Genomic DNA, 57,045 nt, shown 5'->3' on the forward strand with positions numbered 1-57,045 from the left:
TCCCAGTTATTTCGTGGTTTTTCCAAAGCAGTGGCGGATAAGGTGTTTATTTCGTCTCACCAGCTGGCCGATGCCTTTCAGCAAGGGGTCGATACGGCTTACAAAGCAGTGATCAAGCCGGTGGAAGGAACCATTCTGACCGTGGCACGCGAAGCGGCAGAGGCCGGAAAGAAACAGGCACTTGCCACCGATGATCCGGCCGTTGTGATGAATACCGTTTTAACCGAAGCAAAAAAAGCGTTATCAAAGACCCCGGAGTTCTTACCCGTGTTAAAGCAAGCCGGGGTGGTGGATGCCGGCGGACAAGGCCTGGTTTATATTTATGAAGGAATGCTTGCCGCCCTGAGAGGGGAAGAGGACGATGCTTCCGAAGCCCTCCCGGATGATTTGTCGTCCATTTCGGATCTGGCTCATGAGTCTGCGCAGTCCAAATTGGATCCGGCGGACATTCAGTTCGGATATTGCACCGAATTTATGATTAACCTGATGACGGACCGCCGGGAAACCGAATCCTTTGAAGAGGCGGAATTCCGCCGGGCATTGGGGCAATTCGGGGATTCCATCCTGGTCGTCTCCGATGATGAGCTGGTGAAAGTCCACATTCACGCCGAATATCCCGGAGACGTGCTGAACTTTGCAATGAAATTCGGCGACCTGAAAAAAATCAAAATTGAAAATATGCGCGAGCAATATGACGATGTGGTCAACAAAACACCGGCACCCAAGGCCAAAACGGAAGAAAAGCCGGCTGAAAAGAACCCATACGGCATTGTGACCGTCGCGTCCGGGAAAGGAATTGCGGACATTTTCCGTTCGATGGGCGCGGATGTGGTGATTGAAGGCGGTCAAACAATGAATCCGAGCACGGAGGATCTGGTTCGTGCCGTGGAACAACTCCATGCAGAGCAAGTAATTATCCTCCCGAATAATAAAAATATTATTTTAACCGCAGAACAAGTGGGAGAAGTGGTGGACCAGCCGGTGCATGTTTTGCCGACACGCACGATTCCGCAAGGAATGGCAGCGTTGTTGTCTTTTGATGCAACCGTTTCGCCTGAAGAAAACAAGGAGAACATGACGGAAGCTTTCCAAGAAGTGAAATCAGGCGAAATCACCGTGGCTGTACGCGATTCCCAAGTGGATGGGCATCAGATTGAGCAAGGAAATTACCTTGGCATCCTGGAAGGCAAAATCGAAGTCGTCGACGAGGACTTAAAGCAAGCGTCCCTGGCTTTATTGGCCGACATGATTGATGAGGACACGGACATTGTGACGGTCTTCTACGGGGAAGCATTGGAAGAAGCTGAGGCACAAGACCTGGTGCAAGACTTGGAAGAACAATATCCCGATGTGGAAATCGAACTGTATGACGGTGGTCAGCCGGTCTATTACTACTTGTTTGCGGTTGAGTAAGGGGAGGATCAAATGGGGAACGTTAAAATCATTACAGACAGTACGGCAGATATTCCCAAGTCGCTTGCAAAAGAACTGGGCATCACGGTCATCCCGATCAATGTGCATTTGGATGGGGAATCTTATCAGGACGGAATCAACATCACTCCGGATGAGTTTTATCTGAAAATGAGCCGGACGGATCAATTGCCGACCACTTCACAACCTTCTCCGCTGGATATTGTCAGCGCGTTTAAACGAGCCGTTTTTGACGGGGCCAAAGAAATCATATCTTTTCATATTTCATCGAGAATGAGCGGGACTTATCAATCTGCTTTGCTGGCAAAATCCATGGTGGAAGAAGAATATCCCGATGTCAAAATTGAAGTGGTTGACACCAAAACGGTCACCTTTTGTTTGGGAGTGATCGTCGTTCTGGTGGCACGTGCCGCCAAAGAAGGCAAGCCGCTTTCGGAACTGTTGTCCATGGCGATGAAGATCCGGCAGGAACAAAGGTTGCTTGCTTTGGTCGATACCTTGGAATATTTGCAAAAAGGCGGCCGGATCGGAAAAGCGGCTGCCTTGGTCGGCACCCTGTTAAACATCAAGCCGATCATTTCCATCAATGATGACGGAGAAGTGGAAGCCGTTGATAAGGCGCGGGGAAATAAAAAGGCCGTCCAAAAAGTGTTTGACGGCTTGAAAAAGGAAGCGTCGGGCCGTCCCGTTGCCTTGGCGGTGATCCATGCAGCCAAAAGAGAACAAGCAGAACAATGGATGGCACGGGCTCAGGAACTGTTTGACATCCGGGAACAACATGTGGTGGATATCGGGCCTGCCGTGGGAACGCATGCCGGGCCCGGAACCATCGGCTGCATCATTGTGCCCTTGGACCGGCTGTAAGCCGGAAAAGCAGTCTGAAGAGGTGGAGCTTATGAAATATCGGACGGTTTTTGATATTATCGGCCCGGTGATGATCGGGCCGTCCAGTTCCCATACGGCAGGTGCAGCCCGTATCGGCAGAGCGGCACGGACCATTTTCGGACGGAAACCGAGCCGTGCAGAGATTACATTGTACGGCTCCTTTGCCAAAACTTACCGCGGCCACGGGACAGATGTCGCCTTGGCCGGCGGATTGCTCGATTTTGACACTTTTGACAAGCGGATGGTGCATGCGCTGGAAATCGCCGAACAAGAAGGCATCGAGATCCGCTTTCATGAATCCGATGAAATCACGGACCATCCCAACACGGCCCGGATCCGGCTGGAGGACGAAGCGGGAAGTCTGGAAATCGTCGGGGTGTCCATCGGTGGAGGAAAAATGGAAATTGTGGAGTTAAATGGCTTTGAACTGCGTTTGTCAGGGAACGGGCCGGTCTTGTTCGTATTGCATCAAGACAAATACGGAGCGGTCGCGCGTGTTGCCGGTGTCCTTGCCGAGCATAAAATTAACATTGCCTTTATGCAGGTGTCGCGTAAGGAAAAAGGTTTACAGGCACTGATGTCCATCGAGACGGATCAACCGGTGGACGAAAAGGTGCAAGCAAAAATTCGCGACTTGGAGGATATCCACGCTGTAACGGTTTTATAGTTTCACCACCGCCGTTTCTTCACAGATGACGGCGGTTTTCTGTGAAAAGGGGGTTTTGTTGATGCGTTTTCGTACCGTGAGAGAATTGACAGAAGTGGCTCAAACCATGAAAATCCCGATCTCTGAAGTGATGATCCGGCATGAGGAAGAAGTGATGAATCGTCCGCGGGCGGAGATTATGGAGGAAATGGGTAAAAATCTGGATGTGATGACAGAAGCGATCGAACGGGGATTGACGGAAGAAATCCGGTCTCACAGCGGCATTACCGGCGGCGATGCGAAAAAAATCCGGGCATACCGGGATAAAGGTGTTTTTTTATCCGGCACCACTGTTTTGGATGCGGTTTCAAAAGCCACGGCCGTGTCCGAAGTGAATGCCGCCATGGGAACAATTGTCGCAACCCCGACTGCCGGAGCTTGCGGAATTTTACCCGGAGCCATTCATGCCGCGGCTGACAAATTGCAATCGGACCGGGAAACGATGGTTCGCGCTTTATTCACAGCCGGGGCCATCGGATTTTGCATCGCCAATAATGCATGCATTTCGGGCGCGGCCGGGGGTTGTCAGGCGGAAGTGGGTTCAGCGACCGCCATGGCCGCCGCCGCTGTGGTGGAGATGGCCGGGGGAACCCCTTCGATATCGGCCGAAGCGGTTGCCATTGCGTTGAAAAACATGTTGGGGCTGGTTTGCGATCCGGTTGCCGGTTTGGTGGAAGCGCCTTGTGTGAAGCGGAATGCCATGGGGGCGTCCATTGCGCTGGTTGCGGCAGATATGGCGATGGCCGGGGTGAAGAGTGTGATTCCTGCCGACGAAGTGATTGATGCCATGTACAAAATTGGCCAATCCATGCCGGTCGCCTTGAAGGAAACGGCTCTGGGAGGGCTTGCTGACACTCCGACGGGAAGGGCATTGGAACAGCGGGTTTTCGGGAATTCCGGAAAATGAAGAACCTGCAGGAGATTTCCGTGGAAGTTCTTCCCGGAGTGGGGAAACAGAAAAAAGAAGCCCTTGCCGAGTTGGGGATCCATTCGATCGCTGATTTATTATCCTATTTCCCATACCGATATGAAGACTATCGTTTGAGTGACTTGTCTGAAGCCCGGCATGAAGAGCGGGTCACGGTGGAAGGGCAAGTCTACGGGCAACCCAGTGTCCGTTGGTACGGAAAGAAAAAATCAAGAATGACGTTAAAACTCCTGGTTCACGGTATTCCCGTCCAGGTGGTTTGGTTTAACCAGGCGTTTTTAAAAAATAAACTGCAAACCGGCAAAACGATTGTCGTCTCCGGAAAATGGGACCGGAACCGGATGCAACTGACGGCGGATCGCACCTTGATCAGTCCGTCGGAAATCGAAAAATATGCCGGCCGGTTTGAACCGGTTTACTCCGTCAGCGGAAAAATCAAGGTAAACTGGCTCCGCAAGCTGATTCATTCAGCCTTTCAAGCGTACGGCCGGGAGATCGGGGAAATTTTGCCGCAAGCATTAAGAAACAAGTACCGGTTGATTCCGCGGGCCACCGCCATGTATTATCTGCATTTTCCCAAAGGAAAAGAAGAAGGGAGACAGGCACGGCGGCGCATGGTTTATGAAGAGCTGTTCCTGTACGAATTAAAAATCATGTGGTTGCGACGGATCCACCGGACGAAGGGGAAAGGGCTGGCGCATGCGTTTCCGGATGAAAAAGTGGAGCAATTCATCAACGGATTGTCCTTTCCCTTAACCGGAGCCCAACAAAGGGTGACGCGCGAAATTCTCAATGATCTCCGGGAACCGGTACAGATGAACCGCCTGCTGCAGGGGGACGTCGGTTCCGGAAAAACGGTTGTGGCCGCCATCGCGTTGTATGCCAATTATTTGAGCGGGTATCAGGGGGCGATCATGGTGCCCACCGAAATTTTGGCAGAGCAACATGCTTCTTCATTGCAGGGGTTATTGTCTCCTTGGGGGTTAAATGTAATCACGCTGACGGGAAGCATGACGGCACGGGAAAAAAGAGAGGCGCAGGGTCAAATCAAGATGGGGCTGGCGGATGTGGTTGTGGGAACCCACGCTTTGATTCAGGAAGTGGTGGAATTTCGGAAATTGGGCTTGGTCATTACCGACGAGCAACACCGTTTCGGGGTGAAACAGCGGGCGATGTTCAGGGAAAAAGGGGAAGTGCCGGATGTGTTGCACATGACGGCGACGCCCATCCCACGGACGCTGTCGATCACGGTGTTTGGCGAAATGGATGTGTCCACGATCGATGAAATGCCGAAAGGACGGCAACCGGTCGACACATATTGGGTGAAAAAAGAATTGTGGCCGCGCATCGTGAATTTTATCCGGAAAGAATGCCAAAGCGGACGGCAAGCTTATGTGATTTGCCCGCTGATCGAAGAATCAGAAAAACTGGACCTGGAAAATGCGCAAGAAGTGTTTGAACAGCTTGTGACCGAGCTGGCACCCCTTCGGGTCGGATTGTTGCACGGGCGCATGCCGCCGGCGGAAAAAGAAGAAGTGATGCGTTTGTTTGCCGAAAATGATGTGCAGGTTCTTGTATCCACCACCGTGGTGGAAGTCGGGGTCAATGTCCCCAATGCCACCGTCATGGTGATTTATGATGCCGACCGGTTCGGACTGGCTCAGTTGCATCAGTTGCGCGGCCGTGTGGGCCGGGGCGGCGGGGCTTCCACCTGTATTCTGGTGGCCAACCCCAAATCGGAAACCGGCAATGAGCGGATGCGGATCATGACCGAAACCACGGATGGATTTGAGATTTCCCGCCGCGATTTGATGCTGAGGGGGCCCGGCGACTTTTTGGGAGTGAAGCAAAGCGGGCTTCCAGATTTTAAAGTGGCGGATTTAAACCAGGATTTCACCGTTTTGGAATATGCCCGCGCCGATGCGGCGGAATATGTCAGCCGCGATGATTTTGCGACCTCGGAAGAAACCAAACCTTTATATGAATATCTGTGTGCACAAAACCTGACAGAAGTCAATTTTGACTGAAACGGGTCTGAAACCGGTCATGGATGGCCGGTTTGTTTTTTTATCACAAACTTTTTCTTGTGAAAGACATAAGATATATTGTTCGAAACCGATCCGCCGACGGGCAAAGGTGGTGGATATTACGGCAGGAGGAGTGTTTTATGAATCAGCGTGACGCTTTTTATGTGGAGCTGGCGGAGGAGATTAACCGGACAGTCGGCAGAAATGCCGTTTCTCCCAAAAAAATTAAATCCTTGATCAATCAGTCCAAGCAAATTCGCAGAACTTACGGCAGGATGGGACTTTGGGCTTTTGCCCGGGAATTGCCCTGGCAGATCTTCACCCCCCGGGAAATCGACCGTTTGCAACGTTCGCCGCGTTGGCATGAATTATCCAACCGTTTTGTGGATGCGATGGTGATGGAAGGGGTCATCACTCCGTTTGAAGCCAACATGATCCGCCGTTATTTGTAAAAAAGCATGGGCCATTCAATCAGACGGACGTTGGGGTGTTGTCATATCGTATAGAGAAATCCGAGTGGAAAGGAGGAGAAGGATGGCCAAAAGAAACCGGGCAAAGAAAAAAGCGATTCGCAAGGTGCAAGCCCCTTCTGACAAGATTGAAAATCTGAAGGTCGAGGAAAATTGGGATGATGCCAAGCCGGAAGAAGCTCCGGTGGCCGTCAATGAATGGGAAGAGGACTGGTTGTTCGGGGATTTGTTCCTGCAACCGGAAGCCGATGAGCCGGCAGAACGCAAAGACTTTGAAGAAGAAAGATAGAATGGTTTTCATGCAAAAAAAATGGCTCGCCTCAATAGCGAGCCCCATGTTTCTTACGCACTCATGCGTAAGTCTTCAATGGGAGAGGAGAAACCGGAGGAAGAGCTTATTGGGGAAACGTAAGTCTTCTCCGCGGTTGACAGCATCGCAGCAGATGCTGTCATCCTTTATGATTTCCATTTTTCCGGCGTTCATACCTCTTCTTTGAATGTTTTTTACAGATTTTCTTTTGCCGGTTCTTTATGGTAGGATAAGAAACGTAATGCATTCATAATCTATTCATAAAGTCAGGTGTAAAAAACGATGCGAATCATTGCTGGAAAAGCCAAAGGAACCCGCTTGAAAATGGTTCCCGGCAAGCATGTTCGCCCGACGGCAGATCGTGTCAAAGAATCCTTGTTTCAAGTGATCGGTCCTTTTTTTGACGGCGGCATGGCTCTGGATTTGTTTGCGGGTACCGGCGCATTGGGGCTGGAAGCGTTGAGCAGGGGATTGGACAAAGCCGTTTTCATCGATTCTTCACGGACAAGCTGTGATGTAATCCGGATGAATGCCGGTGCTTCCAAATTAAGCGATTTCGTGGAGGTCTACCGGAATGACGTCCAACGGGCGTTGCCGCTTTTAAAAAAGCGCCGTTTGCAATTTGATTATATTTTCTTGGATCCTCCTTATAAAAAAAATTTACTGGCTCCCACGATTGAAAAGATTTCCAAGCACGGGTTGTTAAAAGAGGAAGGCTTGATTGTTGCCGAACACGAGGCGGAATGTGTTCCCCCGGAAGAAATTGGGGCTTTTCGACGTTATCGCTTGCTAAATTACCGGGATACATCGATTTCTTTATACGAATGGGGTGAGCCGAGTGAAAGTGGCAGTCTATCCGGGGAGTTTTGACCCGATTACGTATGGCCATTTGGATATCATTGAGCGCGGAAAAAAAGTGTTTGACAAAATTATCGTGGCTGTCTTGGTTAATTCTTCGAAAGATCCATTATTTTCAGTAGAAGAAAGAACGGAAATGATCCGGGAGGCCACCCGGCATCTTTCCAATGTCGAAGTGGACAGTTTTAACGGCTTGTTGGTCGATTACTTGAAAAAAAGAAATCCCCATGCCATCTTACGCGGCCTTCGGGCGATTTCCGATTTTGAGTATGAGTTGCAGATTGCTTCCATCAACCGAAAATTGAATGATAAGGTTGAAACCTTTTTTTTGATGACAAGCAATGAACATTCCTTTATCAGCTCGTCGATGGTCAAAGAAGTGGCCCGATACGGGGCGGATGTCAAAGATTTGGTTCCCGGGACCGTGGAAAAAGCGCTCCGAAAAAAATTCAGTGAAAATTTTGCCCGCTGAAATCAGGATCAGCGGGTTTTGTTGTAACGGAAGGATTCGGCGACGGCTTTTGTTTCCTGATAAACCAGCGCCAAAAACCAAATCAGGGTGACGGTGGCCGCAAAACCTTGCAAGATTCCCCAGACGGAAAACGCGCCCGGGGAAGTGACCGGGTGAAAGACGGATAGAATGGTTGTGTCATTTTGCAGAGAATGCTTGAAAAACGGAAAAATGAGTATGGTAATGAGCGCCGCCAGAAACCCGTGCAGGATTTTGGCGGCAAAATAAGGATAATACCGGATGTCTGTCCGACTGATCATGCTGGCGATTTGGGCATGGATGGAAAGGCCGTTCCACCCGATGATCAAGCTGACAATGGCCAATTTATAAAGCATCGGGACGGACGGGTCGACGGAACTGGCAACTTGCGAACCGACGGTAATTTCAAACAATCCGGCTAAAATGGATTCGGACAGTTCCGGCGGAAATGAAAAAAAGGTCAACAGATTGGAGATGCCTTTTAGTAGCGGTGCCGTGACTCCCACATAGTTGATCAGATGGGTCAACACGGAAAACATCATGATAAACCCGCCGATTAAAAGCAAGGTTTGAATGGCAGATGTGACGGATTGTCCGATGAGTTGCCCCAGTGTCCGGCCGTCTTGAATCCGGGCGCGGTGCATGGCCGCCATGGCACGGGTCAAAATAAACCCTTTTTTGATGCCGGGGGGTGGGGTCGGCGTGGCTTGTTTTTCATAAAAGCGCATGGAAAATCCGACGATAAATGCGCTGATATAGTGGGCAATGGCCAGGATCAAGCCGACGGATTTATTTTCAAAAAAACCGACAGCCACCGCTCCGAAAATAAACAAAGGTCCGGCGGTGCTGGTAAAGGATATCAAACGCTCCCCTTCTTCTTTGGAAACCAGATTTTGTTCCCTTAAACGGGCGGTCAGTTTGGCGCCCATGGGGTTCCCGGAAATCAAGCCCACGGCCATGACAAATGCACCGGCGCCCGGAACACGGAAGATGGGGCGCATCAAAGGTTCCAACAATACTCCGAGAAAATGGACCACTCCGAAGCCCATCATCATCTCCGCCGTGATAAAAAACGGCAACAATGCAGGAAAAACAACATCCCACCAAATATGTAATCCTCTTAATGATGATTTCACGGCTTGCTCCGGGTACATCACCAGGATCACCGCGATGAATAAAGCGACGGATGCCAGCAAAACGGTTTTGAATTGACTTCGGAGAAGGGCTGGATTCATATGCATTCTCTCCTCACAGTAGCTGCATCAATACTATGTCTACGCAACGGGGTGGCGGATTAGACCGTTTTGTCCAAATGTTTCGGAAATGCAGATGAGAAAGAAAGGTGGGAAAGGGATGACCAGACCCAAAATCGGATTGGCTTTGAGTTCGGGAGGGGCCAGGGGGTTTGCCCATTTGGGCGTTTTGAAAGTCCTGAAAGAAGAGGGTATTCCCGTCGACTGTGTGGCCGGGAGCAGCATGGGAAGCATCATGGCCGTTTTGTTGGCCAACGGTCTGGACCTCAACCTGTGCGAAAAGCTTGCTTGTTCCTTAAAAAGAAAATATTGGCTTGATTTTACGGTTCCGCGAAAGGGGTTTGTCCCGGGGGAAAAGGTGAAAGCGTTGATCCGTCTGCTCGCACATCATAAAACATTGGAAGAATTGCAGATTCCGACGGCGATTGTGGCCACCGATCTCGTTACAGGGGAACCGGTTGTATTCACCGAAGGGCCTGTCGACCAAGCGGTTCGGGCCAGCATATCCATTCCGGGCATTTTTGAGCCGGTGATCCGGGGAGATCAGGTGCTGGTCGACGGTGGGGTGGCGGACCGCCTGCCCGTTTCGGTGGTGAGAAAACTGGGGGCCGATTTCGTGATTGCCGTGGATGTCATTCCGAGGGCGCCGCAAGCTGAGATCCGAAATATTTTCGATGTAATTACACAAACTTTAATTATCATGGAAAAACAAATCACTGGCCAAAAACGGTCAACCGCCGACTTTTTGATCCATCCGGATGTGGGGGACATCCAAGTGACATCGTTTTCCAGAGTGGAAGAATGCATCCGGCGGGGGGAAGAAGAAGCCAGAGCCCAAATCGACAAACTAAAAGAACAAATCCATTACTGGCAAGGAGAGAAAGCATTGAATGAATCCATGGACTAAACGGGACCGGATCCGTGTCATTGCCTTCATCGGACTGGTGGCGGTTATCGGTGCCCTGTTTCTGATTCCCATCCCGTATTACACGATTTCGCCGGGATCGGCCGAAGATGTGAGCCCGTTGGTGAACATAAAGGGGCATCCGCCTGATGAGCAGGGGGAATTTTATCTGACGACGGTCTCGATGAAGGAAGGGGTCCTAGTTGATTATCTGTACAGTTTCCTGTCCGGGAATGTGGATTTGATTCCCGAAGAGAAAGTGCTGGCCGAAGACGAGTCGGACGAAGATTATGAACGCAGGCAAGCGGAAAGCATGCAAATGTCACAAAATCATGCCGTGATTGCCGCTTACCGGTATGCCGGGAAACCGGTCACGGTCCGGGTGCGGGGAATCGAAGTTTTGCGTTTGATCAACGGGTCCGTCGGGCTTGAGGAAGGGGACCTGATTACGCAAATCGATCATCAACCCGTCCGGTCGGTGGAACAGTTGACCGGTTATCTCAGCCGGAAAAAAGCCGGGGAGACGGTCCGTGTTCGTGTTATCCGCCAACAAACCCCCCGGGATCTCATGGTCCGATTGACTTCCCTGCCGGAAACAAATGGAAAAGAAAAAGCCGGCCTCGGCATTGTTCCCGTTTTAAAAACCGAAATTGAAACCGACCCTGCTGTCCGGATTGACAGTGCAAAAATCGGAGGCCCTTCAGCGGGGTTGATGTTTTCCCTGGAGGTGTTAAACCGGTTGATGCCGGATGATTTGACCCGTGGTTACCGGATCGCGGGCACCGGAACCATTTCACCCGACGGGCAAGTCGGCCAAATCGGGGGCATTGAGTATAAAATCGCGGCGGCGGCTGAAAAAGGGGCGGAATTCTTTTTTTGCCCCGCAGACAAAACCCCTGCAGACCAGAATGAAAAGTTGGCCAAAGCGACGGTGAAAGCAAAGAGATATTCGATGAAAGTGATCCCGGTCCGTTCTTTAAACGAGGCCGTGGCGTATTTGAAACGGTTGCCAAGTCAAAAACATTGACAGAGATTGGTTCGATATCTTATAATAACCCTGTTTTTACACAAGGAGTGGAATTATGCAGATTTCTCTGCACCAATTAAACCAGGCAAAAGATGGGCTGTTGTTTGTAGAGGATACGATCCACTTGACATTGGATGAAGAAGTATCCGGACTTGAACAATTAGCGCCGGTTGACGTGAAAGCCCGTGTGGAAATGGTTGATCCTCATTTCTTCGTCGCAAAAGGGGAATTGTCAACCACCGCTGTGTTTTCTTGCGCCAAATGTTTGAGTGAATTCAAGCAGGAAATCAAAGCGACCTTTGAAGAACACTTTACAGATGATCCGCACCGGGCCGTGGAATCCGAGGAGCAGGAAATTCATTTGGCCGATGAAAATAAACTGGATTTGACTCCGTTTATTCGGGAAGCCTTGTTGCTCCAATTTCCTTATATTCCTGTGTGCCGGGAAGATTGCAAAGGGCTGTGTCCGGAATGCGGAAAAAACCGGAACACCGAATCGTGCCGGTGCCGGGTTGAGAAAATCGACCCCCGGCTGGCGGTTCTGGGAGACTGGTTTCAAAATGATGCGTAACAGTATAGGAAACTTCCCGGGCTTGTGTTACATTCTTAGAGGGGGTGAAACAAATGGCAGTACCTTTTCGGCGTACATCCAAAACTCGTAAACGCAAACGTCGTACCCATTACAAACTTTCTGTACCGGGTATGGTAAATTGCCCGCAATGCGGAGCACCCAAATTATCCCACCGCGTATGCAAAGAGTGTGGATATTATAAAGGCTCTGAAGTGGAAGGAGTCGTGAACGACTGATTCACGGGCTCCGGAGAACAGGACTGGCGCTTTTTTCGCCAGTCTCTTGTTTTTTTGTTGTCAAATGAAGCTTTTTTTTATATACTGATTTAGTACCAGGTATTAATAACTGATCATAAAAACGGGAAAGGTGGTGACTCCGTTATGCGATTATCCAAAAAAGAACGGCAACAGCAAGTGATACGGGCTTTTGAAGACGAACCGTTCCTGACGGATGAAGAATGTGCCAAACGGTTTGGCGTGAGTATCCAAACCATCCGTTTGGACCGGTGGGAGCTGGGGATCCCGGAATTGCGCGAACGTATCAAGCACATGGCTGAGGACCATTTGGATCATGTCCGGTCCTTGTCGCTGGATGAAGTGATCGGTGACGTGGTGGATTTGCAGCTCGACCATAGCGGAGTTTCCATCCTTGAAATAAAAAAGGAGTATGTTTTTGCACGCAATCACATTGCGCGGGGGCATATTCTGTTTGCTCAAGCCAATTCGCTGGCCATCGCCGTTGCCAACGCGGAAGTCGCCCTGACCGGGGCGGCGGGAATCCGTTTTGTCAGACCGGTTTATCTGGGGGAAAAATGCATTGCCAAAGCCAAGGTCGTCAAAAAATTATCTTCCCGGTTGCAGGTGGACGTGCTGACAAAAGTAAACGGCGAAACCGTTTTTCAAGGCACATTTGATGTGTATTGCCTGGAAGATAAGGAGCTTGTTAAGGAGGAGCTTTGATGCGGATAGCAATTGATGCACATGGAGGAGATCATGCTCCGGACGCAGTGGTGGAAGGGATCAGACAGGCGAAAGAAAAATGGCCGGATTTAAAGATCATTTTAATCGGCCTGAAGGACATGGAAGATCAATTGGCCTTGGACGGCGTTGAGTTCCGGCCGGTGACGGAAAAAATCGAACCGGAAGACAAACCGACCCAAGCCGTTCGGCGGAAAAAAGATTCTTCCATCGTTGTGGGTTGCCAGATGGTCAGAAAGAAAGAGGCCGATGCTTTTATCAGCGGAGGAAACACCGGTGCGCTGATGGCGGCGGGTTTTTTTCACGTCGGCCGGCTGAAAGGAGTCGACCGCCCCGCACTGGCTCCCGTTTTTCCGACCCTCAACGGGAAAGGGATTCTCGTGTTGGATGTCGGCGCAAACCCGGAGGCCAAACCGGAGCATTTGAGGCAGTATGCGACGATGGGAAGCATTTATGCCGAAAAGGTGTTGGGTTTTGAGTCTCCGCGTGTCGGGTTGCTCAATATCGGGACCGAAGAGGGGAAAGGAACAGAACTTACCCGGGAAGCCTATGCGTTGATCGAAAAAGATTTGGCAGCCCGGTTTGTGGGAAATGTGGAAGCCCGCGACATTTTGGAAGGGCCTTGTGAAGTGCTCGTCTGCGACGGTTTTACCGGAAATGTGCTTCTGAAAAACACCGAAGGGGTGGCCAAAGCGGTTTTTGGCCGTTTGAAACAGGAACTCACGGCCAATTGGATGACAAAGTCCATGGCCGCCTTGTTGAAACCGCGCTTGAAAAAGTTTGCCCAAGCGATGGATTACAAGGAGCATGGAGGAGCTCCGCTTTTGGGGCTTAAGGGGCCCGTGATCAAAGCGCACGGTTCTTCCGATGCCAGAGCCTTTTATAATGCCATCCGGCAAACACGCCGGTTTCTGCAACACGATGTGATTTCGCGGATGGAAGAGGAATTGTCTTAGAAGAGAGGAGCTGGAAAATGAGGTCAGTGGGTATATTGGGAACGGGATCCTATTTGCCGGAGAAAGTGTTAACCAATGCCGATTTGGAGAAAATGGTGGATACGAATGATGAATGGATCGTAAGCCGGACAGGCATTCGTGAGCGCAGGATTGCGGCTCCGGATGAAGCTTCTTCCGATTTATCCGTCAAAGCGGCGGAAAAAGCATTGAAAAAAGCCGGGATCCGTGCCGAGGAGCTTGACATGATCATTGTCACGACCGTGACACCGGATATGAATTTTCCGGCGACGGCTTGCCTAGTCCAAGACCGGCTCGGTGCCAAAAAAGCAGCCACGTTTGATTTGTCGGCCGCATGCACCGGTTTTATATACGGAATATCCACAGGCGCACAGTTCATTGCAACCGGCGTATACAAATATGTGCTGGTGATCGGGGTGGAATGCCTGTCGCGCATCGTCGACTGGACCGACCGGAACACTTGTGTGTTGTTCGGCGATGGTGCCGGAGCCGCTGTGCTCGGTCCGGTGGAAGAAGGATATGGCTTCTTGTCTTTCGAATTAGGAGGAGACGGTTCGGGCGGCAACTTGTTGAATTTGCCGGCGGGAGGATCTCGTCTTCCGGCTTCTGAGAAAACCATCCAGGAGCGCCTTCATTATGTGCACATGTCCGGGCGGGAAGTGTTTAAATTTGCGGTGCGCGTGATGGGAAATGCCACCGAAGAAGCACTGGCCAAAGCAGGTTTGTCAAAAGAAGACATCGATTTTCTTGTTCCTCACCAGGCGAATATCCGCATTATCGATTCCGCGGTGAAACGGCTGGGCCTCACTGAAGACAAAGTGGTTGTGAACCTGGACCGCTACGGGAACATGTCGTCCGCTTCGATTCCGGTTGCTCTTGATGAAGCGGTGGAACGCGGACAGATTAAAAAAGGGGATACGATGGTTCTCTGCGGTTTTGGCGGCGGCCTGACCTGGGGGGCAACCGTTTTGAAATGGGCGTTGGATTAAAGAAGAGGGAGGAATCCGAGTGAGCAAAATCGCCTTTGTTTTTCCGGGCCAAGGTTCGCAAAAAACCGGCATGGGATTAGAAATTTACAAGGCCACGGAGACCGCAAAACAAGTGTTTGCCGATGCGGACAAAACCTTAGGGTATGCCTTGTCGCAACTTTGCTTTGAAGGGCCGGAAGAACAGCTTCGCTTGACGAAAAACACACAACCTGCCATCCTGACGACAAGCATCGCCTTGTGGAAAGTGCTGGATGAGCAGTTAGATCGAACACCGGATTTTGTAGCCGGGCATAGCTTGGGGGAATATTCCGCATTGGTGGCTGCAGGCTCCCTTTCTTTTGCGGATGCTGTTCTCACTGTACATAAACGCGGAACCTACATGGAAGAAGCGGTTCCGGCCGGTGAGGGGGCAATGTCTGCCGTAATGAACCTGGATCGCGACAAACTGGTGGAAATCTGCAAAGAGGTGTCGCACCAAGGACACGTGGTGGAACCGGCCAATTTCAACTCGCCGAATCAGATCGTGATTTCCGGTCACCAAGCGGCGGTCAAAGAGGCGGGGGAAAAAGCGTTGGAAGCCGGGGCGCGCCGTGTGATTCCGCTTTCGGTCAGCGGGCCGTTCCACTCTTCGTTGATGCAACCGGCCGCAGACCGTTTGGCGGACCATCTGGCATCAGTTCCGATCCGTGAGGCAGACGTGCCGGTCGTGGCCAATGCCACGGCACAAGGAGTGGCGGATTCCGAAGCGATTCAGCAACTGTTGGTGCAACAAGTGGCTTCCCCGGTTTTGTGGGAAGACAGTGTGCGATACATGCTGGAAGAAGGGGTCACCGTCTTTGTCGAGATCGGGGCCGGAAACGTATTGTCCGGGCTGATCAAAAAAGTGGACCGGAAAGTCAAGACCCTCTCCGTTCAGGATCCGGAATCGTTAAAACAAGCGGTGGAAACCTTACAATCTCTCAAATAGGGAAGGAGAGACTGCGGATGTTGACAGGGAAAATTGCATTTGTGACGGGCGGTTCGCGCGGGATCGGACGAGCCGTTGCGCTGTCTCTGGCCGATGCCGGTTGCGACGTGGCCGTCTTTTACGCGGGAAACCATCAGGCTGCGGAAGAAACGGTGGCGGCCATCAAAGAAAAAGGGCGCAATGCCGTGGCGGTTCAAGTCGATGTTTCCAAAGCGGACCAAGTGGAACGCGCTTTTAAAGAAGCGGAATCCACTTTGGGGAAAGTGGATATTTTGGTGAACAATGCCGGCATCACGCGGGACAACTTATTGATGCGCATGAAAGAAGAAGACTGGGAACAGGTGATTGACACCAACCTGAAAGGGGTCTTCCTGTGCACCAAAGCCGTTGCCCGCACCATGATGAAGAAGCGGAGCGGCCGGATCATCAACATCAGTTCCATTGTCGGCATTGTCGGCAATCCGGGACAAGCCAATTACGTCGCGGCTAAATCCGGAGTGATCGGAATGACCAAAACGATTGCAAAAGAACTGGCCGGCCGCGGGATCACCGTGAATGCCGTGGCACCGGGTTACATCGATACCGACATGACCAGCAAGTTGGATGACACGATCAAGGAACAGATGTTATCCGCCATTCCGCTGGGCCGGTTTGGCAAACCGGAAGATGTGGCGGAAGTCGTCAAGTTTTTGGCTTCCGATGCTGCCGCTTACATCACCGGCCAAACCATTCAGGTCGATGGCGGCATGGCCATGTAATCCGTTGATTGCTTGTCCACAACCAAATGCGTATAATACGAAAGGGAGGTGAAAGAAATGGCAGAAACAACGTTGGAACGAGTGAAAAAAATCATTGTGGAAAACTTGAGCGTTGAACCGAGTGAAGTAACGTTGGAAGCAAACATCAAAGAAGATCTCGGTGCAGACTCTCTCGATGTGGTGGATCTCATCATGGAACTCGAAGATGAGTTTGACATGGAGATCTCCGATGAAGAGGCTGAAAAAATCGCCACTGTCGGAGATGTGGTGGAATACATCGAAAAAAACCAACAATAAGCATTTTTTGTACTTATTTTAAAGTCCCGTATCATGCGGGACTTTACACACCTAATCGTATGAATGAGGAAAGGCGGTGGACCAGATGAACCGGGTTGTCATCACTGGTCTTGGAGTCATTTCTCCTCTGGGCAATGATATTGATACCTTTTGGAATCATTTAATTCAGGGAAAATCCGGAGTAAGTACGATCACGCGGTTTGACACTTCGGATTTTGCAGTCAAGATTGCTGCGGAAGTGAAAGATTTTAATCCATTGGATTTTATGAATAAAAAAGATGCCAAAAGAATGGACCGCTTTGTCCAATTTGCCGTGGCCGCATCAAAAATGGCGCTTGAGCATGCCGGGCTGGACATGGACAAAGTGGAAAAAGAACGGGTCGGCACTTACATCGGCTCGGGAATCGGCGGATTGGAAACGTTGGAGGAACAGCACAAAGTCATGATGAAACGGGGACCGCGACGGGTCAGTCCTTTCTTCGTTCCCATGATGATTGCCAATATGGCATCCGGCATCGTTTCCATTCAGATCGGGGCCAAGGGACCCAACAGTGCGGCCATTTCGGCATGTGCCACCGGAACGCACTGTGTCGGCGATGCGTTTAAAATTTTGCAACGTGGTGATGCAGACGTCATGATCGCGGGTGGAACCGAAGCCACCATTTTGCCGATGGCCGTTGCCGGTTTCTCAGCGATGGGGGCATTGTCCACCAACAATGAAGCTCCGGAGAAAGCCAGCCGCCCGTTTGACAGGGACCGTGACGGATTTGTCATGGGGGAAGGCGCCGGGGTGTTGGTTCTGGAAACCTTGGAACATGCGCAAAAACGCGGGGCCAACATCATTGCGGAAGTCGCCGGATATGGTATGACTGCGGATGCTTATCACTTGACAAGTCCCGATCCGGACGGGGACGGGGCAAAACGCAGCATGCTGATGGCTGTCAAAGACGCCGGACTGAAGCCGGAAGATGTGGACTACATCAATGCACACGGCACGTCCACCGATTACAATGACAAATTTGAAACCATCGCCATCAAAGGCGCTTTTGGCGAACATGCCAAACGTTTGGCCATCAGCTCAACCAAATCCATGACCGGCCATTTGCTGGGGGCAGCCGGCGGCATTGAAACCATTGCAACGGCACTCGCCATCAAAGAAGGCATTGTTCCGCCGACCATCAACCTGGAAAATCCGGATCCGGATTGTGATTTGGATTATGTTCCGAATGAAGCGCGGAAAATGCGGGTGCGTGTGGCCCTGTCCAATTCGCTCGGATTCGGGGGGCATAATGCGACCATTGCCTTGAAAGAATATCAGGAGGCATAAGGAAAAGGGGTGAAACGGAATGGATCTGGCACGATTGGAGCAAGTCACCGGATTAAAGTTTCATAACCGAAAACTATTCCAGCAAGCGTTCACCCACACTTCATTTGCACATGAGAAAAAGGCGACCGGCGTGCATCCGGATAATGAGCGGTTGGAATTTTTGGGGGATGCCGTTTTGGAATTGGCGGTTTCGGAGTATTTGTTTCAACGGTATCCCAAAATGAGTGAAGGAGACTTGACACGCACGAGGGCCCGTGTCGTGTGTGAAGCTTCCCTGGCTTCCTTTGCCAAAGAGTTGGGATTTGGCGAACATGTCCGCTTGGGAAAAGGAGAAGAGATGACTGGAGGACGTTCACGGCCATCTCTTCTGGCCGACGTCTTCGAAGCGTTTATCGGAGCGCTTTTCCTGGACAGCGGGCTGGAGCAGGTGAAAAAATTTTTGGAGCGCGTTGTGTTTCCAAAAGTGAATAGTGATTGGCTGAAAAACATGCTGGATGCCAAAAGTCAATTGCAGGAAGTCGTTCAGCAAGGACGGCTGGGAACTTTGGAATACCGCATTGTGGAGACAAGAGGTCCGGCGCATGACCGCCATTTTGTCGTCGAGGTGTGTTTGGACCAAAAACCCATCGGGAAAGGAACGGGCCGGTCCAAAAAAGAAGCGGAACAACGCGCGGCTTCAGAGGCGCTGGCAAGATGGAGAACTTAAGTGTATGAACCACCGCAAATATACATTACGGTGGTTTTTGTTTTGAAAGCGAGGGGGGAGAAACATGGAAGTGATTGCGCCCGTTTTTTTTCAAATTTTTTCAATCATGGCCATCATTCTCCCTGTGTCCGGGGGGATTTTTGCTTTGTTTTTGTTGTACAGAGGGGTGAAAGCACTGGAAGGGATCCGGGAAGCCTTGGAAAAGTCAGCCGGTGACCAAAAAACGAAAAAAGAGGAGCCCCGGGATGAACTGAACTGAAAAGGGGATAGACCTTTCCGTTGCCATCCATTATAATTGATAATAAATATCATTTTCAGCAAATGGAAAGGGGTTTTCAACATGCCCCCTGTCAGTTATGCAGTGGATATCTTACCGACGCAATTTCATATTGTCTTTCAGGAAGAAAATGATGCCTCTTTCATGTTGCTTTCCGGGCGGGAACTGTTGAAACAAGAAGTTTGCCTTCGTTTGTTGCAAGAGTGTTCGGAACGGATGAAGGTGAATTCCTTGACCGTTGTGGCTTCTCAATTTGCCAAACATTACAGTTTCACGGTTGTGGTTCCTGCCTTGTATGCGATGAGCGCGTTAAATGAACGATTGGATTTTTCGCCGGATAATGTGCGGATTCAAACCACCTGGCAACATCAGCAATTGAACATGCAATTGCAATTGCGCGATTGGAAAGCACAGCCGATGGGGGAGAAAAACCGGAAGTTTTTGCGTGAGCAATTATTGACATCATTATTTACTCATCATATTGCTCCTCTTTGGCAACAATTGCACCGTTTGACCGGCATTCCTTTGTCGATTTTGTGGGAAAACCTTGCCGGATATATTTATTGGTTGTATGAAGCCAAATTAAAAGAAGATGACCGGGTGAATCCGTCCCTGGCCCAAGATGATTTTCATTATTTGCTTTCCGGGGCGGAGGCCGGACTGTTTCGCGAAAAAGTTCAACCCATTGGCCGTTACTATGCCGGGGCTCAGGCAGGAGTCCGAAAAACTTGTTGTTTGTATTATCTGGCCAGTGAAGATCAGGTTTGTTGCCAAAATTGTCCGCGCTTGCAACAACGCGGCCCGGCCGGTGGATGAGCCCAATTCGATATTTCGGGAAAAAAGCCGCTTCGCCATGGACCGGGAGGTGGCTTTTTTGTTTGGAGGAAATAACGGTTATACCGGATAATCAAGTAATAAGTCTGAAAGGAGAGGCAGGATCATGGATTTTTGTTCGTATCAGGAATTTCAAAAAGTGGAAATAAGGATCGGGCAAATTGTCAGGGTTGCTCCTTTTCCAAAAGCCAAAAAGCCCGCTTATCAATTATGGATCGATTTTGGCGATAAGCTCGGAGTGAAAAAAAGCAGTGCCCAAGTGACAAAACATTATCAGCCGAAGGAACTGGAGGGCCGGAAAGTGGTCGCGGTCACCAATTTGCCGCCCAAGCAGATCGCCGATTTTCAATCGGAAGTGTTGGTGCTCGGAGTCGATTCGGTCCAAGGCGGAGTCACACTCCTCGGCATCGATCACGATGCTCCTTTGGGAAGCCGGGTTTATTGACGGACGGATGTTGATGAATCTGTGATCAATATGAAAAAAATCAATCCCTCCCGCTTTTTTGTGCTAAAATATATCAGTTCATCCGCTTTGTAAGGATTGTGCTCTTTCTTCACGGACATGAGAAGAGCATTATTTTTTGGGGAGAGGAGGGCTGTTTGTGTATTTAAAACGACTGGAGATGAATGGTTTTAAATCTTTTGCCGACCGGACGGATTTGGAGTTTGTTCCCGGGATCACCGCCGTGGTCGGGCCGAACGGCAGCGGAAAAAGCAATGTGACCGACAGCATCCGCTGGGTTTTGGGGGAGCAAAGCGCCAAATCCCTGCGCGGCAATAAAATGCAGGATGTGATTTTCGCCGGCAGCGACACCCGCAAACCGGCCGGTTTTTGTGAAGTCTCGATGACGTTTGATAATTCGGATCACCGCCTGCCCCTGGATTATTCCGAAGTGACCATCACCCGGAGGGTATACCGTTCAGGGGAAAGCGAGTATCTCTTGAATAAACAACCTTGCCGGTTGAAAGACATCCATGAGTTGTTCATGGACACCGGGATCGGAAAAGATGCCTACTCCATGATCGGGCAAGGCAAGATCGATGAAATTTTAAGCTCAAAATCCGAAGACCGCCGCATTATTTTTGAAGAGGCGGCCGGGATTGTCAAATACAAAACGAGGAAAAAAGAAGCCGAAAAAAAACTGGAGGATACCGAACAAAACCTGGCGCGCATCCATGATTTGATCCATGAAATTGAAAGCCAGGTGGAGCCTTTAAAAGAACAGGCCGATAAAGCCCAAAGATTTAAAGAATTGAAAGAAACCTTGAAAAATGTGGAGATCGGCTTATATGTACATAAAATTGAATCGTTGCACGATGAATGGGAAAATGTGACGACGCGAGCGAAAGAATTGAAAAATACACAGGTTTCCCTGGCGGCCGAAGTCACAAAAAAAGAAACTGCTTTGGAAGAATTAAAACAATCGCTGCATGAAGTGGAAACCTTGTGGGAGCAGATCCAAACCCGTTTGATTACCATCAGCGAAGAGCTGGAAAAAGCGGAAGGACAAAAAGAAGTGCAATTGGAGCGGGTGAAAAATCGCAAAGAAAACAGACAACAATTAATTGAGCGGATTTCCCTGTTGAAGGAAGAATTAAAGCGGTTAAAAAGCGAAGAAGAGCAGGCAGCCGGTGAACTGGAGCGGAAAAAACAAGAATTAAAGGAAAAAGAAAAAGAGCTTGCGGTATTTAAATTGCGCCTGACGGGAGTCACCGGCGATGAGGGCGAGCAGCTGAAATCATTAAATGAGAAGTGGCAGGCCCATGAGAAAAAATTAGTGGCTCTCTCCAGTGAAAAGCAATATACGAAAGATCACCTCAAACAGTTGGAAGAACGGGCCCGGTCGCTCGGTGAGGCGAAAAAGCAATTGGAGAAAGAGGAAAAAGAACACAAAAAGCAATCGGAACAATTGGCCGCTTCGATCCGTGAAGTGGAACAGGCATTGAAACAGGCGGCGGATGAAGTGCGCACCCTTGCGGAAGAACGCGAACGGCTGGAAGAAGAAGAGAAAAAGTGGACCGGGGAATTGCGCCAGGCCGAGCAGGTGTTTAACCGCCTCCGCTCCCAGTTGGAATGGATGCGGGAAGTGGAAGCGGAGCATCAAGGGTTTATGCAAGGGGTGAAAGAAGTTTTGCGTGCCCGTGACCGGGGCGTTCCTTCCTTGAAGGGGGTTCACGGGGCGGTGGCCGAACTCCTTCAGGTGCCGGAGGAATATGAAGCGGCGTTGGAGACTGCTTTGGGAAGTGCTTTGCAGCATATCGTCGTGGAAGATGAAGCCACCGGACGTGGCGGAATCCGCTATTTAAAAGAAAGAAGATTGGGACGGGCCACGTTTTTGCCGCTTTCTGTCATCAAGCCCCGAAACATGGAATCATGGGAATTGGACAGCTGCCGCCGGGTGGACGGTTTTGTGGGCGTCGGGTCCGACCTGATTCAGTATGATCCGCGTTACCAAACATTGTTTTCTTATTTGTTGGGCAGAGTGGTTGTGACACGAACCCTGGAACAGGCCAATCAACTGGCGCGGATTTTGTCTTACCGCTACCGGGTGGTGACCCTGGACGGAGATGTGGTCAATCCCGGGGGATCGATGACGGGAGGAAGCCGCAAACAAAGCAAAACCAATCTTTTGGGCCGAAACCGCCAATTGGAAGAATTGGAGACCCGGTTGAAAGATGCGGAAACCAAGGTGCGCCAGGTACAACAGACTTTGGATGAGATCAACCGCCGCAAACAGGAACTGGAAGACAAATGGGAACAGGTCCGCAAACAAGGAGAAGAGCGGAGACTGAGAGAACAGGAATTGCGCGGCAGGGAACGCGAGTGGTCGTTGGCCCGGCAAAATGTGGCGCAGAAAAAAGAAGAAATCCTGGCTGAGATCGGGCAGGTGAAAAAACAAAAAGAAGCTTACCGTGCGCAGTTGGAAAACATCGAGCGGGAAATCGCCACGCTGCAAAAAGAGCAGGAAGCCCTTGAGCAACTGTTGAAAGAGTCGCAGGAAAAAGCGAAAGAGCAGGCCCATACCCGGGAAGAAGTCAGCGAAAAAATCACGGAATTGCGCATCCAGGTGGCACAAGTCAGCCAGGAAATCACAAATCTGGAGCAAAACTTGCGCCGCACGCGGGAAGAAATCAAGCGGGTCACCGGGCAAAAAGAAGCGGCCGCGAGCGAACTGGAAGCGCTCGAAAACCACCAGGAGAATAACCAGGTTCAGATGGACCGGTTGGAAGAAACAATCCGGCATCTCAAAACAAACAAAGAGCAAGTCCAGACGCAATTGAATGAAATCCGCAAGCGGCGTGAACAGATGTTGCTCATGCGGGAAAACCAAGAAAAAGAGGTCCGCCAGATGCAACAATCGCACCGGAAACAGGAGCAAGACCTGCATGAATTGGAAGTGCGCGGCAACCGCCTGGATGTGGAATTGAATCACTTGTTGAACAAGCTGGCGGAAGAATATGAGATCAGTTTCGAACGGGCCAAGCAACAGTATCCCGTCCCGGAAGAACCCAAACAGGCGGAAAAGGAAGTCCGTTCGCTGAAAGGAAAAATCGCCGCCCTCGGCGATGTCAACCTGGGTGCGATTGAAGAGTATGAACGGTTGAAAGAGCGTTACGACTTTCTGAAATCGCAGGAAACCGACTTGCTGGAAGCCAAAGAAAAACTTTTTGAGATTATCCATCAGTTGGTCGAAGAAATGGGCCGGCGGTTTGAAGAAAGCTTTGAACTGATCCGCATCGAGTTTCAAGATGTGTTTGTGAAAATGTTTGGCGGCGGCCGGGCGGATTTGAAACTCAGCGAGCCGGACAATCTCTTGGAGACCGGCATTGACATTATTGCACAGCCGCCCGGGAAGAAGTTGCAAAACCTGAATCTGCTCTCCGGCGGGGAAAGAGCCCTTGCGGCGTTGGCGCTTTTGTTTGCGGTGCTCCGGATCAAGCCGGTTCCGTTTTGCGTACTGGATGAAGTGGACGCGGCTTTGGATGAAGCCAATCTGACGCGATACACGCAATATATGCAGGAATTTTCGGGGGAAACGCAGTTTATCATTATCACCCATCGCAAGCATACCATGGAAGGTGCCGATGTGCTGTATGGAATTACCATGCAGGAATCGGGCGTATCCAAACTGGTATCGGTGAAGCTGGAAGAGTATGATGATAAAGTGGAAGTTGCCGCCACAAAGGAATAATGCAAGAGATGGGAGGAACAACATGAGTTTTTTCCGGAAATTAAAGGATCGCGTGTCCAAAAAAACGGAGACGGTCACCCAGAAGTTTGTGACCGGATTGAGCACGAGCAGGGATCAATTTGTCGGAGCCATCTCCAACCTGTTCAGCGGACGCAGCAAAATTGACGAGGATTTGTATGAAGAATTGGAGGAAATTCTCATTGGCGCCGATGTGGGGGTCCAAACCACGATGTACTTGGTGGAGCGTCTGCGCGATGAGGTGAAAGAGCGGAAAATCAAAGACCCCGTGGAATTAAAACCGCTGTTGTCGGAATTGATCGCCGAGATTCTCACGAAGGATGAAGAGGAACAGGGATTGCGGTTTAATGAAGACGGTCTGACGGTTTTTTTGTTCGTGGGGGTCAACGGCGTCGGAAAAACCACCACGATCGGAAAACTGGCACACCGGCTTAAAAATGAAGGAAAGAAAGTGGTGTTGGCCGCGGGAGACACCTTTCGCGCCGGGGCCATTGAACAGTTGGAAACCTGGGGCCGTCGCGCCGGGGTGGATGTGATCAAACATCAAGCCGGTTCCGATCCGGCGGCGGTCATTTATGACGGCATTCAGGCGGCCAAGTCCCGCAAAGCGGATGTATTGCTTTGTGACACGGCCGGCCGGCTGCAAAACAAAGTGAATTTGATGGAAGAGTTGAAAAAAGTCCACCGCGTGGTGACCCGGGAGGTGCCCGGAGCGCCGCATGAGGTTTTATTGGTGCTGGATGCCACCACCGGACAGAATGCATTGGTGCAAGCGAAACAATTCCGGCAAGCAGTCAATGTTTCCGGAATCGTCCTGACCAAACTGGACGGCACGGCCAAAGGCGGAATCGTGATTGCCATTGACCATGAGCTGGGATTGCCCGTGAAATTGGTCGGGCTGGGGGAACAAGCGGATGACTTGCAGGAATTTGACGCGGAACAATTTTTGCATGCCTTGCTGCAGGACATGATGGAAGAGGAAACTTCCGAAAGCTGAAAAATTTTTGCTTTCAAGGAAAAATCCTTGACATTGCTTTGGGTCTCCGATATATTATACAACCGTAAAGGTTATTGCCTTGACGGCGTTTGGGGGGAACTCCCGTGTTGGATCAAACTACCCAAATGAATTTGCTTTATGATTTTTACGGCACGTTGTTGACGGAAAAACAACGTTCGTTGCTTGAGCTATATTACGTGGAAGACTGGTCATTGGGTGAAATCGCCGAGCATCAGGGAGTCTCCCGACAGGCAGTCTATGAGGCGATTAAACGAGCCCAATCCACCATGCTTGATTTGGAAGAAAGTTTGGGATTGGTGAAAAGTCACCTGAAACGGCAACAATTGATCGAAACGATCAAGAGCCGGTTAGATCAAATGCCAGAAGCAGCAAAAGCGATCGGGCCGTTGATCCGGGAGTTGGAGAAGCTCGATTAATCAGCCATGTGAGGAGGGGGCCATCATGGCGTTTGAAGGTTTATCGGAAAGACTGCAATCCGTCATGCGGAAGTTGCGTGGCAAGGGGAAAGTGACTGAAGCGGATGTAAAAGAAGCGATGCGGGAAGTCCGCTTGGCATTGCTCGAAGCGGATGTGAACTTCAAAGTTGTGAAACAGTTCATCGACCGCGTGAAAGAGCGGGCGGTCGGACAAGAAGTGATGAAAAGTTTAACCCCCGGCCAGCAAGTGATCAAAGTGGTGAATGAAGAGTTGACCCGGCTGATGGGGGGAGAACAAAGCAAACTGCATCAAGCCCAGAAGTCACCGACGATCATCATGATGGTTGGATTGCAGGGTGCCGGTAAAACGACCACTTCCGGCAAATTGGCCCGCTATCTCAAAAAGCAAAATCGCCGTGCCCTCCTGGTGGCGGGAGATGTGTACCGGCCGGCGGCGATCAAACAACTGGAAGTGTTGGGGGAAAGTTTGGACACGCCCGTTTTCTCCATGGGAGATCAGGAAAGCCCCGTGGTGATCGCGGAGAAAGGCGTCCAAAAGGCCAAGGAAGAAGGCTTTGACTATGTCATCATCGATACGGCGGGACGCTTGCACATCGATGATGAGATGATGGACGAGTTGAAGCAGATCCGCGAAAAAATTTCGCCGCATGAAATCCTGCTGGTGGTGGATGCGATGACCGGGCAGGATGCGGTCAATGTGGCGGAACACTTTCATCAGCAACTCGGGCTGACGGGTGTGGTTTTGACGAAGCTGGATGGCGACACCCGCGGAGGGGCGGCTTTGTCCGTCAAAGCGGTGACTGATTGCCCGATCAAATTTGTCGGAACGGGAGAAAAAACGGATTCGCTTGAACCGTTCTTCCCGGACCGGATGGCATCCCGCATTTTGGGAATGGGCGACGTGCTGACGCTGATTGAAAAAGCCCAGTCCGCGGTGGATGAGGAAAAAGCCAAAGAGATGGAACGGAAAATGCGCACCTTGTCTTTTACTTTTGATGATTTTTTGGATCAGTTGCAACAAGTGCGCAAGATGGGCCCGCTCGAGGACATGCTTTCCATGTTGCCGGGAGCGGGGGCGATGAAAGGCTTGAAAAACGTTCAGGTGGACGAAAAACAGCTGGTGAAAGTCGAAGCGATCATCCGTTCCATGACGCCACAGGAAAAATCCCATCCGGAAATCATCAATGCCAGCCGGCGCAAACGGATTGCACAAGGCAGCGGCACCACGGTGCAAGATGTGAATCGCCTGTTGAAGCAATTTAATGACATGAAGAAGATGATGAAGCATTTCTCCCAAATGGCAAAAGGCGGGAAAAAGAGAAAACGCAGAGGTTTTCCTTTCCCCTTTATGTGATAGACATTCTTGACTTTGATGAGGAGGTGAAAAGTGATGGCAGTGAAAATTCGTTTGAGAAGAATGGGAGCCAAAAAAGCACCATTTTATCGTGTGGTCGTGGCTGATTCCCGCGCTCCCCGTGACGGACGTTCCATTGACGAAATCGGATACTACAATCCGATCACGGAACCGGCCACGGTGAAAATCGACGAAGAAAAAGCCCTCTCTTGGTTGGCCAAAGGTGCGCAACCTTCCGACACGGTTCGCAACCTGTTCAAAAGAGAAGGGATCCTGAAAAAAGTTCACGAACAAAAACATGGCAAATAATGAAACGGTCTTGATTCGACAGGAGGACCAAGATGAAAGAACTGATTGAATACATGGCGGCGCCACTGGTCGACCATCCGGAAGAAATCCGGGTGGATGAAGTGGAGAAAGATGATGTCATCATCTACCGATTGTCCGTCTCCAAAGAGGATTTGGGAAAGGTTATCGGCAAACAGGGACGGGTTGTGCAGGCGATCCGTTCCGTGGCCAAAGCTGCTGCTTGGAAGGAGAAGAAACGGGTATGGGTGGAAATCATGAATACTTAAATGTGGGCCGGATTGTCGGAACACATGGCATTCGCGGGGAAGTTCGTGTCCAATCCAACACGGATTTTCCGGAAGTCCGTTTTGCTCCCGGCAACCGGCTGATCCTCCTTCCTCCGCAAGAAGAGGAGCCGATGGTGCTGACGGTGGAAAAAAGCCGTATCCATCAATCCGTCTATTTGGTCAAGTTCCGCGAATGGGACAATATCAACCAAGCCGAACCTTTCAAAGGAGGACGATTGGTGGTCCGCAAAGAAGATAAGGTGCCTGTCGATGAAGAAAGTGGAGAATATTATTTCCACCAGATTGTCGGCCTGACGGCTGTCACGACCGATGGACAAGAACTGGGCCGGGTCAAAGAGATCTTGCCGCTTCCGGCCAATGATGTTTGGGTGATTCAGCCGCCCGATCAGAAAAAAGACATTTTGATTCCTTATATTTCCGAGATTGTCAAAGATGTCGATCTCGAGGAAAAACGCATCACGATTGAGTGGATGGAAGGACTGGCGTAACCTTGGCACACATTCATTTCGATGTTCTCACCCTTTTTCCCGAGATGTTTGAAGGCTTTCTGCAAACCAGCATGATTGCAAGGGCTCGTGAAAAAGGTTTGATCTCAGCGAATCTGGTTAATTTTCGTGAATATGCAACAGACCGGCATCGGACGGTGGATGACACGCCGTATGGTGGCGGTGGCGGCATGGTCTTAAAACCGGAACCGCTGTTTCGTGCCGTCGATGATCTGACACAAGGCTCACCACGTCCCCCCATCCTGTTGATGTCACCGCAAGGTGAAACCTACACGCAGAAAAAAGCCGAGGAATTGGCGCAGCACTCCCGGTTGATCATCATTTGCGGTCATTATGAAGGATTTGACGAGCGAATCCGGGAGCATCTGGCCACTGAGGAAATTTCCATCGGCGATTATGTTCTGACCGGCGGAGAATTACCGGCGATGATTTTAATTGACAGCATCAGTCGTCTGGTGCCTGGTGTGCTGGGAAATGAAACTTCCGCAGTGACCGATTCTTTTTCCACCGGGTTGCTGGAGTATCCCCAATACACGAGGCCGGCGGAATTCCGCGGTCTCAAAGTGCCTGAGGTGCTGTTGTCCGGGCACCATGCCAAGATTGAAAAATGGCGGCGCGAGCAGTCATTGCTTCGAACTTGGCAAAGAAGGCCCGATCTTCTGGAAAAAGTGCCATTAACAGAAGAGGATCGCCGCTTTTTAAAAAAGCTGTCGGATTAGGATGGCGAAATTGTATTCAATTAGTGGCTGTGGTAAAATATCCCCGTTCTGGTCGTTCGACGGCATTGGACGGAGAGGCTGATGAAAGGAGGTTTGGATGAGATGCGTCCAATCATTCGTGAAATTACCGAAGAACAACTTCGTAAAGATATTCCTCAATTCCGTGCAGGGGACACCCTCCGTGTTCACGTGCGCGTAAAAGAAGGACAACGGGAACGGATTCAGGTGTTTGAGGGCGTTGTGATTCAACGTCGCGGCGGAGGCATTTCCGAAACGTTCACCGTTCGCAAAATTTCTTACGGGATCGGTGTGGAACGTACCTTCCCGTTGCATTCACCGCGCATTGAAAAAATCGAAGTGGTTCGCCGTGGTAAAGTTCGTCGCGCCAAATTGTTCTACTTGCGTGAACGCCGCGGAAAAGCCGCTCGTATTAAAGAACTTCATCAAAAATAATAAGACAGTAGAAAAAGGGCTTGAGGATCAAGCCCTTTTCTCACATTGACGAGCCAATTGGGGGAAATCCGATGACCTCATACGTCCCTCGTACAGAGAAAATCAATCAGGAAAACGGAAAAGGCGGAAAAGTGCTGGATTGGGTTCGTGCTTTTGTGATCGCCATTCTTTTGGCGGTGTTGATTCGTATCTTTGTTTTTGAACCTTTTGCCGTATCCGGTCCGTCGATGGAAGAAACGATGTATACCGGAGATCTGGTTTTGGTCAACAAACTGATTTACAAATTGAGAGAGCCTGAACGAGGAGAAATCGTTGTTTTTCACGAAAGTAAAGACAAAGATTTCATCAAACGGATGATCGCTTTGCCGGGGGAGACGGTCGAAGCCAAAAACAACAAAATCCTGATAAACGGGAAGATCGTGGATGAACCTTATCTTTCCGACGATATGCGCACCATGGATTTTGATGAGGTGCAAGTGCCGCAAGGCAAGGTTTTTGTTCTGGGGGATAACCGGTTGAACAGTACGGACAGCCGGGTGATCGGAGCGGTTTCGATGTCTCAGCTGGTGGGAAGGGCGGAGTTTATTTATTGGCCCGTTTTTGAAATGAAATGGTTGTGATTTTTTCAATTGAAGGAGCCTTTTTGAAAGCTCCTTTTCCATTTGACACCGATTGGAAAAATCCCCCTGTTGGCAACAGGATAGAAGAGGTGTGACGTACATATGACCATTCAGTGGTTCCCGGGACATATGGCAAAGGCGCGCCGGCAGGTTGAAGAGAAACTGAAGTTGGTCGACATCGTGTTTGAATTGTTGGATGCGCGTTTGCCGTTATCCAGTCGAAATCCCATGATGGATGAAATTCTGAAAGACAAGCCCCGTCTCATTTTATTGACCAAATGCGATTTGGCGGATGAACGGGCGAATCAGGCTTGGATGAAATATTTTCAAGCCCGTCGGATGCCGGTGCTTCCGGTTGATGCACAAACAGGGAAAGGGGTCCAACAGATTATTCCGGCGTGTGAAAAAATCCTGGCCCCGCTGTTCCAACAAAGAGAGAAAAAAGGGATTCAGTCCCGCAAATTTCGAGCGATGGTGACCGGAATTCCCAATGTGGGAAAATCATCGTTGATCAACCGCCTGGCCAAACGTTCCGTTGCCGAAACCGGTGACCGGCCCGGGGTGACCAAAGCACAGCAGTGGATCCGGGTCGGAAAAACCATGGAACTGTTGGATACCCCCGGGATTTTGTGGCCCAAATTTGACGATCCCGTCACCGGCTTGCGTCTGGCAGCCAGCGGCGCCATCAAAGAAACGATTTTGCCGATCGATGAAGTGGCTTTGTATGTATTAAATTATTTAAAAGAGCGGTATCCGGATCGGTTGAAAAAACGGTACAAACTGGAGCAAACGGAACAAGACGGAGTCGCGTTGATGGAGGAGATCGGGAAAAAACGGGGTTGTTTGTTGCGGGGCGGAGAGATTGATTACGAAAAAGTGGCCGAGCTGTTGTTGCATGAGTTGAGAGCCGGCCGTTTGGGACGGATTTCTTTTGAATTTCCGGAGGATTGGATCGGAAAAGAGGAGATGGGATATGCAGGGGACGATCGCGGAAATTAAGAAATGGTTGGAGAAGAAAGAGAGGCTGAGCCCGCAGGAATTGGCGGAACTTCAAAACGATTCGCGGGCGGGGGTGCAAAAGTTGGCGGCCCGATATATCAAAAAACAGGAACGAAGAAAAAAAGAAGAAGAACGCTTGGAAAAAATGTGGTATTACGAAAAAAAATACCGCCAACAAGGAATCCGGCTGATTGCGGGGGTGGATGAAGCCGGGCGGGGGCCTCTGGCCGGTCCCGTGGTGGCGGCGGCGGTGATCCTGCCGGAATCGTTTCCCGTGGAGGGGTTAAATGATTCCAAACAAATGACGCCGCAAAACCGGCAGCGCCTGAAGGAGCGCATTGAGTCCGAAGCAATCGCCGTCGGTGTGGGAATGGCGGATGAGCTTTATATTGACCGGCACAATATTTTGCAAGCCACGTACCATGCGATGCGAAAAGCCATCGAACAATTGCCGGTGACACCGGAAATGGTGTTGGCCGACGCGGTGACCATTCCGGATCTCGCTATCCCGCAACAAGCGATCATCAAAGGAGATGCCAAAAGCCATTCAATTGCTGCCGCATCTGTCATTGCCAAAACGGTGCGTGACGAGTGGATGATGCAAATGGCCGAAAAGTATCCGCATTACGGCTTTGATCATCATATGGGATACGGAACGCCGGAACATCTCAAGGCACTGGAAGAATTCGGCCCTTCGCCCATTCACCGGAAAAGCTTTGCACCGGTCCGCTCGCGTTTGAAAAACGCCTCCCGTCTTTTGTTGCAAGGAGAATCCCGATGAGAAAAGACAAAAGAAAACAGGTCGGCCGGCTGGGGGAAGAGCTGGCGGCCCGGTTTCTGTTGCAAAAAGGGTATGTCATCCGGGACCGGAATTGGGCAACCCGGATGGGGGAACTGGATATCATTGCGATGAAAGACGGGCAACTGGTGATTGTGGAAGTCCGGACGACCTGGAGTGCCAAATTTGGTTACGGGCTTGAATCGGTCGATTTCCGAAAACAACAAAAACTGCGACGTTTGGCTGTGCTGTATTTGAGCCGGCACCGTCTGCACCATTTGCCGCTTCGTTTTGATGTCATTTCCGTATTGTGGGATGAAAAAGACCCGCAACTGAATCATATCGAAGGCGCTTTTTAAACCATGAAAACCACCACTTTCCACGGAGAAAGCGGTGGTTTTTTTAACATAAGGTCAGATTAACAGATGGAACAGGCGCGGGTCATTGTTAATTTCGATAAACGGGAATCCTTTCTTTTTCATCCGCTCAATGAGTGAAGGATAATCCTCCCGGTATTTCAGTTCGATTCCCACCAGTGCCGGTCCGTTGTCTTTGTTGTTTTTCTTGGTGTATTCAAAGCGGGTGATATCATCATTTTCGCCGAGGACATCATCCAGAAACTCGCGCAAAGCACCGGCCCGTTGGGGGAAGTTGATGATGAAATAATGTTTTAATCCCTCGTAAATGAGAGACCGTTCCTTGATTTCCTGCATCCGGTCGATATCATTATTGCCGCCGCTGATGATGCAGACGACATTTTTTCCGCGAATGGCTTCCCGGTAAAAGTCCAGGGCGGATATGGCCAATGCCCCGGCCGGTTCCGCAATGATCGCATTCTGATTGTATAAGTTCAAGATGGTGATGCAAATTTTCCCTTCCGGTACCAAAACCACCTCATCGATATTTTCCCGGCAAATTTGAAAGGTGAGCTCGCCGACTTGTTTGACCGCCGCTCCGTCTACAAAAGGATCGATTTCTTTTAATTCAGTTACTTTTCCGTTCTCAAAAGACGTTTTCATCCCCGGGGCCCCGGCCGGTTCCACACCGATCACTTTGGTTTGGGGATAAACGCTTTTTATGTAAGAGCTGATCCCGGCCGCCAGTCCTCCGCCGCCGATGGCGACAAAAACATAATCCGGGGGTTGGTTCAGGTCATTCAGGATTTCGATCCCGATGGTTCCCTGTCCGACGATGGTGCGGTAATCGTCAAACGGATGGATAAAAGACATCTGATGTTCCCGGGCATAAGCCACGGCTTGATGATAAGCATCATCAAAGGTGTCCCCCGTCAAAACCACTTCCACAAATTTGCCGCCGTAATGTTTGACTTGATTGATCTTCTGCCGCGGTGTGGTGGTCGGCATGAAAATTTTTCCGGGAATGTTTAAATGATTGCATGAATAGGAAACCCCCTGGGCATGATTTCCCGCACTCGCGCAAACCACCCCTTGTTGCCGTTCTTCTTCCGGGAGGCTGATGATAGTGTGGTAAGCCCCGCGGATTTTAAAGGAACGGACCACTTGCAAATCTTCCCGTTTCAAATGGATTTGACAGCCGTATTTGTCGGACAAGAGGGGATTAAGCTCCAAGGGAGTATGCTTGCAAACTTCTTTGAGCCGCTGATTGGCAATGAGGATGTCCTCCACTTTGACCCGTTCGGTTTTCAGATCCAACACTTTGCTCATCTCAACTCATCCTTTGGCTAAGAAGTATTTAATGAAGTATTTTAGCACAATCCTCTTATTTTTGGGAATATTAAACGAAAATTTTAAAGAGGAGAACAGAAAAAAGAAAAAGCGCCGCATCATCGGCGCTTTCCACTGATTAACAATGTTTGCAACGAAGCAAAACGGCTTCACCCGGTTTCAGACAAAGACGGTGGACTTTCCGGCATCGATCCGGGTGCCCGCAGGTGACCACCGCTTTGCTGTGTCCGCAGTGGACTTTGACGGCTTCACCCCGTTCCAAAACACAAGTTTTGGTATGGTGTGCATGGTGGCAGCATTTGATCAGGACGGATTGCCCGCGTCTTAAATGGACAAATTTTCTTTTTCTTTTCTCCGGCTCCAGTACAACCCGCCTTCTCCGGTGATGGCATGAACATGAATGGCTCATCATATCTTCCTCCTTATTGGAATTTGGATCCTTCAGGACCCTCTATTAAGTTATGAAAAAACAGAAAAATCCGTTTGTATTCTTGTGGAGAAAAACGAAAGAAAGCGATGGATTGTCAAAATATAGTAAAATATGAAAAAATAGAGTTGGTTTGTCGCAAAGGGAGTAACAGGGCGGGGGTGAAAAAATGTACAGTGAATTGACCAAAGACCGGACTTGATAATTATAAAAAGAACCCCCAACATCATAGAGATGTTGGGGGTTAAAATCTTAAGTCAACTTATGAAAACTGCTAATCCAGCATATGGAGTTTTTTCAGTTTTAAATAGTAACCATAAACAATAACCATAGGGATGAAATAGGATAACAATGTCCAACCAATATTCCAACCGTTTCCGTAAGTGATTTTACCAAAAATAAGAGTAAATAAAACAATCAACCAGTAATGATGAAATCTAAAATGTTTAATGAAATGAACAAATGTACAAGTAACCCACGGAATGAAGCCTAAATTACTTAGCAATATTCCAATATGGTTCCAATTTTTGGGGGCAAAATCCAAAAACCAAAGAACAAACCTATTTCATTAAATATATATGCAAGAGTAGCAGCGAGTGGGAAAATAGTGAGAATCATTTTCTTGTTTTTATGGTAAATGGTAGATACCATATATCCATGATAAAACCCATCCTAAAATGAAATAGTAAATTATTTTGTTTCACCCCAATTATCAGTATTACCAAGACTATTGGTAAACAGCAAAAAGGAGGTCCGCAACACCTCTTACATGTTGGGGTATCGTCATTTTTTAACGGCGTTAACAATTGCATTGCTTTTGGCAAGTTTGGCCTGCTGTATCCTTTACTCTTGGTATTCGCGATGCATTAACCAGCTAAGACATAAGAGTCTAACAACCAAACATGTGGATTGATTCGCGGTTTGTTTTTTACCACAAAAACTTATTTCTTCCCATTCCTTCAAATCCTCTTCGGAGATGCCCTTATGTTGGGGAAGGGCTCAAAAGTAGGGAAAATGCCATACAAATGATTAGATGTCAATTCTATATAAAAATTTAATTTTTAATGAACAGGGTTGTCCTTGGGTCAAATTTGTTCTTTTTTAGCTTAAAATTGTGATAAATAAAACGAAAATCAATGGATAACTATTTTCTAATTGAAGGGAGGAGAATCCGTTACGGAGAGCGAAGAACGCCATGCATTATCCGTAACAGGAGATATGGGTACATATATTCATCGATTCCTCGTCATTTTGTTTATCGCCTGTGTGGGATTTGGTATTTGGGGAAGCGGCGTGGTACATGCCGATGGCAGTTTTGACGTGCCTGAAGTCAATGACCAATTCAACAATTACGGGAATAACCCAGCCCCAACGAAAGAACAGCCTATAACCACACAGCCCGTGAACGAAGAGAAGGGAATTTTGGATCGGATCACCGAACCCATCTCGGATGCATGGGATTGGACGGTAGACAAGGTTTCAAGTGCTTGGGAATGGACGAAAGAAACTGCGTCCAATGTATGGGATTGGTTCGTGGGGATCTTGTCGAAGATCACAGAAGTCGTGGTGGATGCTCTCTCCGCCGTCTGGGATTGGATTCTTGAACATAAAGCAATTACTATCGCAATCTTAAGCATTATTGGTGTTATCGTAGCAGTTGTTGGGTTTGTTTTTGAAGTGGGGCTCGCCTTGTTAATAGGTGCTGGGATTCTACTCGGAGAAATCATCGGTGGACTGTCGGCATGGCTCTCAGGGAACGAGCGGATGAGTGACGAGATGCTTCGTGACATCATTATCGGTGGCATCGCCGGAGGAATCTCAACATTATTTGGTTGGTTAGCAGGCGCAAGTGTTTCCGGCACTAGTCTGGTTAGTTGGATTGGTTCCAAAATACCTTGGTTAGGAAGATCTTTTCCCGCCATCTTTGGTAGCGGAGTGGGTGCAGGAGTAGACCAAAGTATTACCGATCTCCTGAAGACCGGCAAGATTGATCCGAAAAAAACCATGATTGTCACGGGTCTCGGTTTCCTCATCACATTTGGTGGTGGGTACATTGGTAGCCATTTTGATGACATCGTCACAAAAATTAATAACCTTAGCCTCTCGCCAGTTACGCAAATATTCGAGAATGGAACAGCTTCCGCTCCAAAGACGATCGGTGATACACAATTCGGCCAATGGTTGCAGAAGTTTGCTGCTACAACTGATAGTAAGGCCACAGGAAAAGTTACAAAAAATGATCTGGTACCAGGAAGTCCTGAACATAAAGCACAAAGATGGAAAGAATATCAAGCCAGAGGCGGTAAATATACCTACGAGCAGTGGAGTAAAGTTTATGAAGGTAATATGGGAAAAGCAAATAAATCTCATCAAATGGTTGATGAGTATAGAAAAAAACTTGATTGGGAAGGAATAACTCAAGTATCGATAGAAACTCCTTATGGTCGCCGAATTTTAGATATTGCAAATGAAGAATTAAAAAAAGCGATTGAACATAAAACGTCCACTAAGAAAGAAGGCGTTGCATATTTTTCTCGTAGTGAGAGAATAAGGGAAGAGATTGCAAAAGATACATACTTAGTTCAAAAAGGATGGGATATTACTTGGGTATTTGAAAGAGCAGACGCAAGTGAACCATTAATTAAAGAACTAGAAAAAAATGGCATAAAAGTTAAATTTGAAGAGTAGGTGGTTTAATTATGAGAAGGACTAAATTTTTTCATTCAAGGGATCAGTTTGAAGAATGGCTTTTCTTTGCTTCAGATGTCCTCGAAGATTTTACTAATGAGCTTACCTACCTAGAACTTGATTATTCGCCTGAATCATTAATTCGACTTGAAAAATGGATTCTTGAACGGCATCCCTCACCGGATTCACTTGTTAAAAGAGAGAAAGCAGAAATTCTTGATGGAATGTTACGATATGTAGGAGAAGTATATATAAAACATTTAAAAGCGATATGGGATGTCAATTTGGATGATCCCCAGGCTGTTTTTTACAGTATGCCAATTATAAGAATGCCTGGAAATGTTATTGTATCGCCATTTTCGGAGATTGTAGCTAGCTCGGATCGTAGATGGGGTGATTATATTTACAAAATGTTTAAGAATATTAGAGAAGAACTAAAAGAAAAAGGTCATCTTTGATTAGGGAAAAGTTTACTTACATGTAATGCTAAAAAGTAGTCCATTATGTTTTCAGGCTGCTTTTTACTATTTTCAAATACTTATTCTAAGTATCCTTATTTTTCCCATTAGGTTTTACTTTGTCCAGTTCCCACAGGCGGAGTGTTTTGACATTGATACCAATCATTGGCAAACTCCGCTCTGTTATACCCATAGAATAACCTTGCTTTTCTAATTTTTTGGCTCAAAGTTTTTTCGGAAAGGGTTTCAAAGCATCCCGAATATGAGATAGGCACCTTTAGAGTTTTAGCAAGCGCTCTGAATGTGGGTATTTTTGGCGTGTGCAATGTTGCTGATCGTTTCGTAAGTTAAGCCGGATAGTTCGGCTAATTCTTTGATGGTCATATTTTGACTTAGTCGTGTGTTCCTGATCCGAGCCGCTGGAGTAGAGAGGGAGGGATCGTAGAACTCGCTTCGGGTACATTGAGTTTCATCTTGCGTTGGATTTCCATTCCCCAATTGTTAATTGCACGCTTGTCCGTGTGAATAACAGTTGGGGAAAAAATGAATTTCACGGAAACCGTAGCTTCCTTCCGACCATGTTCATTGATTTTAGTATCGACTACGATTCTATCTACAAGTGTAGTTACTATTTCTCTTTTTACTTCATAAGTGAGTTTCGAATTCAACTTTTCCTTTAATTCGGATAGTAGCTGTGAAGCTGAATAATAACCTTTGTTTATATTCTGGTCCTTTTGTATTTGTAACTTAGTTTCTTCAATTTGATTTTGTATTTTTTCTTTTTCATCCTTGATCTCAAGGATTTGCTTTTCGACCTCTTGACTAGAAATAATTTTCTTTCTGAATAAGTTTAGGATATTTTGGATTTCATCCTCCTTGGCGTGTAAATTTTCCTGAAGCAATGCTAGCTCTTCTTTTAATTCATTTAAGCGGTTCTTGCTATGATCTAGTGATTTAGATAGTTCCTCGATGGCCTTTCCAGGATTTTCGATAAATTCAACGCATTGTTTCCAAACAAAATCATCAATTTCATCCATTGGGATATTTTTTGCTAACGAACATTTTTTATCATAGTGTTTGTTCTTACCGCTACATACATAATATCCTTTGTATTCTCTGTTGCTTCCAGGATGGACTGTACCGTAGTAAGTTCGATCACAAATTCCACATTTGATTAAACTACGTAATAAATATTGTCTTTTTGTATTTCGCATAGCAACAATCTGATTTGATTTTAAGACTTGCTGAGCTTTATCCCAGATCTCTTCTGATACGATAGCAGGAACTTCACGTTCAATTATCTCTCTTTGCCGAGTAGCTCGTTTACCATAACGATGAAGGCCCTTATATGTAGTGTTAATGATGATGTTTCTAATTCGGGTTGGATGCCAGACGCCAGCTGTGTTTACTTTTCTTTTGCCACGCAGCACCTTGCGGTTATCCCGCTTATAAGCAGGTGGTACACCTAGACTATTAAGATAATCGGCCACTTTAATCGTAGTCCACTTTTCCTCTGCAACCTTTTTGTAAATTAACCTTATGACTTCTGCTTCAGATAAATCCCCGACAAGTGGATCTTCATTGACCTCAAGGTAACCTTCTTCATTAACCTTGTATCCGTAAGGTGTAATCCCACCAACCCATTTTCCCCTTCCAGCAGCCCGATTTGCTCCGTGCCACATGCGTTCTATGATCGTTTCTCGCTCTAAGTCAGCTACACCAGCAAGCATGGTAAGAAGAAACCGGCCGCTTGGATCACTGGTATCAAATGGTTCTGTCATGGAACGTACTTTTACGTTGCTCTGCTCGAGCTCATGAACTGAGTTCAAAATCACTCTTGCAGATCGGCCAAGGCGATCCAACTTGTAGATGAGGACGAGTTCAAATTTATTAGCCATTGCGTCATTGAGAAGCCTAAGACCTACATTTCGATTTTCAAGCGGTAAGGTACCAGATACACCATCATCCTTGTACCACTCTACTACTTGGAGTTGATGGAGATCACAATATTTGCGAGCAAATTCCAGTTGGTTTTCAATTGTCCCGCGTTCTTGTTGATCTTCAGATGAAACCCTAGCATATACAGCTACTCTTAAATTTTTTTGTATTCCTAACAATTCTCTAACCTCCTTAGCGTAAATTAAAGGACGAATAAGGAGAACCAATTTATTCACATAACAATGAACAAAACGAAACCGAGGAACCACAAATTTATTCGACTAAATTGAAGATGAATCTTTTTAAGTTGCTCAATTAATGTTTGATGAATTACAAAACCTTCAGTATCAACAAAAAACCGGCTTTCGCCGGATTAGCAACAGATTGGTTCAGCATAGGCTGGAATGTTGTCCTGGTATATAGAAATTAACGCAGGGTTCAAATTGATTGCTCCCGCTACCATCATTATACAAGCTAGAGCTATTCCCATCTTTTTAACCAACATACTTAAATCCCCTTTCTTTCAGTAGTCCGATGATTTCTTGTAGTTCTTCTAAGTATTGATGGTATTTATCGCGATTTGACCCTTTGTAAATTTGAGTCAATTCGTGAACAATATCATGTGCTTTGGTCCAGAGTTTTTGTTGGCGAGCTAGAATGCGTGCCTGTTCGAGATGGTTACCGGCTTCATTACTTCTCTCATGTCTCTTGAGGAAGAAAGCTTTGTTAATTAGTGCGTCAATATATCGAATACTGTCATCGTGATACTCAAGGGCTTTATTGTGAGCATTTTCGCATTTTTTAAGATCCCCAATTCTTTCATAAAGTCCAGCCAACATGCTGTAAACGGTGATGAAAAGATATGGTTGAGTCGTACCCTTATAGGATAGTGCTGTCTGATATTGAATTAGCGCTTCACCATACATGCTCATTTCCTCGTATATGGATCCAAGTACGCTCCAGAGTTCTACACATCGATCTATCAAATTCATGGTGCTGGATAAGTACAGACCATCCATACAACACTGGATAGCCTCATTATATTTTTTGTTTTTCAAATGGATGCGAGCCATAAGTTCGTGGACGGTAACTTTAACTCGTGGATCAAATATTTGATCTATGTTTTTGTACAGATATTCTACAATCTCGTCTGACTCAGTATCTCGGTCCAGATGCTTCAGGTAGACTGACTTATTAATGAGGAACATATGTATCTTTTCTGCCCGTTCCCCGTTAGGATCAAATAATTCGATTGCTCCATTGATTTCATTAAGAGCTCGATGAAGGTCACGTTTCAGATAATAGATATTGCTAAGTATGTTTTTTGCGCAGCTTATGATATTCGATTTCTTCATTTCAATGGTTCGATTCAGATTCAGAATACGCAATGTAAATTGTTCCGCTTGGTCAGCTTTTCCCATATAGAAAAGAGTTTTTCCTTTTAGATGTATCCAGAGAAAATGCAGAGGGTGACTGTCCGGTAGATTAATTTCGTCTAATTCTTGCAGGCACACTTCAAGATTAAGTTTCAGTTCCGCCTTGTACTCGATATGAAGCAGTTTTGCCTTGATGATGGCTAACTCCCTCTGGTTGAGTCCGAACTCTTTGTCCAGGTTGATTCCAAGCTTGTTAGCAAGGATACGGATTTTTTCGATGGGAGTGTCGCCTACCCCTTTTTCGATCCGGCAAATAGTTGGCTCAGAAAGCCCTTCTTCCGTTACCTGCTTCATCGGAATATTTTTGGACTTTCGTACGTTTCTGAGATATTCTCCAATCCGTTTTCTTAAGTCCTGGGAGATGTAATCCATATGTTGGATCCCCTTGATTCAGGGAATGTGGCGTTCCCAATACGGTCACCACACGGGCCTTTGGCTATATCCTTCCGGCATGTCTAGCACGGTCACGGGGAAAACGATCAAGCGGATCCGGACGTATCTCCAACGATTGAGCGGCGGAAACGCGACCGTCACCATTACACTCCGGATGCACGGTCATGCATCCAAACCAGGAGGACAACCGTCCGTATTGGCTCCGGCCCTCAATGTCACATTCAAAGTCGGGGAAGCCAAATGGGTGGATTTGCCGTCCAGTTGGTTTTCCTACTTTTCCAGCGGTCTGGCCAAAGGCATGGGGCTGTATACAAACAACACCACCGATGACTATTACGCTGTTTTCGACGATAGCGCCAAGATTGAAATCACCTATGTGCCATAGGGAGTGAATCAGATGAAATATTGCAGCTGTACCCGTGATGGTACAGTGCTGGAAGTGTTCGAACAAATCACCGAGGTTGAATATGACGCCAACAAAAACATCGTTTGATTCAAGTGGAATGGGATCGGCACGATGTTTTCAGGGATGGATCAATTCCTGATTCTGCCCGATTCTGTTCCAGTTTCACCTGGTGATCCGGTCACTGACGACCTGAGAAATCAAGATATTCGAGACCAAATAAGCGCATAAGGCGCTTTTTTTTATTTGCCAAAGGAGGAATCGCCAATGAGCAGACCAGTGATTTTCTACGCACCGCATGCGGACGACGAAACTTTGAACATGGGAATCACAATCGCTGAACATGTGGCCGCTGGCCGTCCGACTCATGTGGTATTGATGACGCATGGGCGGGTGACAGGTGCCCTCAATGCCATCAACGGTACAACCTATAGTGGCTATTGGAAAGCCACTCACAACCCTGAGATTGAAGGCTATGTACCGCTTACCAAAGACACGTTGGCCGAAGCTCGCATCAATGAATTCAATCATGCCTGTGGCCAACTGGGGGTTCCTCCGGAGCATCGCCACATCGAGTATCTGGACAATCTAGCGACGGGGGAAACATTGACCTATAACGAAGCGAAAGCGGTCATCAAAAAATATATCAATCTGTATCCTGACGCTGACCACTATACCCTGAGCTATCACGACATCCACCCGGATCACGCAAATGTGGGCCAAGCCCTTTTGGACCTCTACAACGACGGGCGGATCCAATACTATGTCCGTTTTATCATTTCGATGGCCACACGGACCGACTATGAAAACCGCGGGGCAACGATTCCGGGCGGTGGATGGAAGGATGTGCCCACGGACGACACAATCAAACAGAAGGCCATCAACGCTTGCCGTTGTTATGCTGCATGGGCTCCGTCTTTGGGAGCATATGCGGTCGGCTATCACTCGGTTGCCGGACAGTTTGACAAGTTTGTCGCGAACCCGTTCCACTACCTGCACATGCCAGGACAGTAAAAAATAAAAGGGTCAAGATGAAAGGGGGGAAGGTGGTGGGCGAAAAAAAGGTCAAATCTGGCGTCGTCATCACCCAGCGAGAAATGTATGATCTCATCCAAGTGGTATCCCGATCACTCCAACGGATGGAATCGAAACTGGAGCACCTTGAGGAAAAAATCGCCGATTCAAATGAAATCGACGAACGGAGCCGGGAAGCTTTGGCGGCGGCAAATGAAGCTTTGGAGATTGCGAAAGAAACCAAGAACCAATTGGATTGGTTTTGGAAAACTGTTGTGTCAGGTGTCATCCTTGCCGTAATCTCGGCGCTTTTTATTTTGGCTGGAATACCGATAGGAGGTTGATTTTCATGAATTGGGAACAACTGAGAGATCCGCGCGTATGGGTGTATCTCTTTTCGTTTTTGAAAGTGCTCACCGCCGCTTTGGGGCTTGAGATCGCGCCGGAGCAATGGGACCAATGGGAACAAATTTTGAATGCCCTCGCTGGCCTTGGGGTCGCGCTGGGCATTTTTGCATTTAATCCGTTTGAGAAGAAAAAGGAGAGCGGGCAACAATGAACCCGCTCTCTTTTGATTTTGATTTTCAACCGTATGTCGGACGTGCTGGAGCATATCCCGAACAAATCAACGAGGTTATAAAAGAACTTTACTCTCAAGGATATAGCGGCAGAGAGATAGCCAAAATGCTTGGCATGTGCAAAACATCGGTGCTTAATCGCATCAAACAAATGGGGTTGTCACGTCCTAAAAACCAATACAAAGATGAGTTTGGGCGTTTTGTAAAAAAGGATCAGCAGTTACCGATTCCGATAAAGAAGTATAGAAAACTCGCTTTTAGATATTTGCCTAATGAATGCTACTACTGTAGAACAACCGAAAATCTTCAGGTTCACCACATTGATCGGAACAGAAACAACAACACATTGGAAAACTTGCGTATTGTATGCGTTCGATGTCATATGCACAAAGAGCATCCTTACATCTTGAAAAGAAAACGAGATAAATATGGACGATTCATAAAGGAGGCAAAGTGAAATGAGTTATTTGGTTGCGCTGTGTGACGGCCATGGTTTGAAACCAACGCCGACGCCAGGGAAAAGAACTCCTCGTATCCCTCAATTAGGGGGAAGAGTCATTTATGAGAACGAATTCAACCGGGCAGTTGTCGCCTTGTTGGACAAGGAGCTGGAGCGTTGCAGCTTCCGGACTCTTTTGGTGGCCCCAACCGATGCTGACACGCCATTGAGCGAACGGACTAGAAAAGCAAACAGCGCCGGGGCACATCTCTATGTGAGCTGCCATTACAATGCCGGAGGTGGGGAAGGTCTTGAAACCTTCCACTACCCCAGAAGCACCAAGAGCCAGAAAGCTGCCCAAATCATCCATCGCCACTTGATGGCATCCGGCGTAAAGCGTAAAGACCGCGGCGTGAAAACCGCCAACTTCCATGTCCTGCGTGAAACCCGCATGCCTGCCGTATTGATTGAGTATGGTTTCATGGATGATCCGGGATTGGACGAAGCGGCGCAAATGATCGATCCGAAAGTGCAGAAAGCCTTTGCGGTCGCGACGGCCAAAGGAATTTGCGAGTATTTCGGCGTGCGCTATGTTCCCGAGACCCAGCCGCAACCGAAACCGATGTATCGTATCTTTGCAGTTGGAAAATTCGTTGTAGATACTGCTTATGTCTCGAAAATCACACAAGCTGTCGAAGATGCTGTAAACAAGCAAGTGAAGAAGATTGAAATGTTTCAACGAGATTAAGTGTGATTCGAATTACTCCCGTTGACAATTGTGCGATCGAATAGCACATTGAAGAAAAATAAATCAGAAATAGCTGGCCACTACGGCTGGCTATCTTCTAATAAAGAAAGAAGAAAATCCTTGTTACACAAGCGCAGAATGGTAAGGAGCGATCGGATTGAATTGGCCTCAGATCATTATTTTGACTCTTGGTATTTTTTTATGTTATACGGTTTTATCTATAATGATAAAAAACATAGGAAAACTAGAAAGTACGGTTATACTTTTGGCGATATCTTATTGGCTTTGTTAAAAGAATTGCCTTGGTATTTTACAAGTATCTTCTCAATTGTGATTGGGCTCGTATTAATTATTGTTGCGATTTTCATTATCACAAACTAAGAACATTGTTCAAAATTTATGGGCCTCCCTTCGGGGATGGCCCTTTTTTTATTTGCTCAAACAAACATTCGCAAGCAGAAAGGAAGGGGATTATCGTCAGAGTCTGCGTCTAAAAGCAAAAAGACTCTCAGGGTGATCGGAGAGGGTCTTAACCTAATGTTTTTTAATGGGCATTTGCAATCCGCTCGATAAGATTTCTTGTGTAACGGAAAAGTCTGTGAACCTCCAATATATACAATAACCATAGGAGGTTTTGTGGTTGGAGCTTCTCATGGGAGAAAAGTGGGCAAGCGGAAGAAAGTATCGTGACATGGCCGAACAACTAGAATGGGGGAAAGCTAAAGAAAAACCCCGACCCAAAGTCATACGCATCGGTTAAGCGCCGACTTTTCTGACCGAGGTAATTTACACGGGATTTCGTACCAGATTCATTTCATTTTAGTTCAATCAAAAACCCCCGCTTAACTGAACAGTGGTTCATTCGATTATGTTTCCAAATTCAAGCGTTTCAGATCTTCCAATGTTTGCTTAATGTTTGAAGCCAGATTCTTCTTTTCCTCTTCTGGCAACCACTTTTCCAAATTCTTGTCAATCGTGAATTCCATTAGTTCCTTTTGAATTTCTCCTAAGTAGTGAACGGCTCGATTTCCATGTTTCATCAGCCAACGAGCCAACTCAACCTTGATCATGATCTCTTTGCTGGAAGTATGACTGTAATCTCTTAATCGCTCCAAGATGTAGGTGACCAATTTTTCGACCCTTTGGCCTCCTGCGTCATATTTCATCACTTCGTTCGTTATTTTTTCCTTAAACCACTCGCGATCAAATTTTTCCAAGGCTTCATCCTGGATATCAATTGGAGGTATATCACGAAGAATTCGCGCAGAATTTCGAGGCCACTCAGAAGACCCACACATGAGAAAATTTTCTCTGTAACTAATTCTCCCGCCCCTTTCATACAATTTTATGATTGGTTCATACAGATCATAAAATTTAAGGGCTACGGGCTCCTCTTGGTCTAACAAGTAAGCCCATTCCAGATAAAACGTACAAACTGAATATGCAGTCCCATATATTTCGTTTAATTCCGTGCAGTATTCTTCAATATCTATAGGCAAATTAGCGTCTATTGCATCAGATGCACTAAAAACCGCAATTCTTCGATCAGGATTTTTATTAATAAAATCCAAAAACTGATTACCTCTTCGGATATATTCCTTAAGTAATAATTCATGTGAAGGCCTATATACATCTTCATAATCCCAATTAATCATACGAATTCGACTTCTCGCAGCTTCAAAGAATTTCCCCATTTTCTCCCACCTCAAAATATCAATCTTAAATTTGGTTTAAATCCTGGAAAATCTCCTGGTTGGGCTGGAGCCAGATCATGAGCACCTGGTGGGTTTTTGGTAAACCCTTTACCAGGCTCAAAAGACTGAATATCCCGATAAGGCATCCCTTCTTGCATCATTTTGCTTTCTGCCAGTTCATGATCAGCCAATTGTCGGAACCAAGCTTTTTCATCTGGTGTCAGTTCCCTTTTCAGAGCTTGTTCCCACCCATATGCAATGTGAATATCTGGATTAAAATATCCTTTGTAATAATACTTCCCGTTCTCTTCTGCCAAGTTGACATGTTCCGTCAAAAACAAGTGTGATTTTAATTGTTTTGCCTCTTCTACACTAAGTCCTGTATTTTTAGCAAATGTATCGATCTCCTCCTTATCCAATCCGGTCGACCTTAATCTTTCATAGGTCTTCAGCGCGATCTCTTCCTGTTTAAATTCAGGAAACCATTCAGCTTTTGGTCTCGAGTCAATGCAATCATTCAATCGCGGTTAAAGCAGGTGATCCGATCAAGAGAAGTGGGGGCAGTAGTAAAGGAATGATGTTCAATGTCCACTGCGATCCCTGTTCGTATGTTGAACGAAATCCAGTATTGTGAACGTCTCTTTTACTTGATGCACGTTCAAGGATTATTTGAACATAACGCAGATACTATAGAAGGAACCTTTCAGCACCAAAAGAGTGAATCCCGTTTACGTATCAAACAAAACGTGCCTGATGATCTATGGGGTGAAGCCCCTCGCAGCTTGTACTTAGGAGACGAGGAATTAAACATCACGGGAAGGCTGGATGCTTTGCTTGTTGAAAATAACAAGTGGGCACCGTTGGAATGGAAACATTCTTCGTCTCCTACCCCTTCCAAACCATTTATCGTGAATGATTACCAATTGGACCCCACGGCATGGCCTAATGACCAAATACAAATTTGTGCCCAAGGCTTATTACTTCGGAAAAACGGCTATCCCTCAGATTTTGGCTATTTATACTATCGAGGAAATAAAAAGAAAATCAAAGTCGAGTTCACAGATAACTTGGTTCGTCTCACGCTCGATTACATCCAATTAGCCAAGGAATTAACGAAAAAAGAAATTCCCAAGCCGTTGAAAGATTCCAACAAATGTTTTCGGTGTTCTTTGAACTATATTTGTCTTCCTGACGAAACTAACTATCTTACGGGATCAGCCACCCAAGTTCGCAGGATTGTTCCCGAACGGCCAGATGGTGGCGTGTTATATGTATCGGAACACGGTACAAAGCTTGGGAAAAGTGGGGATTGTTTAACAATCACAAAACCTTCAAGAGATACCCAGACAATCCCCATTAAAGACTTGATTCATGTAACGGTGATGGGAAACGTCCAATGCTCCACGCAACTTATCCATACATTGATGGCCAGTGGTATTACAGTCAGCTATTTATCCAGTCACGGAAAACTGATTGGAATAACCCAGCCGCTGACGACCAAAAATATTCGCTTGCGTCAAAAGCAATTTATTCAATTCCAACACCCTGAAATTTCACTTCGGCTTGCGCGTTGGGTTGTCCATTCCAAATTATCTAATCAACGAACGCTTTTGCGCCGCAATGGAAAACCTGGTAATCAAGTATTGAAAGAATTGGCTCTCCTCAAAGAAAAAGCATTGGTTGCTACAGATATAGAGACGTTGCGCGGACTTGAAGGACGCGCAGGGAGACTATATTTTGAATCGTTTCCCACCATGCTCAAATCTCCTGTCGTAGATGGAGTATCCTTGATGAATGGACGGAATCGAAGGCCGCCGAAAGACCCTGTCAATGCTCTCTTATCCTTGGGATATACGCTTTTGGTTCGAGATTTCATGGTGGCCTGTATCAATGTAGGAATGGATCCATTGTTTGGCTTTTACCACAGGAGCGAACCCGGGAGACCTTCATTGGCATTGGACTTAATGGAAGCATTTCGCCCTGTTATCGTGGATAGTGTTGTCATAAGAGTAATGAACACATTGGAAATTCAGCATGACGACTTTTATTGGAGTTCTGAAAACTGTCAGCTCAAACAACAACCGAAAAAAAGATTTTTCGCTGCATATGAGCGGCGAATGCATGATACTGTGACCCACCCTCTTTTTCAATACAAAATTAATTACCGAAGGACTCTCGATCTTGAAGTTCGCCTACTGGCCAGATTTCTCGAGGGAGAGCTTTCAGAGTATCGTCCATTTATGATTCGATAGGTGAGGAAAATGCGTTACCATGTTTTAGTTTGTTACGATATCTCAGAACCTAAACGCTGGAGAAAAGTATTTAAAATCATGAAAGGGATGGGGGATCACATTCAATACTCGGTATTTCTCTGCCAGTTGACCGAGCAGCAAAAAGTAGAACTTAAGTATCGATTGGACCAAGTGATTCATCATCAACAAGATCAAGTAATGTTTGTAGATATTGGAACAACAACATCCGATCAGTTGGAAAGGAAAATCACTGTATTAGGCCGAGATTATGCACCTAGAGATTTACGAGTGTTGGTTTTTTAATTTACCACAGTTTTAAAAATGCTTTTTCTTTTTCATCAGAAAAATGTTATAATAAAAATGCCTATAGGGCAAAAGTCTACTGTGCGTGTGCCACGGACGATTCAGAGTCGTCACATACCACAGAATCACTATATTTTAATACGTACTTTATTGGTCTTGCTGCATGCAAGACCTTTAATCATGTGAAAGTATTATTGTATTATAAAGACTTGAGTTATCGAAAGCGATAGTCAAAGTAAAGACCATAATGATTGGAACTTGTATAACAATTATTCTCGAAACACAAACTATACATGATCGAGCACCTTCGTATGTCAAAATACCCCCACCTTGCTCGCAGTCCAGTTTTTTTAAGGATTTTCCTCTTTTTTAACCTGTACATAAAGGATCATTTGGGAAAATATTTTCACCATACCCCATTGTAATTTTTGCTTGTTATGCGCGTAAAGGACCTGCGCTCTTCGGACGGTCTGCGGGAAGCTTCATATATAACGAAAACGGTTTTTCTTTCTATTCATCTATGTAAAATTTTTCCTTGATTTTTTGTGGTTTTGTCTCTCATCATTCATTGAATTACATCATACATTAAAGATGTATAGTTGCTAAAAATCTTGTCCACAATGATGAATGTTTTATGAGGATCAATTTTTATGCTAATATTTCTTTTAAAGGAAGAATAATAGAATAATAGACAAAGCTACTCTGTTATCGAGTAGCCGAAAGTAAAAAGTTGAGTTTCACAGGTTTCAAAAGTTAAAGAGTACAAAGGTATTACAGTTTCACTAATGTGTACATTACAACAAGCAGGCTAATAATAATACACCCTTTCAGTACTCTTGTTTGTGGCAGAGCAAGAGCATTCTTAATGGGTGTATCGGGGTGCTGGACTAAGTGTTTAATCACATCATACAAGGCACTTCCAGCTACCCCCATTATTAGCCCAAAAAGTAATGTAACGAGTGTAGTATTACTCATAATTTCTCCCTCCTTTCATTTCATTATTAATTTATATGAATGATTTTCGAAAAAATAAAGAAATTGTCTAAAATATTGGTTATTTTTTCTTCGTTTAAGAATATTTACCTATTTACACCATGCCATATTGACTATAAATAAACTATATATAGTATGGTTTTTTGGTGAGAAACTACTATATATTGTTCTTGATTAAACTAATTGAAAAGGTAAAGAAATAAGTTTCTATACTTAAAAGGATTATCGATTTTGTTTTATTGATTATTTAGAACATAGTTTTAAATAATATATTGCTATGTAAAAAAATCGTATGAACAAAGAAGAAACTAATGATCGAAGAAAAGAAATTGTAGATTTAACGAATGAGCTGTATCGTGATGTTGTAGCGATATTGCTATGACCTGCGAGTCTCCGCACTTTCTCGATATCGTTGTTCGTCGCTTTTAACATCCACTTACAAAATGTATGCCGGAACATATGGAGCGTGAGCTTTTTATTCGGTAGGATGTAGCTTTCAATCATTCGCTGCATTCCCCTTAGTAAGAATTTCAGTGATCGTTGACTATAAAAGACATATGGAGATGCTGCAACATAAAGTTTCTTTTTTTGGCCATTCCCACTCGAAACTTCAACTAATCCTCTAGTTCGGCTAATAAAATCTTCCGAGATAGGTACTACTTTCATTATTTTGTCTACAATACGAATTCGTTTTAACTCGAGATTCAGGTCTGTTATTTTCAAATTGGAAATTTCTTCAACACATAGACACGCGTATGTACGAAGGTAAATGATCACATGGACGCATCGGTATTTATGCAGTGGGATTTTGGGGGATAAATCCAGTGAAAAAGTGGATAACTGGCTTGTATAATAGGGGTATCACTTGATATTTTGGGGGACGTGTTTTATGCCTACCTTTCAGTTTGGGAAGACAGCTATTGAGTACACATTGCAGCAGGTGAAAGGGAAGGAAGATATTTCTATTGTTGTAGAGTGGATGGAGGGGGTTACAGTGGTAGCTCCCGATCATCTAGTTCTGGAAGAAATAAACCGAGTTTTGCGTAAGAAGGCAACGTGGATTTTAGATAAGTGGAACTCTTTGAATAAGATTAAGCGACCACCGGCTCCGTTAGAATTTGTTAGTGGAGAGAAATTACCGTATTTAGGGCGGTATTATCGAATTAAGGTGAAACAAAATCAAGATATCGATAAGGTAAAAGTGTTATTTCATCAAGGGAAATTTTATATTGAAACGCCAACATCAGCCGATGATATAGAGCATGTGCCTATGATTCGTGAAGCATTAAAATCTTGGTATATCCAGCGGGCGCAGGTGAAAGCGGAAGAACGGGTGAAACGTTATGCACAGCGTCTAGGGGTAACGCCGGCGAAGCTTGCGGTAAAAGAGCAGAAGTTTCGCTGGGGAACGTGCACACCACAGGGAGCGATTTATTTGAATTGGCGTCTTTTTCTGGCCCCAATGCGCATTTTTGATTATGTGATTGTGCATGAATTAGCCCATCTGCGTTACGCGGATCATTCGAAAAATTTTTGGAATCTGGTACGTTCGATTTTGCCGGATTATGAGGAACGTAAAGAATGGCTGCGTGTGAACGGCCCGACGCTAACGATATAGAAAAAAGCACCCATGAAGGGTGCGTTATTTTTTGTAATGGATTTCCGCCAGTTCAACGATTTGCTGAGCAAGCGCCTCGATTTTATCGGACGGGCATTTGCTTGTCCGGAGCTGGTGCTTGATTTTTTTACGCATTTCGCGTTTGACGTCTTCTTTGTTAACCCAGTCGATGACGACGAGGCCTTCGATATGTTCCACAATGATCTGGGTGATTTCTTTTAGCCGTTCTTTCTCTTCTTCTTGATCGGTCCATTCCTTTTGCAGCAATTGAAAAATCGGATAGGATTGCGGCGTCAGCCCTTCTTCTTCAATAGTTTTAGATTGTCCGCGCATCTCCTCAATCAATTTTTCCAACTCAAATGCGAGCTGGGCATCATTGATTCGCTTCTCTTTTCTCGCCTGAATGAGCTGTTCGAGACGTTCCTTCAGCGATGTGTAATAGACCGGATTTTGCTCGATTTTCACTTTGATTTCGTGACGGATCGCGTGCTCCATTTCCGACGCTTTCGCCTCGTCCGTCGTTAAACTTTTAACATGGGCGTCAAAATTCTTTTCGAGGATGCTGACGGGACGGTGAAGCGCCTTAATATCCGTCGCGTAAATATGGTCGTAAATGAGCTGCTTCACTTTTTCCCCGCAGTCAGAGATGTCCATCTGCTCGTCTCGGAAGCGGTTGCGCGCGTACTGGCGCACTTTCCCTAAAAATTTCAGGTCCTCGTAATACGGTTTTGCCTCCGGATGCGGCATGATCATGTCCATGCTTTCAGAGAAGCGTTTAAACGCCCGGTCAAAGGCGTGTCTCACGTCTTCGGGTTCTAAGATTTTCATGCACGCCTCAATGTCGTCGCGATTGACGCCGTCAAAAAAGCGCATGGCGGCGCGATGTCGCGACTGCAGTCGCGGTATCTCTGACTGGATCGACGTCATCGCTCCCTGGATGTCCGTTGGGTTAAAAATGGCCAATGCCTGCTTGAGGAACGCGGACACACCGTAATAGTCGACGATGAGACCATATGTCTTCTTGTCGTAGGTCCGATTCGTTCTTGCGATCGCCTGGAGCAAGTTATGTTCCTTTAGCGGTTTATCGAGGTACATCACTTGCTCGATCGGCGCGTCAAACCCCGTCAGTAGCATATCGCACACGATGATGAATGCCAGCTTGTCCTCATGTAAAGGCTTTTTAAAGCGCTCGATGTAGTGCTTTTGCTGCTCTTTGGTCAGGTGGTATTTTTTCAATCGGTCGTTGTCATTGTTGTTAGCGGAAATGATGACGACCGACTCCGGACCGTTGAGTTCATCGAGAATTTCTTTATACAGGACCGCGGTCTCGCGGTTGATCGCGACGATTTGCGCTTTGAAGCCGTTTGGTGCGATATGTTTCTCGTAATGTTCGATAATATCGAGACAGATCCGGCGAATACGCTGCGGCGCTCCGATAATGGCCTCCTCTGTCGCGTATTTCTTCTTGATCTGCTCCCGTTCCTCTTTCGAATAGTCTTGAAAGACGCGGTCAAAAATCGCGTCCAGCGACTCGCCCTCGACCCGTAATTCCGGCAGGCGGCTTTCGTAATAGATCGGGACTGTCGCCCCGTCCTCGACAGCCTGCTGGATGGTGTACGTGTCAATGTACGTGCCAAACGTTTGGACGGTGCTACGGTCTTCTTTGTCAATCGGCGTCCCCGTGAACCCTATATATACCGCATTCGGCAGCGACGACCGCATGTTCATCGCTAGTCCCCCGTAATTGGTGCGGTGCGACTCGTCAACGAGGACAAAGATGTTGTCCGCGTCATTTAAGAGCAGGTCACCCCCGTCGTCGACGTGATCCTGGAACTTTTGAATGGTCGTCATGATGGTTGCGCCTGTCGCTGTCCGCAGCAAGTCACGCAGATCCCGGACACTTTCGGCACGCCGCGGGTTCGGGAATCCGCAGCGACGGAACGTATTCGTGATTTGTTCGTCCAAATCGGTGCGGTCTGTCACGATGACGATGGACGGGTTGCGCAGTTCCTTGAGGCGGCGCAGTTTGACGGACAGGTAGAGCATCGTCAAGCTTTTTCCGGACCCTTGCGTCGCCCAGACGACGCCGCCCCGTTCCTTCGGTGTCTTGCCGGTTAAAATGCGTTCGACGGCCTTATTGGCGGCGCGGAATTGCTGGTAGCGGCAGACTTTCTTAATCGTGCGGCCGCCTTCTGCCTCGTAGACAACAAAGTTTTGGATCATGTCCAGCAGATTCTTTTTCGGGAACATGCCCGCGACCAAGATGTCCTGACGCGTCGGGCTGTCGCCGATGTCGCTTGGTTTAAGCGGATATGGGTCTTTCCATTCTCCAAAGTGTCGCAGTCTCGCGCCGATCGACCCGAATTTCGCCTGTTCGTTGCATGTCGCGACAACGACATGGTTGTAGTGGAAAAGACGCTCCGCCTCCTGCTGATAGCGAAGCAATTGCTGGACTGCCTCGCTGATTGGATGCGGCTTTGTCGGGCTTTTGCATTCGATGACGACAAGCGGCAGACCGTTGACAAACAAGACGACATCCGGAATGATGGTCGTCATCGGACCACTGATTTTCAATTGATTCACCACTAAAAATTCATTGTTTTCGGGATGGTCAAAATCAATCAACTTGACCGTCTGGCTTTTCTTCCCTTTCCCAAGGTCTTGCTGGATGGACACATAGTTCACGACCATGTCATAGAACTTCTCGTTAGCCTCCATGACGCTCGCGGCGTTGATATGGGTTACCATACGCACGACTTTATGGAGGTTGATGTCGTCAATCCACGGATTCAGGCGCTGGATCGCCTGTCTTAACCGTTTCTCCAACACGACATCCCGATGGGACATGCGCTCTGAATCGAGCTCATGTCCTGGAATGTACGTATATCCTAGTCCTTCTAATTGCTTGATTAATCGATGTTCAACTGGCCGTTCTTTTGCCCATTCGTAACTCACGACGACGTCACCTCGTCCTCATCTACCTTCACTCGGACTTTGCCGGTGAGAAGGACTTGCATGAGACCTGTTTTCATAAATTGAAGTTGATTCAACTTCTTTTTTTCTTTTTCAAACTTTGAATCCAAGGACAGTAATATTGCCGAAATTTTCTTTTGCTCAATTAAAGATGGTACGGGTAAAAGAAGGTTATGTAAATCTTGTTTATTGATTGCTGTGAAAGTACTTCCCTGTGACACTTTTAAAAGGCTAGATTTATAAATTTGCATTGCAAAATAAAGATAATCATTATTAATTTTGGTTGGAGTAATTGCCGCTAATCCTCGACCTATACAACATGTTTGATTAGCAATATTTAGCTCACCAACAGGAGCTCTTACACTTATAAGAATATCCCCTTTATTCGCTAATTTAGTTGGTTCAGTACACCATCTCTTTGGAATTGGATGTTTCATACCAAATTCTGCGTTACCTTGGAAAAATGGGATTCCTTCCCCTAAATCATTACATACAGCAGAACTCGGTGACTGACCCATATTTATTAAGGAGATTTCGCTCAAACGCTTAACTTCCCACTCTTCAGGAATCTCGCCAATCTCCGTCTTTTTAAATTTCGTATGTCCGATTCCTTTTGTAAGGAGTTGCTGCATCAGTCCTTTTTTCACTTTTTCCGTTTGCTCGATGATGGCTTCTGTTTTCTCAATCGCCTCATCTACAGTGGAAAGGATGGCAGCGATTTTGCGTTGTTCAGGAAGGGGGGGGATTTCTACTCTGTAAGATTTTAAAGTGCTCTTAGCTACTTCTTTAAATGTACTACCTGAACCAAGTTTTTCGAAATTGTCCTTATGGAATGTAAGAAGGTAGAGCAAAAAAAGATTATAGACATTATTTTTGCATATAAAATTTGCGAAACCTTGATTAGTCGCCATCGGAACAGTATTGATAGCACAATAGCCAATAGTCGCTCGACTAGTCATTAATACAGTCCCTGCGGGTAGTAGTTTAGCAGAACTGTTTTTTAATCCTTCTTCAGTGATATATTCAGCAGTTTTTTCAATTACTTTTTTATTATTTGTAATGTCTGTTGGAGTAGCCCATGGAATATTTCCATTCCAGTATGCGTGAACTTCTCTTTTTGGTGTTCCTCCACCTGTTATTTCAGCAATTTCTTCTAAAGTTACGGCATGCCATTCTAACTTTTCACTCATCATACCCCAACTCCTTTAAATACCCGTACATCACTTTTTCGATTTCCTCCCGCTCTTTTTCTAGCTGACGGAGTTGGCGAAGAGCTACAGCGATGTCGATTTGTTCTTCTTCTTCGGTGGCGTCGACATACCGTGCGATGTTTAGGTTGTAGTCATTTTCTTTGATTTCTTCGAGAGAAACGACGCGACAATATTTGTCCTGGTTTTCCCATTTTTCAAAGGCAGATACGATTTTATCAATGTCCTGATCACGAAGGACATTTTGGTTCTTCCCTTCTTGATAGTCGCGCGATGCGTCAATGAACAGCACGTGTCCTTTTCTTTCCGGCGCTTTGTTGCGATTTAGAATAAGGATACATGCTGGAATACCCGTTCCATAGAACAAGTTGGCTGGTAGACCGATTATTGCCTCTAACAAATCTTCTTCAAGAATACCTTGGCGAATTTTCCCTTCAGCGCCTCCACGGAACAAAACGCCATGCGGCATGACGACTCCAGCGATTCCCCGATGATTGAGAGTCGCGATCATATGCTGGACGAACGCATAGTCTCCCGCGGTTTTTGGCGGCAAACCAAAACGGAAACGGCCATATGGATCGGCTTCGGCTTCCTCGCGTCCCCAGTTTTTCAACGAAAACGGCGGATTGGCGATGACTCGGTCATATAAAAGTAGTTCTCCGTTTTCATCCAACAATTTCGGTTCTCGGATCGTATCACCTTTTTCAATGCGATGGTCGCTTAAGCCGTGCAAAAGTAAGTTCATTTTTGCAATGGCCCATGTGTTTAAGTTCTTTTCTTGTCCATGTAGTGTGAGGTTACGCGGGTTACCACCTTTTTCTTTGATGTAGTCAACAGCTTGAATAAGCATTCCCGCGCTTCCGACCGTCGGATCGCATATACGCATCCCTTCTTCTGGTTTAATGAGTTTGACGATTAGACGAACAACTTGGGAAGGCGTATAGAACTCTCCACCTTTTTTCCCTGCATCATCTGCGAATTGTTTAATGAGATATTCGTAAGCGCGTCCGAGAATGTCCGGATCGGATAAGTTTTCGTTGCGCAAATCGATTTTGCTGAAATGTTGAAGCAGCTGCATTAGCAGCTTATCCGGCAGTTTTTCTTTATCGTTAAAGTCGATGCTCGCAAGGACTCCTTCGAGGGATGGATTTTCCTCCTCCAGTTCTTCGAATGCCTTATTGATTGCCGCACCGATGTCCTGAGTAAGAGAGGTGATATACGACCAGCGCGCTCGTTCCGGCACAAAAAATTGGTGCTCGTCGCGGTCGTACCATCCGTAGTCTTCTCCTTCTTCGCGCTCGATGCGCTCCGCAGTTTCGACGAACACGTCATTTAGTCGTTTCAAAAACAATAGACCGAATATGTAATTTTTATAATCGGAGCTATCGATTGACCCCCGTAGTATATTGGCAGATTCCCATAAATGGGATTCAAGTTGTTGCAGTGTTAGTTTTTGTGTTGTCAATTCCATCATGTACCCCCTGTGAGTAGTAAATATGGTCTAATTTTATTTTACAGATGATATAAGGATTTGTCTTGAAGATGATGTATAAAATTTTGTGTAAAGCATTTTGCTAGAACAAAAGAAAAAAGGTAGGGTATTCTCTGATTTGGACCACAACACATTCCAGAGAAAGGAGTACCCTACCTATGTCTAAAAGAAGTATACCGAATGTCGACTGGGCAAATCAACTGGAAAATGCCATTCGTCAGTTTGTAAAAGAAAAATTAGAACTGATTATGCGGGAAGAAATCAAAAATTTCCTCGAAATCGAACAGGCTGGAACGCCGAATATGAGAAACGGCTACTATCAGCGAAATCTAGATACACAATATGGCCGGATTGAGGGTCTTTTGGTTCCAAGAGACCGAAACGGGGAATTTCAAACACAGTTGTTTGCCCCTTACCAACGGCACACGGGCTGGCTGGAGGAAGCCATCATCAGGATGTATCAAAGTGGCATGAGCACGCGTGAAATTGGCAAGTTTATCGAACGAATTCTAGGAAGCACCTATTCTCCTGCGACGATCAGCCGGATTACCGATGTCGTGAAGGAAGACATCGAGAAATGGCACGCTCGTCCACTACACAAGCGTTATTCGGTCTTATATTTGGACG

At 47.0% G+C, this 57,045-nt stretch carries 62 protein-coding genes (2 of these 62 only partly in view); 49 read left to right on the forward strand and 13 right to left on the reverse strand.

Annotated elements, in window-relative coordinates; translation table 11 throughout:
• The 9 genes from I8U21_RS06960 to coaD form a co-directional block, all read left to right on the forward strand.
• Window positions 1-1,413 carry the 3' portion of a DAK2 domain-containing protein gene (locus I8U21_RS06960; RefSeq protein ID WP_198053570.1) on the forward strand. 270 nt of this gene lie to the left of the window's left edge, so the window shows 1,413 of its 1,683 coding nt (coding positions 271-1,683); the start codon falls outside the window, past its left edge; the stop codon is at window positions 1,411-1,413.
• Between the two features lie 12 nt (window positions 1,414-1,425).
• Window positions 1,426-2,295 (forward strand): DegV family protein, encoded by an 870-nt coding sequence (locus tag I8U21_RS06965; protein ID WP_198053571.1) that lies wholly within the window; start codon window positions 1,426-1,428, stop codon window positions 2,293-2,295.
• A 31-nt stretch (window positions 2,296-2,326) separates the two neighbouring features.
• On the forward strand, window positions 2,327-2,983 hold the full coding sequence (sdaAB, locus tag I8U21_RS06970) for an L-serine ammonia-lyase, iron-sulfur-dependent subunit beta (protein WP_181730779.1): 657 nt from the start codon (window positions 2,327-2,329) through the stop codon (window positions 2,981-2,983).
• 61 nt (window positions 2,984-3,044) lie between these two features.
• A complete protein-coding gene (gene sdaAA, locus I8U21_RS06975) occupies window positions 3,045-3,929 on the forward strand; it encodes an L-serine ammonia-lyase, iron-sulfur-dependent, subunit alpha (protein WP_198053572.1) in 885 nt (294 codons plus the stop codon).
• The gene (recG, locus tag I8U21_RS06980; protein ID WP_181730777.1) at window positions 3,926-5,977 is read left to right on the forward strand and encodes an ATP-dependent DNA helicase RecG; all 2,052 of its coding nucleotides are present in this window, start codon (window positions 3,926-3,928) and stop codon (window positions 5,975-5,977) included. The genes sdaAA and recG overlap by 4 nt, the downstream gene beginning before the upstream one ends.
• A 140-nt stretch (window positions 5,978-6,117) precedes the next feature.
• Window positions 6,118-6,429 carry a hypothetical protein gene (locus tag I8U21_RS06985; protein ID WP_181730776.1) on the forward strand — a complete coding sequence of 104 codons (312 nt, stop codon included), beginning with the start codon at window positions 6,118-6,120 and terminating at the stop codon, window positions 6,427-6,429.
• An 82-nt stretch (window positions 6,430-6,511) separates the two neighbouring features.
• Window positions 6,512-6,736 (forward strand): hypothetical protein, encoded by a 225-nt coding sequence (locus tag I8U21_RS06990; RefSeq protein ID WP_181730775.1) that lies wholly within the window; start codon window positions 6,512-6,514, stop codon window positions 6,734-6,736.
• Between the two features lie 303 nt (window positions 6,737-7,039).
• Window positions 7,040-7,627 carry a 16S rRNA (guanine(966)-N(2))-methyltransferase RsmD gene (gene rsmD / locus I8U21_RS06995; RefSeq protein WP_181730774.1) on the forward strand — a complete coding sequence of 196 codons (588 nt, stop codon included), beginning with the start codon at window positions 7,040-7,042 and terminating at the stop codon, window positions 7,625-7,627.
• Entirely contained in the window at window positions 7,596-8,087 is a 492-nt protein-coding gene (gene coaD / locus I8U21_RS07000; RefSeq protein WP_181730773.1) for a pantetheine-phosphate adenylyltransferase, read from the forward strand. The genes rsmD and coaD overlap by 32 nt, the downstream gene beginning before the upstream one ends.
• A gap of 8 nt (window positions 8,088-8,095) precedes the next feature.
• Here coaD and ylbJ read toward each other — a convergent pair whose 3' ends face one another.
• Window positions 8,096-9,340: a sporulation integral membrane protein YlbJ gene (gene ylbJ / locus I8U21_RS07005; RefSeq protein ID WP_198053573.1), complete on the reverse strand. Its 1,245-nt coding sequence runs from the start codon at window positions 9,338-9,340 to the stop codon at window positions 8,096-8,098.
• A gap of 118 nt (window positions 9,341-9,458) precedes the next feature.
• Between ylbJ and I8U21_RS07010 the strand changes: the two genes are divergently transcribed.
• From I8U21_RS07010 to I8U21_RS07145, 28 genes are all read left to right on the forward strand, one after another.
• Window positions 9,459-10,265 (forward strand): patatin-like phospholipase family protein, encoded by an 807-nt coding sequence (locus I8U21_RS07010; protein WP_198053574.1) that lies wholly within the window; start codon window positions 9,459-9,461, stop codon window positions 10,263-10,265.
• Entirely contained in the window at window positions 10,249-11,289 is a 1,041-nt protein-coding gene (locus tag I8U21_RS07015; protein ID WP_181730770.1) for a SepM family pheromone-processing serine protease, read from the forward strand. The genes I8U21_RS07010 and I8U21_RS07015 overlap by 17 nt, the downstream gene beginning before the upstream one ends.
• Window positions 11,290-11,344: 55 nt before the next feature.
• Entirely contained in the window at window positions 11,345-11,860 is a 516-nt protein-coding gene (locus I8U21_RS07020; RefSeq protein ID WP_181730769.1) for a YceD family protein, read from the forward strand.
• A 53-nt stretch (window positions 11,861-11,913) separates the two neighbouring features.
• Window positions 11,914-12,096 carry a 50S ribosomal protein L32 gene (gene rpmF / locus I8U21_RS07025; protein ID WP_082240639.1) on the forward strand — a complete coding sequence of 61 codons (183 nt, stop codon included), beginning with the start codon at window positions 11,914-11,916 and terminating at the stop codon, window positions 12,094-12,096.
• A 144-nt stretch (window positions 12,097-12,240) separates the two neighbouring features.
• A complete protein-coding gene (gene fapR / locus I8U21_RS07030; protein WP_181730768.1) occupies window positions 12,241-12,819 on the forward strand; it encodes a transcription factor FapR in 579 nt (192 codons plus the stop codon).
• Window positions 12,819-13,793 carry a phosphate acyltransferase PlsX gene (plsX, locus tag I8U21_RS07035; protein WP_181730767.1) on the forward strand — a complete coding sequence of 325 codons (975 nt, stop codon included), beginning with the start codon at window positions 12,819-12,821 and terminating at the stop codon, window positions 13,791-13,793. Before fapR ends, plsX begins: the two co-directional genes overlap by 1 nt.
• A 17-nt stretch (window positions 13,794-13,810) precedes the next feature.
• Window positions 13,811-14,800, forward strand: a complete 990-nt coding sequence (locus I8U21_RS07040; protein WP_198053575.1) for a beta-ketoacyl-ACP synthase III — start codon at window positions 13,811-13,813, stop codon at window positions 14,798-14,800.
• Between the two features lie 19 nt (window positions 14,801-14,819).
• Window positions 14,820-15,767, forward strand: a complete 948-nt coding sequence (fabD, locus tag I8U21_RS07045; RefSeq protein ID WP_198053576.1) for an ACP S-malonyltransferase — start codon at window positions 14,820-14,822, stop codon at window positions 15,765-15,767.
• 17 nt (window positions 15,768-15,784) lie between these two features.
• A complete protein-coding gene (fabG, locus tag I8U21_RS07050; RefSeq protein ID WP_181730764.1) occupies window positions 15,785-16,525 on the forward strand; it encodes a 3-oxoacyl-[acyl-carrier-protein] reductase in 741 nt (246 codons plus the stop codon).
• A 57-nt stretch (window positions 16,526-16,582) separates the two neighbouring features.
• A complete protein-coding gene (gene acpP, locus I8U21_RS07055; RefSeq protein WP_037994838.1) occupies window positions 16,583-16,822 on the forward strand; it encodes an acyl carrier protein in 240 nt (79 codons plus the stop codon).
• Between the two features lie 85 nt (window positions 16,823-16,907).
• Entirely contained in the window at window positions 16,908-18,149 is a 1,242-nt protein-coding gene (fabF, locus tag I8U21_RS07060) for a beta-ketoacyl-ACP synthase II (RefSeq protein ID WP_181731201.1), read from the forward strand.
• 19 nt (window positions 18,150-18,168) lie between these two features.
• A complete protein-coding gene (gene rnc, locus I8U21_RS07065) occupies window positions 18,169-18,855 on the forward strand; it encodes a ribonuclease III (RefSeq protein WP_181730763.1) in 687 nt (228 codons plus the stop codon).
• 64 nt (window positions 18,856-18,919) lie between these two features.
• The gene (locus I8U21_RS07070) at window positions 18,920-19,114 is read left to right on the forward strand and encodes a DUF8066 domain-containing protein (RefSeq protein WP_181730762.1); all 195 of its coding nucleotides are present in this window, start codon (window positions 18,920-18,922) and stop codon (window positions 19,112-19,114) included.
• 81 nt (window positions 19,115-19,195) lie between these two features.
• Window positions 19,196-19,948, forward strand: a complete 753-nt coding sequence (locus tag I8U21_RS07075) for an IucA/IucC family C-terminal-domain containing protein (RefSeq protein ID WP_181730761.1) — start codon at window positions 19,196-19,198, stop codon at window positions 19,946-19,948.
• Between the two features lie 124 nt (window positions 19,949-20,072).
• Window positions 20,073-20,411, forward strand: a complete 339-nt coding sequence (locus tag I8U21_RS07080) for a tRNA-binding protein (RefSeq protein WP_198053577.1) — start codon at window positions 20,073-20,075, stop codon at window positions 20,409-20,411.
• Window positions 20,412-20,568: 157 nt separating this feature from the next.
• On the forward strand, window positions 20,569-24,159 hold the full coding sequence (smc, locus tag I8U21_RS07085; protein ID WP_181730759.1) for a chromosome segregation protein SMC: 3,591 nt from the start codon (window positions 20,569-20,571) through the stop codon (window positions 24,157-24,159).
• Between the two features lie 22 nt (window positions 24,160-24,181).
• The gene (ftsY, locus tag I8U21_RS07090) at window positions 24,182-25,174 is read left to right on the forward strand and encodes a signal recognition particle-docking protein FtsY (RefSeq protein WP_181730758.1); all 993 of its coding nucleotides are present in this window, start codon (window positions 24,182-24,184) and stop codon (window positions 25,172-25,174) included.
• Window positions 25,175-25,278: 104 nt separating this feature from the next.
• Entirely contained in the window at window positions 25,279-25,611 is a 333-nt protein-coding gene (locus I8U21_RS07095) for a putative DNA-binding protein (protein ID WP_181730757.1), read from the forward strand.
• Window positions 25,612-25,636: 25 nt separating this feature from the next.
• Window positions 25,637-26,986, forward strand: coding sequence for a signal recognition particle protein (ffh, locus tag I8U21_RS07100; RefSeq protein WP_198053578.1), 1,350 nt, complete (start codon window positions 25,637-25,639; stop codon window positions 26,984-26,986).
• Between the two features lie 36 nt (window positions 26,987-27,022).
• Window positions 27,023-27,295 carry a 30S ribosomal protein S16 gene (gene rpsP, locus I8U21_RS07105; RefSeq protein WP_037997307.1) on the forward strand — a complete coding sequence of 91 codons (273 nt, stop codon included), beginning with the start codon at window positions 27,023-27,025 and terminating at the stop codon, window positions 27,293-27,295.
• A gap of 32 nt (window positions 27,296-27,327) precedes the next feature.
• Entirely contained in the window at window positions 27,328-27,561 is a 234-nt protein-coding gene (locus tag I8U21_RS07110) for a KH domain-containing protein (protein WP_198053579.1), read from the forward strand.
• Window positions 27,537-28,070, forward strand: a complete 534-nt coding sequence (gene rimM / locus I8U21_RS07115) for a ribosome maturation factor RimM (RefSeq protein ID WP_198053580.1) — start codon at window positions 27,537-27,539, stop codon at window positions 28,068-28,070. Before I8U21_RS07110 ends, rimM begins: the two co-directional genes overlap by 25 nt.
• Window positions 28,071-28,081: 11 nt before the next feature.
• Window positions 28,082-28,807, forward strand: a complete 726-nt coding sequence (trmD, locus tag I8U21_RS07120; RefSeq protein ID WP_198053641.1) for a tRNA (guanosine(37)-N1)-methyltransferase TrmD — start codon at window positions 28,082-28,084, stop codon at window positions 28,805-28,807.
• A gap of 102 nt (window positions 28,808-28,909) precedes the next feature.
• A complete protein-coding gene (gene rplS, locus I8U21_RS07125; protein ID WP_037997320.1) occupies window positions 28,910-29,260 on the forward strand; it encodes a 50S ribosomal protein L19 in 351 nt (116 codons plus the stop codon).
• 71 nt (window positions 29,261-29,331) lie between these two features.
• On the forward strand, window positions 29,332-29,880 hold the full coding sequence (gene lepB / locus I8U21_RS07130) for a signal peptidase I (RefSeq protein ID WP_198053581.1): 549 nt from the start codon (window positions 29,332-29,334) through the stop codon (window positions 29,878-29,880).
• Between the two features lie 102 nt (window positions 29,881-29,982).
• Window positions 29,983-30,879 carry a ribosome biogenesis GTPase YlqF gene (ylqF, locus tag I8U21_RS07135; protein WP_181730752.1) on the forward strand — a complete coding sequence of 299 codons (897 nt, stop codon included), beginning with the start codon at window positions 29,983-29,985 and terminating at the stop codon, window positions 30,877-30,879.
• On the forward strand, window positions 30,854-31,660 hold the full coding sequence (locus tag I8U21_RS07140) for a ribonuclease HII (RefSeq protein ID WP_181730751.1): 807 nt from the start codon (window positions 30,854-30,856) through the stop codon (window positions 31,658-31,660). Before ylqF ends, I8U21_RS07140 begins: the two co-directional genes overlap by 26 nt.
• Window positions 31,657-32,016: a YraN family protein gene (locus I8U21_RS07145; protein ID WP_181730750.1), complete on the forward strand. Its 360-nt coding sequence runs from the start codon at window positions 31,657-31,659 to the stop codon at window positions 32,014-32,016. Before I8U21_RS07140 ends, I8U21_RS07145 begins: the two co-directional genes overlap by 4 nt.
• Before the next feature lie 54 nt (window positions 32,017-32,070).
• Here I8U21_RS07145 and ilvA read toward each other — a convergent pair whose 3' ends face one another.
• Entirely contained in the window at window positions 32,071-33,342 is a 1,272-nt protein-coding gene (gene ilvA, locus I8U21_RS07150) for a threonine ammonia-lyase IlvA (RefSeq protein WP_181730749.1), read from the reverse strand.
• A gap of 139 nt (window positions 33,343-33,481) precedes the next feature.
• A complete protein-coding gene (locus I8U21_RS07155; protein WP_049720249.1) occupies window positions 33,482-33,772 on the reverse strand; it encodes a hypothetical protein in 291 nt (96 codons plus the stop codon).
• 1,236 nt (window positions 33,773-35,008) lie between these two features.
• Here I8U21_RS07155 and I8U21_RS07160 point away from each other — a divergent pair.
• Both I8U21_RS07160 and I8U21_RS07165 read left to right on the forward strand, forming a co-directional pair.
• Window positions 35,009-36,478, forward strand: a complete 1,470-nt coding sequence (locus tag I8U21_RS07160; protein WP_198053582.1) for a hypothetical protein — start codon at window positions 35,009-35,011, stop codon at window positions 36,476-36,478.
• Window positions 36,479-36,489: 11 nt separating this feature from the next.
• Window positions 36,490-36,936: a hypothetical protein gene (locus tag I8U21_RS07165; protein WP_181730747.1), complete on the forward strand. Its 447-nt coding sequence runs from the start codon at window positions 36,490-36,492 to the stop codon at window positions 36,934-36,936.
• A gap of 285 nt (window positions 36,937-37,221) precedes the next feature.
• Here the strand turns inward: I8U21_RS07165 and I8U21_RS15300 are convergent, their stop codons facing one another.
• From I8U21_RS15300 to I8U21_RS07180, 3 genes are all read right to left on the reverse strand, one after another.
• Window positions 37,222-37,320 (reverse strand): hypothetical protein, encoded by a 99-nt coding sequence (locus tag I8U21_RS15300; RefSeq protein ID WP_181730746.1) that lies wholly within the window; start codon window positions 37,318-37,320, stop codon window positions 37,222-37,224.
• 8 nt (window positions 37,321-37,328) lie between these two features.
• The gene (locus tag I8U21_RS07175; RefSeq protein WP_232337562.1) at window positions 37,329-39,053 is read right to left on the reverse strand and encodes a recombinase family protein; all 1,725 of its coding nucleotides are present in this window, start codon (window positions 39,051-39,053) and stop codon (window positions 37,329-37,331) included.
• Window positions 39,054-39,368: 315 nt separating this feature from the next.
• Window positions 39,369-40,682: a hypothetical protein gene (locus I8U21_RS07180; protein WP_198050768.1), complete on the reverse strand. Its 1,314-nt coding sequence runs from the start codon at window positions 40,680-40,682 to the stop codon at window positions 39,369-39,371.
• Window positions 40,683-40,761: 79 nt separating this feature from the next.
• Between I8U21_RS07180 and I8U21_RS07185 the strand changes: the two genes are divergently transcribed.
• The 6 genes from I8U21_RS07185 to I8U21_RS07210 all read left to right on the forward strand — a co-directional run bounded on the left by I8U21_RS07185 (window position 40,762) and on the right by I8U21_RS07210 (window position 43,885).
• Complete coding sequence (locus I8U21_RS07185; RefSeq protein ID WP_198050767.1) at window positions 40,762-41,088, forward strand: hypothetical protein; 327 nt, start codon at window positions 40,762-40,764, stop codon at window positions 41,086-41,088.
• Between the two features lie 285 nt (window positions 41,089-41,373).
• Window positions 41,374-42,120, forward strand: a complete 747-nt coding sequence (locus I8U21_RS07190; RefSeq protein WP_198053583.1) for a PIG-L deacetylase family protein — start codon at window positions 41,374-41,376, stop codon at window positions 42,118-42,120.
• 35 nt (window positions 42,121-42,155) lie between these two features.
• On the forward strand, window positions 42,156-42,464 hold the full coding sequence (locus I8U21_RS07195; protein WP_198053584.1) for a hypothetical protein: 309 nt from the start codon (window positions 42,156-42,158) through the stop codon (window positions 42,462-42,464).
• A gap of 5 nt (window positions 42,465-42,469) precedes the next feature.
• Window positions 42,470-42,679 (forward strand): hypothetical protein, encoded by a 210-nt coding sequence (locus tag I8U21_RS07200; protein ID WP_198050763.1) that lies wholly within the window; start codon window positions 42,470-42,472, stop codon window positions 42,677-42,679.
• On the forward strand, window positions 42,676-43,155 hold the full coding sequence (locus I8U21_RS07205; RefSeq protein ID WP_198050762.1) for an HNH endonuclease: 480 nt from the start codon (window positions 42,676-42,678) through the stop codon (window positions 43,153-43,155). The genes I8U21_RS07200 and I8U21_RS07205 overlap by 4 nt, the downstream gene beginning before the upstream one ends.
• 1 nt (window position 43,156) lies before the next feature.
• A complete protein-coding gene (locus I8U21_RS07210) occupies window positions 43,157-43,885 on the forward strand; it encodes an N-acetylmuramoyl-L-alanine amidase family protein (protein WP_198053585.1) in 729 nt (242 codons plus the stop codon).
• An 866-nt stretch (window positions 43,886-44,751) separates the two neighbouring features.
• On the opposite strand, the gene I8U21_RS07215 is transcribed toward I8U21_RS07210, so the two are convergent.
• The gene (locus I8U21_RS07215) at window positions 44,752-45,579 is read right to left on the reverse strand and encodes a hypothetical protein (RefSeq protein ID WP_138614931.1); all 828 of its coding nucleotides are present in this window, start codon (window positions 45,577-45,579) and stop codon (window positions 44,752-44,754) included.
• An 11-nt stretch (window positions 45,580-45,590) separates the two neighbouring features.
• Complete coding sequence (locus I8U21_RS07220; protein WP_198050759.1) at window positions 45,591-45,998, reverse strand: hypothetical protein; 408 nt, start codon at window positions 45,996-45,998, stop codon at window positions 45,591-45,593.
• Between the two features lie 165 nt (window positions 45,999-46,163).
• Here I8U21_RS07220 and cas4g/cas1g point away from each other — a divergent pair, with 165 nt between their 5' ends.
• Window positions 46,164-47,831, forward strand: a complete 1,668-nt coding sequence (gene cas4g/cas1g, locus I8U21_RS07225; RefSeq protein ID WP_198053586.1) for a CRISPR-associated endonuclease Cas4g/Cas1g — start codon at window positions 46,164-46,166, stop codon at window positions 47,829-47,831.
• Between the two features lie 9 nt (window positions 47,832-47,840).
• Window positions 47,841-48,134, forward strand: a complete 294-nt coding sequence (gene cas2 / locus I8U21_RS07230) for a CRISPR-associated endonuclease Cas2 (RefSeq protein WP_198050757.1) — start codon at window positions 47,841-47,843, stop codon at window positions 48,132-48,134.
• A gap of 771 nt (window positions 48,135-48,905) precedes the next feature.
• On the opposite strand, the gene I8U21_RS07235 is transcribed toward cas2, so the two are convergent.
• Together I8U21_RS07235 and I8U21_RS07240 are read right to left on the reverse strand one after the other, a co-directional pair.
• Complete coding sequence (locus I8U21_RS07235; protein ID WP_099233669.1) at window positions 48,906-49,109, reverse strand: hypothetical protein; 204 nt, start codon at window positions 49,107-49,109, stop codon at window positions 48,906-48,908.
• 261 nt (window positions 49,110-49,370) lie between these two features.
• On the reverse strand, window positions 49,371-49,904 hold the full coding sequence (locus I8U21_RS07240; protein ID WP_370526895.1) for a tyrosine-type recombinase/integrase: 534 nt from the start codon (window positions 49,902-49,904) through the stop codon (window positions 49,371-49,373).
• Between the two features lie 112 nt (window positions 49,905-50,016).
• Between I8U21_RS07240 and I8U21_RS07245 the strand changes: the two genes are divergently transcribed.
• A complete protein-coding gene (locus tag I8U21_RS07245; RefSeq protein WP_198053587.1) occupies window positions 50,017-50,745 on the forward strand; it encodes a M48 family metallopeptidase in 729 nt (242 codons plus the stop codon).
• A 24-nt stretch (window positions 50,746-50,769) separates the two neighbouring features.
• Here I8U21_RS07245 and I8U21_RS07250 read toward each other — a convergent pair whose 3' ends face one another.
• The 3 genes from I8U21_RS07250 to I8U21_RS07260 are packed head-to-tail and all read right to left on the reverse strand — an operon-like array spanning window position 50,770 to window position 56,397.
• A complete protein-coding gene (locus I8U21_RS07250) occupies window positions 50,770-53,700 on the reverse strand; it encodes a type I restriction endonuclease subunit R (RefSeq protein ID WP_198053588.1) in 2,931 nt (976 codons plus the stop codon).
• A complete protein-coding gene (locus I8U21_RS07255) occupies window positions 53,697-54,908 on the reverse strand; it encodes a restriction endonuclease subunit S (protein WP_198053589.1) in 1,212 nt (403 codons plus the stop codon). Before I8U21_RS07255 ends, I8U21_RS07250 begins: the two co-directional genes overlap by 4 nt.
• Window positions 54,901-56,397, reverse strand: coding sequence for a class I SAM-dependent DNA methyltransferase (locus I8U21_RS07260; protein ID WP_198053590.1), 1,497 nt, complete (start codon window positions 56,395-56,397; stop codon window positions 54,901-54,903). The genes I8U21_RS07255 and I8U21_RS07260 overlap by 8 nt, the downstream gene beginning before the upstream one ends.
• Window positions 56,398-56,576: 179 nt before the next feature.
• Here I8U21_RS07260 and I8U21_RS07265 point away from each other — a divergent pair, with 179 nt between their 5' ends.
• Window positions 56,577-57,045 carry the start of an IS256 family transposase gene (locus I8U21_RS07265; RefSeq protein ID WP_198053591.1) on the forward strand. Its footprint extends 701 nt past the window's final position, so the window shows 469 of its 1,170 coding nt (coding positions 1-469); the start codon lies at window positions 56,577-56,579; the stop codon falls past the right edge of the window.

Origin of the sequence: Thermoactinomyces sp. CICC 23799, from assembly GCF_016055145.1 — a bacterium.
Classification (GTDB): Bacteria; Bacillota; Bacilli; order Thermoactinomycetales; family Thermoactinomycetaceae; genus Thermoactinomyces; species Thermoactinomyces intermedius.

Bases quoted from the DNA above. Each gene is read 5' to 3' on its own strand.
- I8U21_RS06965 (WP_198053571.1), top strand. From the start codon at position 1,426: ATGGGGAACGTTAAAATCATTACAGACAGTACGGCAGATATTCCCAAG.
- sdaAB (WP_181730779.1), top strand. From the start codon at position 2,327: ATGAAATATCGGACGGTTTTTGATATTATCGGCCCGGTGATGATCGGG.
- sdaAA (WP_198053572.1), top strand. From the start codon at position 3,045: ATGCGTTTTCGTACCGTGAGAGAATTGACAGAAGTGGCTCAAACCATG.
- recG (WP_181730777.1), top strand. From the start codon at position 3,926: ATGAAGAACCTGCAGGAGATTTCCGTGGAAGTTCTTCCCGGAGTGGGG.
- I8U21_RS06985 (WP_181730776.1), top strand. From the start codon at position 6,118: ATGAATCAGCGTGACGCTTTTTATGTGGAGCTGGCGGAGGAGATTAAC.
- I8U21_RS06990 (WP_181730775.1), top strand. From the start codon at position 6,512: ATGGCCAAAAGAAACCGGGCAAAGAAAAAAGCGATTCGCAAGGTGCAA.
- rsmD (WP_181730774.1), top strand. From the start codon at position 7,040: ATGCGAATCATTGCTGGAAAAGCCAAAGGAACCCGCTTGAAAATGGTT.
- ylbJ (WP_198053573.1), bottom strand. From the start codon at position 9,340: ATGAATCCAGCCCTTCTCCGAAGTCAATTCAAAACCGTTTTGCTGGCA.
- I8U21_RS07010 (WP_198053574.1), top strand. From the start codon at position 9,459: ATGACCAGACCCAAAATCGGATTGGCTTTGAGTTCGGGAGGGGCCAGG.
- I8U21_RS07015 (WP_181730770.1), top strand. From the start codon at position 10,249: ATGAATCCATGGACTAAACGGGACCGGATCCGTGTCATTGCCTTCATC.
- I8U21_RS07020 (WP_181730769.1), top strand. From the start codon at position 11,345: ATGCAGATTTCTCTGCACCAATTAAACCAGGCAAAAGATGGGCTGTTG.
- rpmF (WP_082240639.1), top strand. From the start codon at position 11,914: ATGGCAGTACCTTTTCGGCGTACATCCAAAACTCGTAAACGCAAACGT.
- fapR (WP_181730768.1), top strand. From the start codon at position 12,241: ATGCGATTATCCAAAAAAGAACGGCAACAGCAAGTGATACGGGCTTTT.
- plsX (WP_181730767.1), top strand. From the start codon at position 12,819: ATGCGGATAGCAATTGATGCACATGGAGGAGATCATGCTCCGGACGCA.
- I8U21_RS07040 (WP_198053575.1), top strand. From the start codon at position 13,811: ATGAGGTCAGTGGGTATATTGGGAACGGGATCCTATTTGCCGGAGAAA.
- fabG (WP_181730764.1), top strand. From the start codon at position 15,785: ATGTTGACAGGGAAAATTGCATTTGTGACGGGCGGTTCGCGCGGGATC.
- acpP (WP_037994838.1), top strand. From the start codon at position 16,583: ATGGCAGAAACAACGTTGGAACGAGTGAAAAAAATCATTGTGGAAAAC.
- fabF (WP_181731201.1), top strand. From the start codon at position 16,908: ATGAACCGGGTTGTCATCACTGGTCTTGGAGTCATTTCTCCTCTGGGC.
- rnc (WP_181730763.1), top strand. From the start codon at position 18,169: ATGGATCTGGCACGATTGGAGCAAGTCACCGGATTAAAGTTTCATAAC.
- I8U21_RS07070 (WP_181730762.1), top strand. From the start codon at position 18,920: ATGGAAGTGATTGCGCCCGTTTTTTTTCAAATTTTTTCAATCATGGCC.
- I8U21_RS07075 (WP_181730761.1), top strand. From the start codon at position 19,196: ATGCCCCCTGTCAGTTATGCAGTGGATATCTTACCGACGCAATTTCAT.
- I8U21_RS07080 (WP_198053577.1), top strand. From the start codon at position 20,073: ATGGATTTTTGTTCGTATCAGGAATTTCAAAAAGTGGAAATAAGGATC.
- ftsY (WP_181730758.1), top strand. From the start codon at position 24,182: ATGAGTTTTTTCCGGAAATTAAAGGATCGCGTGTCCAAAAAAACGGAG.
- ffh (WP_198053578.1), top strand. From the start codon at position 25,637: ATGGCGTTTGAAGGTTTATCGGAAAGACTGCAATCCGTCATGCGGAAG.
- rpsP (WP_037997307.1), top strand. From the start codon at position 27,023: ATGGCAGTGAAAATTCGTTTGAGAAGAATGGGAGCCAAAAAAGCACCA.
- I8U21_RS07110 (WP_198053579.1), top strand. From the start codon at position 27,328: ATGAAAGAACTGATTGAATACATGGCGGCGCCACTGGTCGACCATCCG.
- rimM (WP_198053580.1), top strand. From the start codon at position 27,537: ATGGGTGGAAATCATGAATACTTAAATGTGGGCCGGATTGTCGGAACA.
- rplS (WP_037997320.1), top strand. From the start codon at position 28,910: ATGCGTCCAATCATTCGTGAAATTACCGAAGAACAACTTCGTAAAGAT.
- lepB (WP_198053581.1), top strand. From the start codon at position 29,332: ATGACCTCATACGTCCCTCGTACAGAGAAAATCAATCAGGAAAACGGA.
- ylqF (WP_181730752.1), top strand. From the start codon at position 29,983: ATGACCATTCAGTGGTTCCCGGGACATATGGCAAAGGCGCGCCGGCAG.
- I8U21_RS07140 (WP_181730751.1), top strand. From the start codon at position 30,854: ATGCAGGGGACGATCGCGGAAATTAAGAAATGGTTGGAGAAGAAAGAG.
- I8U21_RS07145 (WP_181730750.1), top strand. From the start codon at position 31,657: ATGAGAAAAGACAAAAGAAAACAGGTCGGCCGGCTGGGGGAAGAGCTG.
- ilvA (WP_181730749.1), bottom strand. From the start codon at position 33,342: ATGAGCAAAGTGTTGGATCTGAAAACCGAACGGGTCAAAGTGGAGGAC.
- I8U21_RS07155 (WP_049720249.1), bottom strand. From the start codon at position 33,772: ATGAGCCATTCATGTTCATGCCATCACCGGAGAAGGCGGGTTGTACTG.
- I8U21_RS07160 (WP_198053582.1), top strand. From the start codon at position 35,009: ATGGGTACATATATTCATCGATTCCTCGTCATTTTGTTTATCGCCTGT.
- I8U21_RS07165 (WP_181730747.1), top strand. From the start codon at position 36,490: ATGAGAAGGACTAAATTTTTTCATTCAAGGGATCAGTTTGAAGAATGG.
- I8U21_RS15300 (WP_181730746.1), bottom strand. From the start codon at position 37,320: ATGACCATCAAAGAATTAGCCGAACTATCCGGCTTAACTTACGAAACG.
- I8U21_RS07180 (WP_198050768.1), bottom strand. From the start codon at position 40,682: ATGGATTACATCTCCCAGGACTTAAGAAAACGGATTGGAGAATATCTC.
- I8U21_RS07185 (WP_198050767.1), top strand. From the start codon at position 40,762: ATGTCTAGCACGGTCACGGGGAAAACGATCAAGCGGATCCGGACGTAT.
- I8U21_RS07190 (WP_198053583.1), top strand. From the start codon at position 41,374: ATGAGCAGACCAGTGATTTTCTACGCACCGCATGCGGACGACGAAACT.
- I8U21_RS07200 (WP_198050763.1), top strand. From the start codon at position 42,470: ATGAATTGGGAACAACTGAGAGATCCGCGCGTATGGGTGTATCTCTTT.
- I8U21_RS07205 (WP_198050762.1), top strand. From the start codon at position 42,676: ATGAACCCGCTCTCTTTTGATTTTGATTTTCAACCGTATGTCGGACGT.
- I8U21_RS07210 (WP_198053585.1), top strand. From the start codon at position 43,157: ATGAGTTATTTGGTTGCGCTGTGTGACGGCCATGGTTTGAAACCAACG.
- I8U21_RS07215 (WP_138614931.1), bottom strand. From the start codon at position 45,579: ATGGGGAAATTCTTTGAAGCTGCGAGAAGTCGAATTCGTATGATTAAT.
- cas4g/cas1g (WP_198053586.1), top strand. From the start codon at position 46,164: ATGTCCACTGCGATCCCTGTTCGTATGTTGAACGAAATCCAGTATTGT.
- cas2 (WP_198050757.1), top strand. From the start codon at position 47,841: ATGCGTTACCATGTTTTAGTTTGTTACGATATCTCAGAACCTAAACGC.
- I8U21_RS07235 (WP_099233669.1), bottom strand. From the start codon at position 49,109: ATGAGTAATACTACACTCGTTACATTACTTTTTGGGCTAATAATGGGG.
- I8U21_RS07245 (WP_198053587.1), top strand. From the start codon at position 50,017: ATGCCTACCTTTCAGTTTGGGAAGACAGCTATTGAGTACACATTGCAG.
- I8U21_RS07255 (WP_198053589.1), bottom strand. From the start codon at position 54,908: ATGAGTGAAAAGTTAGAATGGCATGCCGTAACTTTAGAAGAAATTGCT.
- I8U21_RS07260 (WP_198053590.1), bottom strand. From the start codon at position 56,397: ATGGAATTGACAACACAAAAACTAACACTGCAACAACTTGAATCCCAT.